This is a genomic window from Chlorobaculum thiosulfatiphilum, from assembly GCF_006265165.1.
In the GTDB taxonomy this organism is placed as follows: domain Bacteria; phylum Bacteroidota; class Chlorobiia; order Chlorobiales; family Chlorobiaceae; genus Chlorobaculum; species Chlorobaculum thiosulfatiphilum.
The window spans coordinates 1-42,753 of sequence record NZ_VDCH01000021.1 but is presented as its reverse complement, the minus strand read 5'-3'; the positions used below and the strand labels follow the sequence as shown (position 1 = coordinate 42,753).

The window sequence follows — 42,753 nt, the reverse complement described above, 5'->3', positions numbered from 1 at the left end:
TTGACAACGTGGCAAACAGGCCACCAGAATGGTCTCGAACTGCATGGTATCCAGATGACGCCATCGTTGCTCAGTGGTATGGTCATAAATGCTGCATGATGCACCGCATACCGGACACGCGACCTGCTTGCCGGTACAGACCAGTCTGATCTCGACCCGCTTGCCGCTCATCGACAGATGAACGTTCTCGACCTTCCAGTTTGAGGAAAGACCTAAAAGTTGGTGGTAATGGCTCGTCAGGCTCTGCATGGGAGTATCAAGGTGTGGTTGGGTAAAGCTCAAAATTACTCTATGTTACTTCATACACACCCTTCTTTCCACGATATTCTGCGAAGAGCCGAAAATATAGATAAATTCAAAGGTGGCCATATAGCAAACAGTGCAGCAAATGCATTGCTTGCTATGAAGCAATATAAAGAAGCTATTATCACCTATGGCGCAGCATTAAAATCAGCCCTAGGAAATGGTGCTAATAAATCAAACGTAGCTATTGCAATCAATAATATTTCTTTATGTTTATTATATCAAAATTTACTTGCAGCAAAGCATCGAATAGATATTCTTAACTATGATTTATGTTTAATTCTCGATGATAAGGAATTATTATTTATCAACCGATTGTCTTTATTTTCTTATCAGTCTCTTTCTGGTTGTTGGGATGAGGCAAAATACACATGGAAAGAACTTGATAATATAGGGCGCAATTGGGTCAAAAAAATTTATCGTGAAGGTTATGCCGAATCTATGTTTGCTCTTAACCAGTTCTTCCAAGGGCTATTGCAGGAAGAGTACCTTAAAACTGCCGAGCAGCTCGCTATAGATGATAGTAATCGCTCAACACTCCGCAATATTTGTAGATTAAGAGGTACTTGGCGACTGGCACAGCAGGAATGGATGCTTGCCACAGACAGTTTCCATGAGTCTCTAAAAATGGCCAGAGAACGAGGCTTGATAGATGAAGAATCGGAAACCGGCCTTGCACTTGCTAAGGTTCATCTCGGACAATTCTATTCCCCAGATGAAGCGAGACACGAAGCTGAACGATTATCCAATCTACGTGAACCAGCACACCATTATCTTGCCATGCTCTGGCGAGAAATCGACGATCTTGAGCAAGCAAAAAAGCACGCTTTTGCGGCTTATAAGTGGGCTTGGGCAGATGGCGAGCCTTATGTACATCGATATGAGCTTGACAAAGCAACCGAGCTGCTCAAAGAGTTGAATGTTCCTATTCCCAATCTCCCGCCATACGATCCATTAAAAGACGAGCCGTTCCCGTGGGAAGCCGATTTACGCAAGGCTATCGAGGAACTTAAGACGCAAAAAGAGTCAAAGAAAAAGCGATGAAGCTGGAAACCAATTGATCCCGACTTCATCGCTTTTTTGCACATCAAACAAAAACTTTGAGCCCTCAGCTCAGGACTACTCTCACGCCCCCAGAATCACCTCGCAAATCTGCTCGATCTCCTCTGCCTTCAGGTACGGATGCATCGGCAGGGCGAAGACCCTTGCGCTGAAGTCTTCCGTGATCGGGAAGTCGCCCGGTTTGTAGCCGAGGTTTTCGTAGGCTTTTTGCAAGTGCAGCGGGATCGGGTAGTAGATGGCTGAGGGGATGCCCGCATCTTTCAGCGCGGCCATGAGCCTGGCGCGGTCGTCGGTCGAGTTGGCGAGCACGGAGTATTGCGCCCAGCAGGAGGTGTAGCCTTCCGGCACTTCGGGAACCTCGACGCGGCCTTTGAGGCGGGCGCTGTAGGCGTCGGCGGCTTTCTGGCGCAAAGCGAGTTCGTCGTCGAAGATGGTGAGTTTTTCGAGAATCACCGCCGCCTGGATGGTGTCGAAGCGGCCGTTGAGGCCGATGCGCACGTTGTTGTAGCGGTCGTCGCCGCCGCCGTGCACGCGGACGGAGATCAAGAGTTCCAGCAGCTCGTCATCATTGGTGAAGATCGCGCCGCCGTCGCCGTAGCAGCCGAGCGGCTTGGCCGGGAAGAAGGAGGTCGCGCCGACGAAGCCGAAGCTGCCCGCCTTCCTGCCGCCAACCGTGCCTCCGAAGCCCTGCGCGGCGTCTTCGAGAATCCAGAGTCCATGCTCGTCGGCCACCGTTTCGAGGCGGTCATAGTTGGCGGGCAGGCCGAAGAGATCGACCGGAATCAGCGCCTTCGGGTTCAACCCTTTCTGACGGGCCTCTTCGACCGCCGCGCCGACCTTGTCGGGGTCGATGTTGAAGGTGCCGGGCAGCACATCGACGAACACCGGCGTCGCGCCCGCGAGGCTGATTACCTCAGCGGTGGCCACGAAGGTGAAGGGCGTGGTGAGCACGGCGTCGCCGGGGCCGATGCCTTTCGCCATGAGCGGAATGAGCAGCGCGTCGGTGCCGGAGGCGCACGAAACGCAATGCTTCGTGCCGACGTATTCGGCGAGCTGCTTCTCGACTTCGAGCACTTCCGGCCCCATGACGAACTGGGCGCTGTCGATGATCCGCTCGATGCGCTTCATGAGGTTCTCGCGGATACGGTTTTTCTGCGTGACAAGGTCTATGAACTGCATGGAGTTGGGGTCTAAGAATTTGAAATGGAATTCGATCCGTTATAATACGGATTCATCGCCTCATTCCCGAAGCTTCGGACAGATCGCGACGTGTTTTGCCCAAGTGCCGATTTTGCTTACTATTATTCATCGAAATCGAGAAAGAGGATTTCCAACCAATCCCACACTTTTTACCAACCATGAGTTCCATCTACTTCATCGGCATCGGCGGTTCGGCAATGGCTTCGGTGGCCGTGGCGCTCTCGCACATGGGCCACGCCGTCACCGGCTCGGACACGCAGCTCTATCCTCCGATGAGCACCTACCTGGAAAACCATAACATCCGCTATTTCAACAACTTCTCGGCGGAGAACCTCAAAAGCGCATCGCCCGACCTGGTGGTTGTGGGCAACGCGATCAGCAGGGGCAATCCCGACCTGGAGTACGCGCTCGACCAGCGCATGGAGCTGGTCTCAATGCCGGAGCTGGTGCGCCGCGAGCTGATTGGCCGCCACACCTCGATCGTGGTGGCGGGCACACACGGCAAGACGACGACCACCTCGCTGGCCGCGTGGCTGCTCGAAGCGGGCGGCCTGTTGCCGGGCTTCCTCATCGGCGGCATCCCGGAGAACTTCGGCGACGGCTGCCGCCCGTCGGGCCTCTCCGAGCCGGGCTTTTTCGTGACCGAGGGGGACGAGTACGACTCGGCCTTTTTCGACAAGCGCAGCAAGTTCCTGCTCTACCGCCCCGACATCGCCATCATCAACAACGTCGAGTTCGACCACGCCGACATCTTCGACTCGCTCGACGAGATCAAAAAGAGCTTCCGCCTGCTGGTGAACCTCGTGCCGTCGAGCGGCTTGCTGATCGTCAACGGCGACGACCCGAATTCGATGGAGGTCGCCGCGAAAGCCTTCTGCCGCGTCGAAACCTTCGGCCTGAACGGCAACGCGGAGTGGACGGCGGCGGATATTACGTCGGACGCGGATTATACGTCATTCACGATCGTGCACGACGGCGACGCGATCGGACGAGTGCGGGTGCCGCTGTTTGGCGATTACAACGTGATGAACGCGCTGGCGGCGACGGCGGCGGCAATTCGCGCGGGCGTGAGCTTCGAGTCGGTCACGCGCGGCCTCGCTTCGTTCAAGCGCCCGAAGCGCCGCATGGAGCTGGTGGGCGAGTTCGCGGGCGGCCTCACGCTCATCGAGGATTTCGCGCATCACCCGACGGCCATCCGCCTCACGCTCGGCGCGATTGCGGAGCGCTATGCCGGCAGGCGCATCGTGGCCTGCTTCGAGCCGCGCTCGAACACCACGAGCCGCAACATCTTCCAGCGCGAGCTTTCGGAGTGCTTCAGCGGCGCAGCGGTGGTGGTGCTCGGCAAGGTGAACCGCCCAGAGCGCTACGCCTCGGAGGAGCGGCTCGACGCGGCGCTCTTGTGCCGGGAGCTGGAGGCAACGGGCAAGCGCGTTTTTGCAGCGGGCGGCGAAGAGTATCCGGAAGACATTGTCCGCTTCATCGAGGCTGAACGGCAGCCCGGCGACGTCATCGTGCTCCTGAGCAACGGCAGTTTCAGCGGCCTGAAAGAGCGACTGGCCGAAAGATTTGAAAAAAAATCATGAAGAGTTCTCCGGCGATAGTCTATTTTTCTATCTTGTAGCCTTTCATGGACAGCGAATGACCGGTTTATCACGCTGTCACGATCCGAAACAGAGTAATCATCATCCGTTAAACCCATACTGAAAGACCCGTTATGGCGAAAGTAAAAATTGGCATCAATGGTTTTGGCCGCATTGGCCGTCTGGTGTTCAGACAAGCCGTTGAGAATCCCGAAATGGAGATCGTCGGCATCAACGACCTGACCGATGTAAAAACCCTTGCCCACCTCCTCAAATACGACACCTCCCACAAGAAGTTCAAAGGTGAAGTAAGCATCGAGGGCGACAACCTGGTCGTCAACGGCAGAACTATCGCCATCTGCGCGGTGAAAGATCCCGCCCAGCTCCCGTGGGCCGCGCTCGGCGCGAACATCGTCGTCGAATCGACCGGCATCTTCACCAGCCGCGAAGCCGCCTCGAAGCACATCGCCGCTGGCGCAAAGAAAGTGATCATCTCCGCCCCGGCGAAGGACAAGATCGACGCCACCATCGTCATGGGCGTCAACGACAAGAGCATCACCGGCGCTGAGGAGATCGTCTCCAACGCGAGCTGCACCACCAACTGCCTCGCTCCGATGGCCAAGGTGCTCCACGAGAACTTTGGCATTGTCAAGGGCTTCATGACCACCGTGCACGCCTACACCAACGACCAGAACATCCTCGACCTTCCGCACAAGGATCTGCGCCGTGCTCGCGCCGCAGCCTGCTCGATCATCCCGACCTCGACCGGCGCGGCGAAAGCCATCGGCGAAGTGCTGCCCGAACTGGCCGGAAAGCTCGACGGCTTCGCCATGCGGGTTCCAGTGCCGGACGGCTCGGTCACCGACCTGTCGGTCATTGTTGAGAAAACCGCCACAAAAGAGGCGATCAACGCCGCCATGAAGGCTGCCGCCGAGGGCGACATGAAGGGCATCCTCGAATACAACGTCGATCCTATCGTTTCGTCGGACATCGTCGGCAACGCCCACTCCTGCATCTTCGACTCGCCGCTCACCATGAGCTCCGGCACCATGGTCAAGATCGTCGGCTGGTACGACAACGAACTCGGCTACGCCAGCCGCGTGGTTGACCTGCTCGGCATCTACTCGAATTTCGTGTAAGTTCCGGTTCCGCGGAAATTTTGCAAAAAGGGCTGCCCGAAAAGGCGGCCCTTTTGCGTTGGGGGGGGGTGAGTGTGCGGGGCATTTTTCTTATGGGACTTATGAGACCTGTAGGACTTATAGGTCGTATAGGTCTCATAGGACTATACGAGGAACGACGGACCGGCTTGCTCTCCCCCCCCCGCCTCACTCCAAATTTTGCCGTGAAAGAGTAATGTCTTATTATTGAGCTACATTTCAGAGGCAGGCAAAACCTTAAAGTTCACGCCGATGACCAGCACTTTCGACAAGCCGAAAAAGGCCATTATCCTCTATGACAGCATGTCCGTCGGCGGTTCAGCCGACAGGTTGATCGATGCTATCGGTAAAAATCTTGCCGAGGCCGGAGCGTATGTTGAAAAAGCCCGCTGCAAGCTCAATGCGGATTACCGCTTCGTCGAGGAGTTCGACCTCGTGCTTCTCGGCGCGCCGATCTATTACCTGCTCGTCGCCTCGAAGCTCAGTGGCGCGCTCGCGCAGACCAACCTGAGAGCCACGCTCAAAGGCAAAAAAGTGGCGCTGTTCGTCATCTGCGGCAGCCCCGAACCGATGGCGCATTTCCTCTATCTGCCGCAACTCAAGATGAATCTCGACAACCCGGTGATCCTTGCCGAAAAAGCGTTCTCGCCCGCAGAGACCAGCGATCCGAAAGCAATTGCGGAGTTCACTCAGAACATACTCGATGCCTACGGCAAGGCCAACTGATTCAACAAAACCTATTCTATGACGACCGACAACGAACGCCAGATGAGAGCCATCATCCTCTATGACAGCCGCTCCACCGGCGGATCGACCGACAGACTGATCGACTCGATTGGCCAGCAGCTCGCCGAAACCGGAGCCTACGTCGAAAAAGCCCGCTGCAAGGCAACCGCCGACTACAGCTTCGTCAGCGAATTCGATGTGGTGATTCTCGGCGCTCCGGTCTATTACCTGGTTGTATCTTCCCAGTTGCTCGGGGCGCTGGTGCAGAGCAACCTCAAGCGCTACCTGCGCAACAAGAACATCGCCCTTTTCGTGACCTGCGGAAGCCCGGAGCCGATGGCCCAGACGCTCTACCTGCCGCAGCTCAAGATTCATCTGATTCGCAACCGGATTCTCGCCGAAAAGGTGATCGCCCCGCATCAGATCGACGACGAGGAGATTATCGCCGACTTCGTCGATGAGATCGACGAGGGATTCCGCCGGTCGAGCAGGCCTCGCACCGGCTTCCGCACCGAAAAGCTTCAGTGGAGCAGCGAAGCGCTCGAAATCATCGGCCAGATGCCTCCGTTCTTCGCCGACAAAATCAAGGCCGCGCTCTCTGTCTATGCCGAAAAGAACGGCATCACCTGTATCACGCCCGAAGTGCTCGATGTGGCCCGCTCCAGCTCGATGGGCATGTGAGACTGAAATCGTTGATAAAAACGGAAAAAGCCGTCAACGCAATGTGACGGCTTTTTCGTTTCTATGCTCTCCGTGGCGACGGAAACGCCTCAACTGAAAATATCCTTCGCCTTCTCGAAAATGCTCTTTTCATGGTTTTCATCGCCATGATTCGGGCAGATGTCCGAGGATTTTTTCAACTCCTTCAACAGGTCGCGATCCTTGCCGCTGACATCCTTCGGCACGAAGACGTTGACCCTGACGTACAGGTCGCCGCTGCCGCCGCCCCGCAGGTGGCCGATGCCCTTGCCGACGATACGCAGCATGGTGTTCGGCTGGGTGCCCGCCGGAACGGTCAGCTTGACGTGGCCTTCGAGCGTCGGCACGTCGATTTTGGTGCCCATGACAAGGTCGGGGAATCCGACCGGGAGATCGTAAATGATGTCGTCGCCGTTGCGCTTGAACTGCTCGTGCGGCTTCTCCTCGATCACCACGATCAGGTCGCCGGACGCTCCACCCCTCGGCCCCGCGTTGCCCTGCCCCTGAAGCGTCAGGTAGTTTCCATCCTGCACGCCCGCCGGCACGGTGATTTTGACGGTCGTCTCTCCCTGCTTGATCCCTTCGCCGTAGCAAGAGGTGCAGCGATCCTTGACGACGTGCCCCTCGCCGCCGCAGGTCGGGCAGACGGCGACGTTGACGAACTGGCCGAACATGGTCTTGGTGGCCTGGCGAACCTCGCCGCTGCCGTGGCAGGTCGGACAGGTCTCGGTCTTGCCGCTCTTCGAGCCGCTGCCGTTGCACTCCTGACAGGTAACCTGCTTCTTGATCTTGAGCGTCTTCTCGACCCCCTTGGCAATCTCTTCGAGCGTGAGCTTGAGCCGTATCTTCAGGTCGGTACCGTGAATGCCCGCCGAGCGTCTGCGTCCGCCGCCACCGCCGGAAAAGCCGCCGCCGAAGACATCCTCGAATCCACCGAACGGCGATCCGCCGCTTCTCGCGCGGCCGCCACCGCCGCCGAACATGTCGTTGAAGGCGCTGAAAATATCGTTGATATCGCCATATCCCGCGCCGCCGGGGCCGCCGCCCGATGCCGCCGACGAGCCGACTCCCGCGTGACCGAACTGGTCGTAGCGGCGGCGCTTGTCGTCGTTGCTCAGCACTTCGTACGCCTCGTTGGCCTCCTTGAACTTCTCCTCGGCATCCTTGTTGTCGGGATTCTTGTCCGGGTGATATTTCAGGGCCAGCTTGCGGTAGGCCTTCTTTATTTCGTCCTTGTCCGCCGAACGGCTGACGCCAAGAACTTCATAGTAATCTCTTTTCATCGTGTATGCTCTCGCTATTTATATCTGAACCTGATAGTTATCGGGCGACGATCACCTTGGCGTGACGAATCACCCTGTCGCCAAGCGTGTAGCCGGTCTGGTACTCCTCGACGATGGTGTCCGGCTCCGCGCCCGGCGCGTCGATCTGCGTGATCGCTTCATGGAAATTGACATCGAGCACTTTGCCTTTGGCCTCGATCTCCTGGACACCCTTATTTTCGAGCAGCGACATGAAGTTCTTGCGGATCAGCTCCACGCCCTCGATGAAGGGTTTGGCCTCGGCCATCTCCTGCATTTCGGCGGGGATGTGACTCATGAGGCGCTTCAGGTCGTCGATCAGCGGCAACAGGTCGCGCACCGTGTTCTCCAGCATCCGTGTGCCCGACAGCGCAGCTTCGCGCTCCTTCTGCTTCCGGAAGTTCTCGAACTCGGCGGCGCGGCGCATCACCTCTTCGCGAAGCTTCTGAATCTCTGCATCGCGAGCCGCGATTTCAGCCTCCATGTCGGCCTCGGTCGCCGCCGGAATCGCTGCCGTCTCGTCGGCAGCCGTTTCAGCCGCCTCGGTGTTGATCGTCTCCGGTATCTCTTCCTGTTCCTTGTGGTGCTTTCTGGTCATGATTGCAGCTAAAGTATTGATAATTAATTATTTCCGGAGAGCGCCTCCGACAGGCAGCCCGCCATGTAGTTCACCACGCGCACGGCATGTTCGTAATCCATCCGCTTCGGCCCCATGACGCCGACCCTGCCGATCATCTTGCCCGCGTAGTAGGGCGAGGAGACGATGGTCAGGTCGGCGGCGTTGCCCGTGCGGTTTTCGGTGCCGATGCTGATGGCCACCTCGCGCCCCTGCCGCAGCGCCGATGGCGCGGCGTTATCGACGAGCCTTGCCATGCCGAACTTGTCCTCGATCATGGTGATAATGTCGCGCACCCGCTCCGGCTGCTTGAACTCCGGCTGATCGACGATGTTCCCGGTACCCGAAACGTAAAGCCGTTCGAGAATCGACGATTCGTCGAAGAGCGTGTCGGCTGAACTGACGATGCTGTTCATCAGCCCTTCGCCGCCCTTGAAGTCCGACAGGCGCTTGCCGATGGTGCTGCGAATCTCTTCGAGCGTCAGTCCCGACAGACGTTCGTTGAGCACGTTGACCACGGCGTCGATCTTCTGGCGCGAAATTTCAGCGCTCAGCTCCATGACGATGGTCTTGACGAAGAGCGACTGGATGGCGATGACCACCATGATCCGCGACGAGGCGAGCTGCACGATGTCGAGCCGCTCGAAGACCGCGTTGGAGAGCCTCGGCGGCAGCACCACGGCGAGCTGCCGGGAGATGCTGCCGAGCACCCGCGCCGCCGCGCCCAGCACCTCGGCGGAGGTGCCCTTCAGCTCCGAGCCGCGAGCACTGAACCGGTCGTCGATCATCCGCTTCTCCTCGTCGTCGATACGGCTGACGTTCATGATGAGATCGACGTAGTAGCGATACCCCTTGTCGGTCGGCACCCGTCCGGCGGAGGTGTGCGGCTGGCTTATGAAGCCGTCCGCCTCCAGATCGGCCATGACGTTACGAATGGTCGCGTCCGACAGGCCGAGATTGTAGTTCCGCGCAATGGTGCGCGAGCCGACCGGCATCGCCGAGACGACATAGGACTGTATGATAATACCGAGAACCTGACGTTCACGCAGGCTCAAATCACGATAGATCATCTGGTAACTGCCTGTACTTGAAACTGATTTCGCGCGGATCGGCGCGGCAAGACCATTCGGGGCCGACATTCATGAACAACGAGAGTACCCCGATAGTTGCCTCGAGAACCGTAGCCACGACGGCAAGCAATATACAGAAATTTAACTTTGAATAAACCGCGAGGGTTCACGCCGAAATGCACGAAAGCGCTCGGTCGAGCTTGTTGTAATCCTGCATCACCTCGATGCCGCCAAAGCCGGAACCGAGCAACGCCCTGACCCCCGCCGCGCCGTCGGCGTGAAGCTCGAAGCAGAGCACGCCGCCCTTGCCAAGCAGCGCCGGAGCGGCAGCGACGATGCGCTCGTAATACTCGAATCCGACGGGCGCGACCAGCGCGAGCTTCGGCTCGTAGCGCTTGACCTCCTCCTGCAACGTAGCCCACTCCGCTTCGGGAATGTAGGGCGGATTGGAAATGACCAGGTCGAACGACCCGCCGACCTTTTCGGCAAACGACGAATCGAGCGCGTCGGCCTCGACGAAGGTGATGCGCTCGCTCACGCCATGCGCATCGGCATTGCAGCGGGCCACGTTGAGCGCAGCGGCGGAGACGTCGGCGGCGGTGAGGCGAGCGCCGGGCAGCCGCAGCGCGAGCGTGATGGCGATGCTGCCGCTGCCGGTGCCGATGTCGAGAATCGACGGCGATTGCGCCGACGCAAGGCCGCTCGCCGCGAGCCGCTCCATCGCATGTTCGAGCACAAGCTCAGTCTCCGGGCGCGGAATCAGCACCCGCTCATCGACGAAAAAGCGGTAGCCGTAAAAAAACGCTTCTCCCGCGATATACTGCACCGGCCTGCCCTGCATCCGCTCCCGGCAAGCCGCCCGAAACGCCACCAGCTCCGACGGCGTCACGGGCCGCTCATGATCAAGATAGAGCTGAAGCCGTTGCAACCCCAGCACCCGCCCAAGCAAAAGCTCCGCCGACAATCGAGGCTCGTCGATCTTTTTGTCGATAAAAAACGCCGTCGTCGTCTTCAGCAACTCGACAACGCTCCACACTTTCTCTTCGGGCATGGGATCTGGTTTGGTTACGGGGGTTGGGGGGGTATTTACGAATTTTGCGGGGGTACGACAATATTCAGAAAGATACAATCAGCCTGAGAATCAACGCTGTCAGAAAGAATAAAAAACCCATCCGGCGACAAGCGCTATTACCGTCAGAACAAGCACAACGATATTTCTGAGAATCTTCGACGGGATAGCCGGCAGGATCACCATCCGTTGCGGAATTTTTATCTCGACCGGAGCCTCCGGACTCTCATGACGCTGAGCCGCTGGCCTGTCCTGGCTTGTATGACTGATGGATTTAGTGCTCATGGCGCTCCTCTGACAGATTCGGTTTTATAGCACGATGTCCATTGAAGATACGCTTTTCCATACGAACCAGCGCGGCATGGTATCGCAGAATCCCGCTTTTCCGTTGGCTGTCGTCCTTGCTGTCCTTTCTTCCGCAAGACAACGCTCCCGGCAAGAACCTCCACGCAACGGCGTCATAATCGGAAAAACGAACATCTTCCGTTTTTTTGCGATATTTTGCCAAATACCAGCAACTGATTCCAACCGATGAAACGACTACCCAACATTCTCGCCACCCTCCTCCTCCTGATTCTCGCCGTTCCGTCGAGCGCCCGCGCGGCATTCACGGGCGCGATGGAGATGAAGCTTGTCATGCCCAACGGCAAGGCGGATATTTCCTACCTGTTCGGCAAGCGTGATCAGAAAATGGATATGGCGATGACGCTCGACCGGATTCCCGAACCGCTCAGAACGACCGTCATCACCCGCAGCGCGAGGCCCGACGAGGCGACCATCGTCAATCACAAGTCGAAAAGCTGGAGCGTCGTGAACCTGCGAAGCGCCGCCGAGAGTGCCACCTTGCTCGATTTCGACAGCAACTACCGCTTCACGCGCATCGGCCCCGAGGCCGTCAAAGGCTACCGGTGCGAGCACGTCCGGCTCCAGAGCACCACCGACACGCTCGACCTCTGGATGACCAAAGGGCTGGCCGACTTCTCGACCTTCCGGCTGCTGCAATCGCAGAATCCGCGCCTGTCGAACACCTCGCTCTCGCGCGTGCTCAGGCAGAATGGCGTGGATGGATTCCCGGTCAAAATCGTCCAGAAGAACGGCAATGGCCTCTATGTCATGGAACTGAAAAAAGTTACGCCGAAGCCGGTTGCCGAGTCGAGCTTCCGCGTTCCGGCGGGCTACCAGCGCGTCGAAGCGGGCCAGACCACCATCGACAGCAAGCAGAAGGAGCACTTGCGCCAGCTCATGAACAAGATGAAGAAGTTCGAAGAGTGACGCCGCCTCATCGCGCCGGTTTGGCCGAAACGATGTTATCTGCTTTCATTTCATTACTTTTACAAAACGCATTGGCGCGGAGGAATCCAGCCTCCGCATTTCCCCATAATCAAATCGCAAGCATTACCGTGGCTGACAAAATCACTTCGAGGCAGCAGGACTATTCACAATGGTATATCGACCTTGTCCGGTCGGCCAAACTGGCTGACTATTCGGACGTGCGCGGCTGCATGGTCATCCGTCCCAACGGCTACGCCATCTGGGAGAAGATGCAGGCGGCGCTCGACGGCATGTTCAAGGCGACCGGGCACGTCAACGCCTACTTTCCGCTCTTCATCCCTGAAAGCTTCATCGCCAAAGAGGCGGAGCACATCGAAGGGTTCGCGCCGGAGTGCGCCGTGGTGACCCATGGCGGCGGCGAGGAGCTGTCGGAAAAGCTCTACGTTCGCCCGACCTCGGAGACGATCATCTGGTCGTCCTACAAAAAATGGATCCAGTCCTACCGCGACCTGCCGATCCTCATCAACCAGTGGGCCAACGTCGTGCGCTGGGAGATGCGCACCCGCCTGTTCCTGCGGACGACCGAGTTCCTCTGGCAGGAGGGGCACACCGCCCACGCCACGCCGGAGGAGGCGCAGGAGGAGGTAATCCGCATGATCAACGTCTATCGCACCTTCGCTGAGGAGTACATGGCGATGCCGGTGATCGTGGGCAAAAAGAGCGACAGCGAGAAGTTCGCCGGCGCGGACGCCACCTACTGCATCGAGGCGATGATGCAGGACGGCAAGGCGTTGCAGGCGGGCACCTCGCACAACCTCGGCCAGAACTTCGCCAAGGCGTTCGACTGCCAGTTCCAGAGCAAGGAAGGCGTGCTCGAATATGTGTGGGCGACAAGCTGGGGCGTTTCGACGCGCCTCATCGGCGCGCTCATCATGGCGCACTCCGACGACAAGGGTCTAGTGCTGCCGCCGAAACTCGCCACGCGGCAGGTGGTGATCATCCCGATCCTCAAGGGCAACAAGGACGAGGTTCGCGCCCACGCGAGGTTCATCGCCAGAGCGCTGAACCACCACGGCATCCCGACCTTCGTCGATGACAGCGAGAACAACTCACCCGGCTGGAAGTTCGCCGAGTACGAATTGCAGGGCATCCCGGTGAGGATCGAACTCGGCCCGCGGGACATCGAGCAGGGCAAGTGCGTCGCCGCCCGCCGCGACACGCTCGAAAAGACCGAGCTGCTGCTCGACGACACGCTCCCGGCCAACATCGAGGAGATTCTGAACAACATCCAGCAGAACCTCTACGACCGCGCCCTGCTGTTCAGGCAGGAGAACACGGTTGAAGTTTCGAGCTGGGAGGAGTTCAAGGCAAAGGTGGAAAAGGGCTTTGTCATCGCCCACTGGGACGGCACGGCGGAAACCGAGGCGCAGATCAAGGAGGAGACCAAAGCCACGATCCGGGTGATGCCTATGGACGCAGAGTACCGCCAGCAATACAGCATGGACGAACCGGGAACCTGCATCCGCAGCGGCAACCCCGCCACGCAAAAAGTGGTGTTCGCGAAGGCGTACTGACGCGAATGATGAATTTTGAATGCTGAGTTATGAATTAAAAAAGAAGAAAAAGCAGTGATCTATCGGAGCGGGGCGGTACACAAACCGCCCCGGTTTTTTATTCCCCGTCCACGCCGTCCACAAAGTCCACAACATCCGCACTCCCCCACTACAACAAAAAAGACTCCCCCGCGATACTGCCTTGCGAGGAAGCCTTTAATTCGAGGACATCCCGACCAGTCGGGATGCCCTTATTAAAGAGCAAACACTGAAGTTCGCCCTTATAACTTATTCCGCGAAGTACTCTTTCAATCCCTCGTCGGTCGGCTTCATGGTTTTGTCGCCTTTGTTCCAGTTCGCCGGGCAGACTTCGCCGAACTCTTCAGTGAACTGGAGCGCATCGACAATGCGAAGCACCTCGTCGATATTCCTGCCGAGGCCGAGGTCATTGACCACCTGGTGCTTCACCACGCCTTCGCGGTCGATCAGGAACAGCCCCCTGAGCGCCACGCTGCCGTCGGGAGTCAGCACGTCGTAATCCCTGGCGATGGTCTTGTTGATGTCGGAGATGAGCGGATAGGTCACGCCCTGGATGCCGCCCTTGCTGCGCGGGGTGTTGAGCCAGGCGAAGTGCGAAAATTTGGAGTCAACCGAGCAGCCGAGCACCTCGACGTTGCGCTTTTTGAACTCGTCGATCTTCTCCTGGAAAGCATGCAACTCCGTCGGGCAGACGAAGGTGAAATCGAGCGGGTAGAAAAACAGCACGACATACTTACCGCGATATGACGAAAGCTGGCAGGAATCGACGAAGGTCGAACCGTTGACGACGGCGGCTTCATTGAAATCGGGGGCTGGACGGCCTACAAGTACACCCATGATAATATCTCCTGATAGTGAGTTTGATGGTGATTTTTAAATAAGATTAATTTAGTCCAATATAAAAAACCGGATGAAAGAGTCAAACAGGAAACTGAACTATTTTCTATCGCTCCCCCATCATGCCAGTGTGAATAGCTCACGCATACGGATTCTGTCGCATTATTCGTACTTTTAAGCATAATCGGAACTTATCAGTTATCACGCCCATGCGGAACTTCTTTGAATTCGACAGGCTCGGCGCGAGTTACCGGCAGGAGTTTCTGGCGGGGCTGACCACCTTTTTCACGCTTTCGTATATCATCGTGGTCAATCCGGCCATCCTCGAAGCCGCCGGAATGCCTCGCGACGCGTCGATGACCGCGACGATTCTGACGGCGGTGTTCGGCACGGTGCTGATGGGCGTTTATGCCAAACGCCCCTTCGCGGTCGCGCCGTATATGGGCGAGAACGCCTTCATCGCCTACACGGTGGTCAAGACGCTCGGCTACTCGTGGCAAACGGCGCTTGGCGCGATTCTCATCAGCGGCGTGCTCTTCACGCTCATCACGCTCACCGGCACACGCAAGTGGCTGGCCGAGGCGATTCCGATGACCCTCAAGCACAGCTTCGCGGTGGGCATCGGGCTGTTCCTGGCCTTCCTCGGCCTCAGCGACATGGGCGTCGTCGCCCTCGGCGTACCCGGCGCTCCGGTGAAGCTCGGCGACCTGACGACGACACCGGCGCTCTGCGGTCTCGGCGGCCTCGCGCTCACCGGCGGGCTGCTGGTGCGCAAAGTCAAAGGGGCGCTCTTTATCGGCATCGCGCTCACGACCGGCACCATGTTCGCGCTTGGGCTGATCCCGCCGCCCGCCCGGATTTTCAGTCTGCCGCCCTCGCTCGAACCGCTCTTCCTGAAGCTCGACGTCGCGGGCGCGCTCACCTGGGGCTTCGTCGGCGTTATTTTGAGCGTACTCGTGCTCGATTTCGCCGATACGATGGGCACACTCATCGGCCTCTCCGCCCGCGCCGGACTGCTCGACGAGAACGGCAACCTGCCGGAAATCGACAAGCCGATGCTGGTCGATGCGCTCTCGACCACCGTCGCCGCGCTCTTCGGCACCACCACCGCCGGGGTGTTCATCGAGTCGGCCTCCGGCATCGAGCAGGGGGGCAAGACCGGCTTCACGGCGCTCGTGGTGGCGGGGCTGTTCCTGCTCGCGCTCTTCTTCGCGCCGATCCTGACCATCGTGCCGCCGCAGGCGTACGGGCCGGTGCTCGTGCTGGTGGGCATGTTCATGATCGAGTCCGCGGGCCACTTCGATTTCAGCGACTACACCGAGCTGTTGCCCGCCTTCCTGACCATCGTCATGATGCTCTTCACCTTCAACATCGGCGTCGGCATCACGATGGGCTTCATCAGTTGGGTCGTCATCAAGCTGCTGGCCGGACGCTTCCGCGAGATCAACGCAGGCATGGCGGCGCTGGCGCTCCTCTCCGCAACCTTCTATATTTTCTATCCTTACCATTGAGAGAACCGATGCTCAAAGCAAAACTCAGAATCGTCCAGTCGGACTGTACGCTCGCCAATTTCGACGAGAATCTCGAACGGCACATCAGCGCCATCGAAGCGGCGATCCGTGACGGCGCGGACGCCATCGCCTTCCCGGAGCTGTCTCTGACCGGCTACAACGTGCAGGACGCCGCGCAGGACATGGCGATGCACATCGACGACCGGCGGCTCGATCCGCTCCGCGAGTTGAGCCGCGACATCTGTATCTTCTGCGGGGGAATCGAGTTGAGCGACGACTACGGCGTCTATAACTCGGCCTTCATGTTCGAGGATGGCGCGGGAAAGAGCGTACACCGCAAGATTTATCTGCCGACCTACGGCATGTTCGAGGAGCTGCGCTACTTTTCGGCGGGGCGGCAGATCGAAACCGTAACCTCGCGGCGCATCGGCAAGGTGGGCGTCGCCATCTGCGAGGATTTCTGGCACATGTCGGTACCCTACCTCTTGGCCCATCAGGGGGCCAAACTCTTGCTCGTGCTGATGTCCAGCCCGCTGCGCCTCTCGCCGGGCGCGGGCGTTCCCTCCATCGTGACGCAGTGGCAGACCATCGCCGCGACCACGGCATTCCTCTTCAGTTGCTATGTGGCCTGCATCAACCGGGTGGGCAACGAGGACAGCTTCACCTACTGGGGCAACTCGGCCGTCACCGCGCCCGACGGCTCGCTGGCGGCCTGTGCGCCGATGTTCAGCGAGCACAGCTTCGATGCGGTGATCGACTACTCGGTGGTCAAGCGGGTGCGCCTCCAATCGTCGCACTTCCTCGACGAAGACACCAAACTCTTCGCCTCCCAACTCGAAAGCCTGCTCGGCGCGAATCGCCGGGGGTGAAAGCTGTGGTCAATCTGCCTGTCAATCTGATTTTTTTGTAGGGGCGGGTCTTGTGCCCACCCTGATGAGAATCCCCCCTCACGCCATCCGGAAACCCGCCGGGGTCATGTTGACGCGGAAGCGGGCGCTCATCGCTTCGGCGGCTTTGACGGCGGCGGTGCGCTCCTCGAAAAGCGCGTAAACCGCCGAACCGCTGCCGGAGAGGGAGACGAAGAGCGAGCCGGATGCCTCAAGCGCGTCGCGCACCTCGCGCACCACCGGATAGTGCTCGAACACCACCGAGGCGAAGTCGTTCTCGAACGCGCCGAGGACAGACAGGTCTCGCTCGTCGCAGAGTCGGCGGACGAGAGTTTTCAGTTCGGGCACGGGGCGCTCGAACTGGCGATGGAAATTCTTGTAGGCCCAGGCGGTGGGAACCTGCACCTCCGGGAAAACCGTCACCACGTGCCACGGCAGCACGAGGGACAAATCCTCCAGCTCCTCGCCAATGCCCGCAGCATAGGCAAGTCCTTTCATTTCGAGGAAATAGGGCACGTCCGCGCCGAGCTTGACGGCGAGCTTGTGCAGCTCGGCGGAGGGAACGTCGATCTGCCAGAGTCGGCAGAGCGCGTTGAGCGTCGCCGCCGCGTCGCTGCTGCCGCCGCCGAGACCCGCGCCAAACGGTACCCGCTTGACCAGCTTCATCGCCACGCCCTTCGTCACGCCCGCGTACGCTTGCAGCGCTTTGGCGGCGCGAATGCAGAGGTTCGAGTCATCGACGGGCAGATCGAGATTGGTGCACTCCATCGAAATGGCGTCCGACTCGGTGAATTCAAGCGTGTCGAACCAGTCGATCGGCGCGAAGATCGTTTCGAGAGTGTGATAGCCGTCATCGCGACGGCTGGTGATGAGCAGGCCAAGATTGATTTTGGCGCAGGCTTTGACCGAAAAGTGCTTCATGGAAAGCGATTGATTTTATCGTAATATATTTCCCATATTCATTTGAAAGTCATCCCGCAGGCATCCACCGGCAGGCTGAACCTTTGCAACGAATCTCTTACCTATCCATGCTCACGATGCGTGTACGTCTGTTCATCCTTGTTTGCGTCATGACCAGCTTCGGCGTTCCGATCCTTCAACAGGCTGCCGTGGCGGACGAAATTTCCTACGCTTCCGAGATCGCGCAATACGTGAGGGAAGATAAGGTTTATTTGCTGGAAAATATCCGCCCGCAAATCAGAAAGCCATCCGAGAAAGTTCTCGTCGATGCGCTCCTGACCGAAGATGGGCCGAAAGCAGCGAAGCTGTACCGGAAGCAGCTTGCAGACTATCCCGATCCACAGATTGACACGATAAGTCGTTCCAGGATTGCGGCTTACGAGCAGGCGATCACGATAATTCCCGGCCTGCCGGTCATGCAGGCCAAAGCCTCGACTGGCCCGAGACCCTCGCTGGCCACAACATCATACCAGCCTTCGCCGCCAACCCAGTCTGCCGTCAAACCCGACTCTTCGCTGAAACGCATCTCTCCGCCGCCCGCTCCGGCCAAGCCCGTGAAAAAAAGTGACGCTACTGTCATGGCGCTGCCCAAGCCTCCGGCCCAGGTTCAAAGCTCGACAGCGACAGGCGGCTTCACGCTTCAGTTCGGAAGCTTCGACAGCGTCACCAATGCCGACCAGATGGCCGCTCAGCTCAAATCCCGCGCCCCGGCAAGGGTAAGGCAGATCAACGGCGTTTACAAGGTTCGGTTGCAACGCACCTTCGCGACGGAGCAGGAGGCGGAGGCTTTCGCCCGCACGTTCCCGATCGAATCAATCGTGGTGCCGCAGTTGCCATGACCATTCTCGCTATTGATGATGACAGCGCCCGATCATGAGCCAAGAGCTTGACATCATTGGCCGCTCGGCGGGAATGCTCCAGCTCCGGGAGCTGGCCATCAAGGTCGCGGCCACGGACGTGACGGTGCTCATCACCGGCGAAACCGGTTCCGGCAAGGAGGTGCTGGCCCGCTTCATCCACGACCACAGCCGCCGGGCGGGCAAAAGCCTGATCCCGGTCAACTGCGGCGCGATTCCGTCGGGCATTCTCGAATCGGAGCTGTTCGGACACGAAAAGGGGGCGTTCACCGGCGCGGTACAGGCAAGAAAGGGGTACTTCGAAAGCGCCGACAAGGGCACGATTTTCCTCGACGAAATCGGCGAGATGCCGCTCGAAACGCAGGTCAAGCTCCTGCGCATCATCGAAACAGGACAGTTCCAGCGCGTTGGCGCTTCGGAGACGATCTCCGCCGACGCCCGGATCATCGCCGCCACCAACCGCCATCTCACCCAGGAGGTCGCCGAAAAGCACTTCAGGGAGGATCTCTACTACCGGCTCCGGAGCGTGGAGCTGCAAATTCCGCCGCTCCGAGAACGAGGAAGCGACATTCTGATGCTGACCGAGCACTTCGTGCGCGAGTTCGAGCGCAAGCACGCCATCGCCTTCGAGGGATTCAGTCAGGAGTCGGGCGAGCTGATGCTGCGCTATCCGTGGCCGGGCAACGTGCGCGAATTGCGCAATCTTATCGAATCGCTGCTCATTCTCGAACGGGGCAAAAAGATCACGCCCGACATTCTCGAAAAGCATCTGGTGCAGCGCAGCCGCCACAAGGGGCTGGTGCACGAACCCGGCAAGTCGGACAAAAACGAGCTGAACCTGATCTACAGCAGCCTCATCCAGCTCCGGCAGGAGATCAGCGAAATCCGCCAGATGCTCCAGCAGGTGCTCCCCTACCGCCAACATGCGTCACCGCTTCTCCTTCCCGCTTTTCCGCCGCAACCGCCCGTAGCGGCCTCGGCACCCGCAAAAGAAGAGGCCCCGATGCCGCTCGAAGAGCTGGAAAAGCGCGCCATCGCCGACGCGCTCGCGAAATTCGACGGCAACAAACGCAAAACCGCCCAGACCCTCGGCATCAACGAGCGAACGCTCTACCGCAAAATCAAGGTGTACGGGCTGTAGAAAGAGCATGGACGAAGTGGACGCAATGGAACTTTGTGGACAAGAATAAGAAAAAAAGCCCCGCGCCGTCCATTCAGTCCACAACGTCCACAAAGCACCAAGCCTACCGCCGCTTTCTCGCCACCGCCGCCAGCGCCAGCAGGCCTGAAATCCCCAGGCACACCTGCGGCACAAGGTCGGCGTGGGCGGTGTAAAACGTAATGCGGTTTTCAAGCGGGGCGGCGGCGATCAGCACCGACTGCTGCCACCACGGAGTTTCGGCGTAGCTTCGCCCGCAGGTGTCGTAGAAGAGCGTGACGCCGGTGTTGGCGCAGCGGGCCATCGCCCGGCGGTTTTCGATGCAGCGCAGCCGTCCGATGGCCGCGTGCTGCCACGGGCCATACGATGTACCGTACCAGCCGTCGTTGGTGACGAGCGTCAGGAACTGTGCGCCGTTTCTGACGAACTGCGAAACCTGGCCGGGAAAGATCGATTCATAACAGATGATATTTGCCATGCTCACCGGATGGCCGTCGCGACTCGTGAAGTGCATGACGGTCGCCTCCCGCCCCTTCTGCCAGCTCGATATGCCCGACATCGAAAAATTGAGCCGCTCCAGCCACGGAAAATATTCCATATAGGGAACCCGCTCGCCGAACGGTACGAGCCGCATCTTGCGGTAAATCTGTACCATACGCACAGTTGGCTGAAGCAGCATCGATGCGTTGTAGGCGGCGTACTCGCCACCGGAAGCGGCCACGGCCTCGTTGCTCGCGGAGTGCGGCATGACCAGCTCCTCATCGGGAAAGCCGGTAAGAAGCGGCGTGTTCCAGCGTTCGACCATGCTGTTGACCGAATCCATGTAGGGCTTGTTTTCCGGCAGGCGAATGGAGAACGGAATGGCGGTTTCCGGCCAGATAATCAGCTCCGGGCGCTCCTCGCCCACCGCCTGTCCGGTAAGACTGTACAATCGCGACAAGGTCTGCGCCGGGCCTAATCCTGTCCATTTTTCGTGTGGATCGATATTGGGCTGAACCAGCGCCACCCGTACTTCGGGTGAAGTAGCATTCAGCGACGTATTCCGAAAAATCTGGCGCGCATACAGCAGTGGAACAACAATCATGAGCGTAATAACCATCGCAATGCCCGCTTTCACCGCAAACGACTCCCCTCCCCTGACAAGCAGCAGCGCAAGCACATTGAACGTCACGAGCCAGAAACTGATCCCCCACACCCCGGTCACATCGGCATACTGCACCATCCAGAGCAGATTGGCCTGCGAATTGCCGAAGGTCAGCCACCCAAGCGAAAGGTCCTGCTGCATGTAGGCCCACTCCCACCCCGTCCAGACGAACGGCAAGGCGAGCAGGGCAAAACGAAACCCGGCCTTTTTCCTGAAGTAGTAGAACGCCAGAAACGGAACGGTTGAAAAAAAAGACTGGATAAAAACAGTGAGAATGCCGCCAACCAGTGTCGCAAGAGACACCCACCAGAGGGTAATGAGGCAGAACAGAAGCATCGCCATCCAGCTCTTTCTGAAAAATGGGCCAAAGCGCTCTTCGTGTTCAAGAGAAAGCAATAACGGCGCCAGCGCTATCCACGCCAGAGGTTCGAGATGAACGGATGGCCAGGTTGGAAATGAGATACCGAGAAGCAGACCGCTCAGGAGTGGAAGAAAAAAAGTTCCGGATAGCGGACGAAGCCCAGCGCCCCTGCCGACGATGCTCACGACTTGCAAAGCGTTACTGGACGAAAAAAAGGGAGAAAAATGGTTTCCCGGAACACTGAAAAAGAGGCCACAGGGAAACGCAACGAAGATCGCCGAAAGCCGGGAAGAGACATATTTTACTTTACTTATTAATATTTATTCTTTAAATTTGTTTCAAGCTGTTATTTAACAGGAAGCAACCCATGTTTTTCCTGAAAATACCATTTTAAACGCCACCAGAAAAAGGAGAATCACTATGGCTCTTTTCGGCTCAAACGACGTGACCACCGCTCACTCCGATTATGAAATCGTACTTGAAGGCGGTTCCAGCTCTTGGGGAAAGGTGAAGGCCCGGGCTAAGGTAAATGTACCTCCGGCCAGCCCCCTGCTTCCCGCAGACTGCAATGTCAAGCTGAATGTAAAACCGCTCGATCCGGCAAAAGGTTTCGTTCGCATCTCCGCCGTATTCGAGTCGATTGTCGACAGTACCAAGAACAAGCTCACCATCGAGGCCGACATCGCCAACGAAACCAAGGAGAGAAGGATCTCCGTCGGTGAAGGCATGGTATCGGTTGGCGACTTCAGCCACTCCTTCTCTTTCGAAGGCTCCGTCGTGAACATGTTCTACTACCGTTCCGACGCTGTCCGCCGCAACGTGCCCAACCCGATCTACATGCAGGGCCGTCAGTTCCACGACATCCTCATGAAAGTTCCACTCGACAACAACGACCTCATCGACACCTGGGAAGGCACCGTGAGAGCGATTGGCAGCACGGGCACGTTCAACGACTGGATCCGCGACTTCTGGTTCATCGGCCCCGCTTTCACCGCTCTGAACGAAGGCGGCCAGAGGATTTCGAGAATCGAGGTCAACGGTCTGAACACCGAGAGCGGCCCGAAGGGCCCGGTCGGCGTTTCGCGCTGGCGCTTCTCGCACGGCGGGTCCGGCATGGTCGATTCCATCTCCCGCTGGGCAGAACTCTTCCCGTCCGACAAGCTCAACAGGCCGGCACAGGTCGAAGCAGGATTCCGCTCTGACTCACAGGGTATCGAAGTCAAGGTTGACGGCGAGTTCCCTGGCGTATCGGTCGATGCAGGCGGCGGTCTCCGCAGAATCCTCAATCACCCGCTCATCCCGCTGGTTCACCACGGCATGGTCGGCAAGTTCAACAACTTCAATGTTGACGCCCAGCTCAAGGTTGTCCTGCCGAAGGGCTACAAGGTTCGTTATGCCGCGCCTCAGTACCGTTCGCAGAATCTCGAAGAGTACCGCTGGAGCGGTGGTGCTTATGCCCGTTGGGTTGAACACGTCTGCAAAGGCGGCGTCGGACAGTTTGAAGTTCTGTACGCCCAGTAAGCGAAAAACAATCGTTTCGAATGCAAAAAAGAGACCGGCCTTCGCGCCGGTCTCTTTTTTTTCGTGAAGCAGAAGGGCATCACCAGCCAGAGGCTTATCCAGACTCGATTTCGATTTAAATTTGGCTCAGGCTGATCCTGCGCTGGGCACAGATGCCAGAAGCAATCACCCCATCAGCTCAAGAATCTCCTCGATCTCATCCTTGATTTCAAGCAGCAGCATTCTCCGGCGCTCGCTGGTGATCTCGTACTGCTTCTGCTCTCGCGAGAGTTGATTCTGAAGCTTCAGAATCTCGTTGGTTTTGTGATCAGCGCCCTCACTATCGACCTTGCCGCCTTTGACCATCTGGCTCGCCTTGTTCAGCTTGTACCCTTTCTCGTAAACCAGCTCCTTGATGTTGAGCACCATCGCTATATCGCGATTGGTGTAACGCCGGTTCCCGCGCGTGTCCCTGGCCGGAACAAGCTCGCTGAAATAGTCCTCCCAGTACCGGAGCAGGTAGGCGGGGATACCGGAAATCCGGCTCACCTCGCCTATCGAATAGTAACTTTTGCTGGATTCAAAGGCCATGACTGAACTCTGTTTTGGCGCAAAAAAGCGTTGTGTGCAGCCATGACAAGCCGAAACAACAAGTTTATAGCAGCGCCATTTTGTTTTCTCTCCACTTATTATACATTAACTGCGTCACATCAAAAAAGAACGGATGAAAAATCTGCTGGCCCTGCGCCCATATCTTTTCCGCTACCGGAAGTCGCTTGCCGCAGGCATCGTTTGCGTCGTCGCCACCAACTTTTTCGCGGTCGCCGCGCCCCGTTTTCTCGGCGAGGCGATCGACCTGATGGGCAAACCGTTCGAGATGCGCGAGATTCTGCACAAGACCGGACTCTACATTCTCTTCGCTGCCCTCAGCGGCATCCTGCTCTATCTCGTGCGCCAGCTCATCATCGTCACCTCCCGGCACATCGAGTTCGACCTGAAGAACGACTACTACTCGCACCTGCAAACCCTCTCCACCTCGTTTTACGACAGCATCGGATCGGGCGAGCTGATTTCGAGAGGCACCAACGACCTGAACGCCATCCGCGACTTTCTCGGCCCGGGCATCATGTACTCGATCAACACGCTCTTCCGGCTGCTCTTCGCGATCGTCGCGATGCTCTCGATCTCTCCGCTGCTCACGCTCTTCGCGCTGCTTCCCGCGCCATTCCTCAGTTGGTCGGTGTACAAAACCGGGGTGTCGCTTCAGCATCAGTCGAAAAAAATCCAGGAAAATTACGCCTCCATCACCAACCTCGTGCAGGAAAACATCTCCGGCATCCGGGTCGTCAGGAACTACAACCGCGAGGAGTGGGAGACCAGCCGGTTCGAGGCGCTGAACCGGGAATATTACGACAAGAACCTGCGGCTCGGCAGAATCCAGGCGGGATTCATGGCGGTGCTGACCGCGATGACGGCGCTCTCGCTGATTCCGGTCATCTGGGCGGGCGGCCTCGGCGTGATGAAGGGCACGATGAGCATCGGCAACATCGCGCAGTTCGTCATCTACGTGACAATGCTGAGCTGGCCGATCATTTCGATCGGCTGGGTGACCAACATCATCCAGAAAGCGGCGGCTGCGCAGGGCAGGCTGGACGAGATTTTCGACACGAAGCCGGAGATCGTCGAACCGGCCTCCGGGCAGGCGACCGAGACGAAGAGGCCGCTCAAGGGCGAGCTGACGTTCGAGCATGTCGGCTTCGCCTATCCCTCGCAGCCCGACCGCGAAGTGCTTCGCGACATCTCGTTTACCGTCGAGCCGGGCACGAAGCTGGCCATCGTCGGCGCGACCGGCTCCGGAAAATCGACGCTGGTCAACCTGATTCCGCGCCTGTACGACCCGACGAGCGGGCGCATCACGATTGCGAGGCGCGACATCAAAACCCTGTCGCTCGGCGCGATCCGGCGCACCATCGGCTTCGTGCCGCAGTCAAACTTCCTCTTTTCGGACACCATCCGCAACAACATCGATTTCGGCAGCAACGGCGACGGCATCGATGTGATCGAAGCGAGCCGCATCGCCATGCTGCACGACGACGTGGAGGATTTTCCGGACGGCTTCGACACCATGCTCGGCGAAAAGGGCATCAACCTTTCGGGCGGCCAGAAGCAGCGAGCCTGCATCGCACGCGCACTCCGGTGGCAACCGTCGATCCTCGTGCTCGACGACGCGCTCTCGGCGGTCGATACCGCCACCGAGGCGAGCATCTTCGACGGCCTGCTCCAAAAGCTGCCCGACACAACCATCGTGCTCATCAGCCACCGCATTTCGACGGTCAGGAACTGCGACCGCATCATCGTGCTGCACGACGGCGCCATCGCCGAAAGCGGCACCCACGAAGAGCTGCTCGAAAACGGCCGCTACTACGCCGACCTCTACATGCAGCAAATGCTCGAAGAGGAGATCAGCGCTCTGAGCTGAAAAGGGTGGACTTGGTGGACAAAACCCGCGAAGAATCGTTCTTCAGTCTTCGTCCACTGAGTCCACTTCGTCCACAACGTCCACACTGCTCAGGTTCCCGCCAGCGCCGCTAATTGCCGCCGCAAGTCTTTTCTTGAAAGACCGTACATGTGCACGTAGAGCATGTTGAACATCAGCACTGCGGAGCGGAGCGTGGGGGCGCGCATGGCTCGCTCGATGGCGCGGCGCGGGGTGAAGACCTTCGAGGTGAGTTCGGTGTAGCTTGGAATGAATTCGTCGAGGCTCATCTGCTTCGGATAGTAGAGCATCTCCTGGCCCCACGAAAAGCGAAAGGCGTCGTGGTCTTCGCTCGGGTGCAGGAGCCGCCCCTCTTCGGCGAGGCGCGTGAAGACGCCGGTACCGGGAATCGGGCGCAACAGGTTGATGCCGGGCACGTCAACGCCCGCTTCGTCGATGAAGGCGTCGATCCGCTCCGGCATGTCGAGCGTGTCACCGTCGAGGCCGTAGATGAAGCTGCCATAGACGCAGATGCCCGCCTTGCGAATCTCCTGAATGCAGCGCACCTGCCGCTCGGCGGGGTTGTGGAACTTGTGGTGCGCCCGGTTGCTCTCGTCGGCGAGGCTTTCGATGCCCACGAGCAGCGCTCCGCAGCCCGACCGGGCGAAGATGTCGAGCAGCTTCGGATTCTCGCCAAGCAGCGTGGTGGCCTGCCCGACCCATTTGATGTTGAACGGAATGAGCTTCGAGAACAGCTCCGAAGCGTAGGCCTCGTCGGCGTTGACCGTGTCGTCGAGGAAGAAGAAGATTCGCTTGTCCTCGCGCAGAAACGCCTCCACCTCGCGCACCACCTCGGCGACCGGACGGTGGCGCAGCTTGTGGCCGTTCATGACGTGCACGTTGCAGAAGTCGCAACTGTAGGGGCAGCCTCGCGTGGTCTGCACGACGTTGGTCGTGAAATAGCGGCGGATGTCAAGCGCGGATTTGCTGACCGGTCGCGGCGCTGAGAGGTCGGGAAACACGCCCTGCCGGTACTCCGGCTTGAGCGCGCCGCGCCGCAAATCTTCGAGCACCTCGCGCCAAAGCTCGTCGGCTTCGCCGATCACCAGCGTGTCGCCATACTCGCGGCAGCGTTCCGGAAAGATCGAGACGTACGGCCCGCCGAGCACCACCGGAACGCCCCGCTCGCGGAAGAGCGAGGCGATCTCGACCGCCGGGCGCACCGCGCCGGTCTGCACACTGATGCCGACCAGATCCCACGGCTGGTCGAGCGGCAGCTTCTCGAAGCGCAGGTCGCAGATCTCCTGCCGGACGCCGGGCGCTTCGACGGAGCTGAGAATCATGAGCGAGAGCGGCGGAATGGCGAACTGCGCCCGCTTGATGACCGCGCTCATGGCGCGATCCTTCAGAAGCGAGAAGCCGGATTTTGGCGTACCTTCGAGCGAGGCCGCGCCGTCCACACCACTCGATGCCTGGACGAAGACGAGGAGAACCGAGAGAGGACGATGTTCCGTGCTCATGGGATTCAGTTCGCTCCTTTGCCGAGCGCGATCTCCTGAAGCCGCTTCAGCTCCATGAGCGCATCGAGCGGCGTGAGACGGTTGATGTCGATGCCCGAAAGCGCCTTGCGCAGGCGGCTCTCCTCCTCCTCGAAGAGCGAAATCTGGCGCGACTCGACCCGGAGCGGCGAAGCCTCGCGCTGCACCGGAACCTCGACCTCGCGCCTCTCCATTCCGGCCAGAATCTCCCGCGCCCGCTCGATCACCTCCGGCGGCATTCCGGCCATTTTGGCCACCTCAATGCCATAGCTGTTGTCCGACGCGCCGCGAACGATCTTGCGCAGAAAAATCACCGTGTCGGCGGTCTCGACCACCGTGGCGTTGAAGTTGACAATCCGGTCGAAGCGACTCTCCAGCTCGGCCAGCTCGTGGTAGTGCGTCGCGAAAAGCGTTCGGGCGCGGAGCTGGTCGTGGATGAACTCGCACATCGACCAGGCGATGGACATGCCGTCGAAGGTGCTGGTGCCGCGCCCGATCTCGTCGAGCAACAGCAGGCTGCGGTCGGTGGCGTTGTTGAGAATGCTGGCCGCCTCGTTCATCTCCACCAAAAAGGTGCTCTCGCCGGAGGTGAGGTTGTCCGACGCGCCGACGCGGGTGAAAATCCGGTCAACGAGGCCGATCTCGGCGCTCTCGGCAGGCACGAAGCTTCCCACCTGCGCGAGCAACACGACGAGGCCCGCCTGCCGGAGGTACGAGCTTTTTCCCGCCATGTTCGGGCCGGTGATGATGAGCAGTTGCTGGCTCGCGCCGACCCGGCAGTCGTTCGAGATGTACGGCTCGTCCGCGCCGAGGATGCGCTCCAGCACCGGATGGCGGCCCGCCGTGATCACGAGTTCCGTCCCTTCGTTCATCGCCGGACGGCAGTATTGATACTCGTCGGCGCAGCTCGCGAAGCTGGCGAGGCAGTCGAGTTCGGCAAGCGCGGCGGCGGTCGTCTGGATCGAGGCCGCCTCTGCGGCAATCGCGGCGCACAGCTCCTGAAACAGCCGGTGTTCGAGCAACTGGCTCTTCTGTTCGGCGGTCAGTATTTTCTCCTCGTACTCCTTCAACGCCGGAATCGTGTAGCGCTCGGCGTTGACCAGCGTCTGCTTCTTTTCGTAGTACTCCGGCACCTTGTCGCTATTGGCGCGGCTCACCTCGATGTAGTAGCCGAACACCTTATTATACTGCACCTTCAGGGTCGAAATCGACGTCCGTCTGCGCTCCTCCTGCTGGATTTCGAGCAAGCGGTCACGCGCGCCCGACGAGATCGCACACAGTTCGTCAAGCTCCTCGTGATACCCGGCGCGGATGTAGCCGCCGTCGCGCAACGTCCCACTTGCTTCGGGATCGAGCGCACTCTCGATGGTGTCGGCCAGCTCCGGCAGCGCATCGACCCGGAGGGCCAGCTCGCGCAACCGGAGCGACTGGCATCCGTCGAGCATCGAGCGAAGCTGTGGAACCAACGCCAGCGACGAGCCGAGCTGGCGCACCTCCCTCGGCATCGCCCGCGAGGTGGCGATTCGCGCCAGCGCCCGCTCCAGGTCGATGATGCCGCCGAGCGCCCGCCGAGCCTCTTCGCGCAGCTCCGGCGCGTCGAGCAGCTCCTCGACCGCATCGTGCCGCCGCACCACCGGCTCCAGCTTCCGGAGCGGATGCAACAGCCAGCGCCGGAGCAGGCGCGCGCCCATAGGGTTCTTCGTCCGGTCGAGCACTTCAAGCAGGCTTCCGTTGAGCGTACCATCCTGCATCGACGAAATGATTTCAAGGTTCCGCCGCGTCTGGATGTCGAGCGTCATGCTCTCGCCGCTCTCGACGAGGCCGATCCGCACGAGATACTTCAGACTCCCCTGCTTCGCCTCTTCGAGGTACTGAAGGATGGCTCCGGCGGCGATCCGTCCGGCTTCGTACCCTTCGATGCCGAAGCCTTTCAGCGAGTGAGTCTTGAAGTGGTTTTCGAGCACCCGCGCCGCCTGCTCATCGGTGAACATCCACTCGTCGAGCACCGTGAAGAGCGCGCCGGTGAAGAGGTTTTTGGCGAGAGATTCCCGAAGCTCCTTGTCGCGCGAAGAGATCAGGATTTCCGACGGGCGCAGCGACTGGAGGAAATCCTTCAGCTCACCGAGCGGCAGTTCGGTCATGCGGAACTCGGCGGTGGTCACGTCCACGAACGCCACGCCCGCCAGGTGCTCGCGCCCGCGCTTCACCGGCGCGACCGCGCAAAGGTAGTTGTTGTGGCGGTCGTCGAGAATCTTGTCGCTGTAGGTGATGCCCGGCGTGACGATGTCGGTGATCTCGCGGCGGACGATCCCCTTGGCCGTCGCCGGGTCTTCGACCTGGTCGCACACCGCCACCTTGAACCCCTTCATCACGAGTTTGGCGATGTACCCCTCGCTGGCGTGATGCGGAAATCCGGCGAGCGGAATTTCGGCGGAGCTGCCGTTCGAGCGGCGCGTCAGCACGATGTTCAGCGCCGAGGAGACCGTGACGGCGTCGTCAAAAAAGGTTTCGTAGAAATCGCCCACGCGGAAGAGCAGCAGGTAGCCGGGATAACGCTCCTTGACATCGAGATACTGGCGCATCATCGGTGTCGCCTCCTGTTTTCGGGCCTGCGCCTCTTTGGCCATATTTCTTCGTGATATTGTCTGTTACCGCCGGATTTCGTGGACAGTCAAACTAAAGCAGTCACGCAAAAAAAACAAGCTTTCACGGAAGCTTGAAAAGCTGAATACGGCGCAATATCTTGGCATCGGCATCACAATCATCAACCATCGTTCTCTCATGGATTTTCACGCTCTCCTGCGGCTCGTGCATATCACCGGATTCGCCGCCTGGTTCGGCACGATCCTGGCGACCCTCTTTCTGCTGAAAACGCTCGAAGCAGGCCTCACCGGCGAGAAGAAGCAGGCAGAGGAGCACTCGCTCCTGCTTCGCCGATTCATCAAGCTCGAAACGAAGGTGGCCGACGTGGCGGTCATCTCGGTACTGCTCTCCGGCCTGCTCCTCGCGCACTTTTACGAGGGCTGGACGCCGTGGGTCTTCGCCAAGATCGGCCTGATGATCCTCCAGATCGCCTTCACGATGGGCTATATCGTCAAGGCGATCCAGCCCATCAGCTACCCCTGCGACACGGCGAAATACCGCGCCTGGTACCGGCTCTTCGCCATTTCGCTCAGCATGTTCGCCATCGTGCTGCTGGTGACTTTTTTTCTGCGCTGAACTTCTCCGCGAAAGAAGTTTGCTATGATTTGAAAAACGGTTTCTTTCTTGTATATTCTTGCTCTTTATCACCAAACTATTACTAATGATGCAGGCCCTGATCGAGATTTCCGACAAACAGTATCTGGTAAAAGCGGGCGACAAAATTTTTGTCCCCAGGCAAAAGGCCGCCGCAGGCGACGTTATCGAAGTGAAGACTCTCATGCAGGTCAATCAGGCGGATTCGGCCCTGAAAGCAGGCACTGCGACGGTCAAGGTTCTTGACCACGTCCGGGACGAGACCATCATCGTCTTCAGGAAGAAACGCCGCAAACGCTTTCAGAAAAGAAACGGACACCGCCAGTACATGACCCAGGTCGAAGTGCTGTCGCTCTGATTGAACAGAAATTGATAACACAAATTTTTTAGTCTCATGGCACATAAAAAAGGCGGCGGATCGACCAAAAACGGCCGCGACAGCAATCCGAAATACCTCGGTGTGAAAGCCGCAGGCGGTTCCACGGTCAACGCTGGCACCATCATTCTCCGTCAGCGCGGCACGGCCATCAAGCCGGGCGACAACGCTGGTCTCGGCAGGGATCACACCATTTTCGCCCTTGTCGATGGCACCGTTCACTTCAGGAACGGCCGCAACAACAAAAAACAGGTCGATATCATCCCCTCCTGATCTTTGGACGGAGATGCATTACGCTTATATTGAAAGCAAGCCGGATCCCATCAAGAACGGCTTGCTTTTTTTGCGCTCTCCAGAGAGCACCGCTTTACCATCGTCGATTGAAACGCGCATAACCTTCGGGCTAACGGTGTAACTCACTCCCCTGCCCGGGCTACAGACTTCAGCGTTTCTCCTGCCGCTTCTGCTTCGATCCGGAAGCGTCGGGGGTTCATAGTGCGAGTTCCCGGCAGCTTTTGCCACTCGTATTGAATTCAGTTTCGTGAGCATACAACGCGGATTTCATCGCAAATCCGTCTCGATGAGTTTACAGACCACTCCAGGCATCGGCTCGTTCAAACAGTGCGGGATGGTCGAGACTCCCTGATTTTTCAGCGGTTTCGCTGAATCTAAACATGTCCGATGCGGCTACGAGGCAAGGACATCATTCCAACAGAAACCAAAACCCGTAAGTGCATTATGAAAATCACCGTTATTGGCGCAGGCAACGTTGGGGCAACCACGGCTTTCCGTCTTGCAGAAAAACAGCTTGCAAGAGAGCTCGTGTTGCTCGATGTCGTCGAAGGCATACCTCAGGGAAAAGCGCTTGACATGTACGAAAGCGGCCCGGTCGGCCTGTTCGACACGAAGGTGACCGGCTCGAACGACTATGCCGACACCGCGAATTCCGACATCGTCGTCATCACGGCGGGTCTGCCGAGAAAGCCTGGCATGAGCCGCGAGGATTTGCTCATGATGAATGCGGGCATCGTCCGCGAAGTGACCCGCCGGATCATGGAGCACTCCAAGAATCCGATCATCGTGGTGGTTTCCAATCCGCTCGATATCATGACCTTCGTCGCCTGGAAGCAGAGCGGACTACCGAAAGAACGGGTCATCGGCATGGCTGGTGTGCTCGACTCGGCGCGCTTTCGCTCGTTCATCTCGATGGAGCTTGGCGTTTCGATGCAGGATGTCACCGCCTGTGTGCTCGGCGGCCACGGCGACGCGATGGTGCCGGTGGTCAAGTACACCACGGTGGCGGGCATTCCGGTTGCCGACCTCATTCCCGCCGAAAGGATCGCCGAACTGGTCGAGCGCACCCGCAACGGCGGCGCGGAGATCGTCAACTACCTCAAGCAGGGTTCAGCCTTCTACGCTCCTGCGGCGTCGGTGGTCGAGATGGTCGAGTCGATCGTGCTGGATCGCAAGCGCGTACTGACCTGCGCCGTGAGCCTCGGCGGCGAGTACGGCATCGACAAAACCTTCGTCGGCGTCCCGGTCAAGCTCGGCAAGAACGGCGTCGAACAGGTTTACGAAATCAAGCTCGACCAGGCCGATCTCGACCTGTTGCAGAAGTCGGCGCTGATTGTCGATGAAAACTGCAAAATGCTCGAAGCGCCTTTCACCTGACGCCAAGCCAAACGACCAGTCCCGCGTTCTGCGGTCAAATGCACGAAATGAAAAGAGGCTGTTCCGGAAGCGAAACCGGAGCAGCCTCTTGGCGTTTTACAGATTTACCGGTTCTCGATGGCACCGGAGACCGCGCTGCTTCTATATGTGGAGGATCGCGCCCTTGCCGTCCTTGCCGGCCATCCCGGAACACGCCCGGCGCGGAGATTTCATTGGAGGCCGTTGTCTGCCTTGAACCGGTTAGCCTCCTGCACGGCGGCCAAAAGCTTTTCGGCAAGCCCGGGCATCTTCTCGTAATCTACCCAGAGCGTATCTTCGACAATATCATGAATCTCCGATGCGATATCGATTGCCATCCGTTTACGCTTGGCAAGCTCTTTTTTCAGGTCTTTGGCCTCTTCTGACATGGTTTTACTTCTTGAAGTTACTTTAGATAAATACTACGCTGTGTTGTGAACTTCGATGCGATTCGCCTCATGCCTGCCATAAAGCGACAAAGGAACGAAAGGCTATCGCTCTTATTTATTTAAACAAACATACTCATATCACGAAATATCAAGCAAATAAACCAGACTTGACCGAAAAACGTTCAAAACAGTCTCAACCTCTTGCGGGAGTCAGCCAAAATCGTCAATGAGGGCTGTAATTCCATTTTCAAATCAAAGCACCTTTTAACAAGGTCACTTTAGTGCCTTGTTTCTGGCATGACCGCGATGGTCAGTGCAGAAACGATATGGAATCGGAATAAAGTGCTCGAATCGATTATCGGGGGGAAGGCAAAGGATTGGCATCCGTTGAGTGCGTGGCGATAGAGCAACAAAAAAGCGACCAGTAATGGTCGCTTTTTTTCGTTCTTCTTATCAGAGCAGATACTCATACCATACATCATGGCTCGTGCCATCCATCGACCTTTCCTGAGCCGTTAAAATTGACTGTTCCACCTCGAAAGTACCATTCCGAAAACGAGCTAAAGGCCATAATTTTTGCAGGGCTACCCAATAATCGCTCTACCTCATTCTCAGACATCCCCCTTCGCAACTGCCGCCAATTCTTTAAATCTTGGGAGTTTCCTGGCTTGATCGGAATATTCCACTCTCCATCATCGGCTTTAGGGAAACAGGCTTCCAACGAAGCAACCCGGTGCTGCAAGTTTTGAACGGTGTGCTCAAGCTCGACAATCCTTGCCTCTGATATCGTTTCTGACAAAGCTAATTTCGGAGCTATAAGGATGATGATACTGAGCGTAATTTTTAAAAGATTGCTTTTCATCTTTTCCACTTATTGGATTATGCACAGAATATTGAGAAAGACAAGCGGAGTCATCCGATCCCGGTAGCGATTCCAACGAAAACACCTCATTCTTCCGGCTCTTCGTGCGTTACGCAGTGAATGGCGCCGAGGCCCCAGATGAGGTCGCTGCAGTCGATGCCGATGACTTCGCGGCCTGGAAAGCATTGCTGCAGGATGTCGATGGCTTGCTGGTCTCTCGAACAGCGGTAGGTGGGGATGAGGACTACGGTGTTGGCGATGTAGAAGTTGGCGTAGCTGGCGGGCAGGCGTTCGCCGTCATAATACACCGGCTCGGGCATTGGGAGCTTCACGACGTTGAGCGGCTTTTCGTCGAGGCCGGTCATGGTTTTGAGGAGTTCGTAGTTCTCCTGAAGGATCTGGTAGTTCTCGTCTTCGGGATCCTCCTCGACGGTGATCACCACGGTGTTCTCGCTGACGAAGCGGGCCATGTCATCGACGTGGCCGTCGGTGTCGTCGCCCGCGATGCCGTCGCCGAGCCAGAGCACTTTTTCGATTCCGAGATAGCACTTGAGCTGCGCTTCGATGTCCTCTTTGCTCAGCGATGGGTTGCGGTTGGGATTGAGCAGGCAGGCAGTGGTGGTGAGCAAGAGGCCCGCGCCGTTCACGTCGATCGCGCCCCCTTCGAGCACCATGCCGGTCGAAATCATCGGGAGACCCTGAATTTTCGCCACGCGCTCCGGCACGGCGTTGTCGTCGTCGTACGGCTCGTACTTGCCGCCCCAGGCGTTGTACTCCCAGTTCATGATGACCTTTTCACGCTGACCATCCCGCGTACGGATGACGTAGTTCGGACCGTGGTCGCGGCACCAGGCGTCGTTGGTCGGAATCCGGTGGAAAACGATGCGGTCGGCGTATTTACCCTCGGGATCGCGTTCCTTGAGCAACGCACGAGCTTGAGACTCCATCGCGTCGTCGAGCACGTTGATGTTCACCGTCTCCGAGCGGCTGAGCTGATAAGCGAGTTCGGCGAAGACTGCCGGAACCGGCTCGAACTTGCCGGGCCACGATTCGAGTTTGTGCGGCCAGGAGAGCCAGGTCGAGGTATGGTGCGCCCACTCGGGCGGCATGAAGTAGGTCGGTTCGCTCATCGGTGCGTTGTGACTGGAAAGGGTTGGAGGTTCAGTGCCGGGCGGCCGCTTCGATCCTTTCGACGCGCTGCAACACCGGCGGATGGGAGTAGTTCAGGAACACGTTGAACGGGTGCGGCGTCAGGTTTGAGAGGTTCTGCCGCGAAAGCTTCTTGAGCGCGTCGGCAAGCAATGCGCCATTCCGGTAGGTCGTGACGGCGTAGTTGTCGGCCTCGAATTCGTTGCGCCGCGAGAGCATCTGCATCAGGATCGAAAGGATGAACTCCACCGGATTGTAGAGCAGCATGAAGAAGAGCAGGCTCGCATAGACCGAGGTCTGCTGCATGGCGAAGGCGTCGAAGAGCATCCTGTTGTTCATGAAGAGCGAAAGCAGGTAAAACACCATGCCGAGATTGAGCATGCTCAGCACCATCGACATGAGGATGTGCTTCTTCTTGAAGTGGCCGATCTCGTGAGCGAGCACCGCGACCAGCTCGCCAGTCGAGTGGTTCTTGATGAGCGTGTCGAAGAGCGCAATGCGCTTGTTTTTGCCGAAACCGGTGAAGAAGGCGTTGCCCTTCGCCGAGCGCTTCGAGCCGTCCATGACGTAAATCCCGGTGAGCGGAAAGCGCACCTCGGCGGCGTAATCCATGATGGACTTGCGCAGCTCGCCATCTTCGAGTGGCTCGAACTTGTTGAACATCGGCATGATCCAGGTCGGCGCGACATATTGCAGCAGCAGGCTGAAACCCGTCACACCGCCCCACGCCCAAAGCCAGCCAAGCGCCCCAGCGCTCTGGAAAAACCAGAGGATCGCCGCCAGCACGGGTGCGCCGATGACGGCGGCAAGCAGCACAGTTTTAACGAGATCGGCGGCGAACACCTTCGGCGTGGTCTGGTTGAAACCGAACTTCTCTTCGAGCACAAAGGTGTGGTAAACACTGAACGGCAGGCCGACAAAGCCCTGAAGCAAGAGCAGCGCACCGACGTAAAACACGCCGTTGATGACCGGATCGAAGCCCCAGGCGCGGATGAGCTGGTCGAGCGCGTTGAAGCCTCCGGCGAACCAGAAAACGAGCAGCAGGGCGAGATCGAAGGTCGAGCTGATGAGCGAGAATTTCGTATTGGCGCGGAGGTACTCCTGCGAGCGGCGGTAATCCGCCGGATCGTAAACGTCGCGAAACGCCTCCGGAAGCTCCGGCGAGGCGGCGCGGAGATTCAACAAGTCGGCCACCACCTTGATGAGAAAAGTGCCCGCGAGCGTGGCGAGAATGATGGTTCCGTACAGATTCATCGTCATCCCGGTTTATTCGTCGATCCAGCGCCGCGTGATGTCGCCATACGAATCGATCCGCCGGTCACGCATGAAGGGCCAGTGCGAGCGGTAGAAGGCGATCTTCGAGAGGTCGCAGTCAGCAAACAGAATCTCCTCGTTGTTGTGCGCAGCCTCGGCGACCACCTGGCCGAAGGGGTCGGAGACGAAGCTGTTGCCCCAGAACTCCAGCTCGCCCTCGGTGCCCGCGCGGTTGGCGGCGGCGACAAAGACGCCGTTGGCCACGGCGTGACCGAGATGCGAGGTCTTCCACGCCTGCCGCTGGCTGGCGCGAACCGTCTCCGAAGTCTCGGAGGTCGCCCAGCCGATGGCCGTGGGATAGAAGAGAATGTCGGCTCCGCGCAACGCCGTGAGTCGCGCCGCTTCGGGATACCACTGATCCCAGCAAATGAGGACGCCAATCGCGCCGAACTTCGTGTTGAACACTTTGTAGCCGAGGTCGCCGGGTATGAAGTAGAACTTCTCGTAGAAGCCGGGATCGTCGGGAATGTGCATTTTGCGGTACTTGCCGAGGTAGCTGCCGTCGGCGTCGATCACAGCCGCCGTATTGTGGTGCACCCCCTTGGCGCGAATCTCGAAGAGCGAGGCCACGATCACCACGCCAAGCTCGGCGGCCAGCTCCTGCAACGCGGCGGTCGATGGGCCAGGAATCGGCTCGGCGTACCCGAACGGCTCGTACGCCTCGGTCTGGCAGAAGTAGAGCGTACTGAACAGCTCTTGCAGGCAGACGATGTTCGCCCCGCCCTCGGCGGCCTCGCGGATGCGCTCCTGCGCTTTCTGGAGATTCTCCTGCGGGTTTTCAACGCAGCTCATCTGGACGAGCGCTATGCGAACCTGATCGGTGTTCATGGACGGACAATCGAGATAATGTTGGCAATAACAAGCCCGGCGGAAAAGAGGACGCCGTGAACAGTCAGCACCTTGCCGGTTCCCGCCAGCACCGCGTTCAGCGCCCGCCCTTCGGATGCGTAGAGCGTACGAATCTGGCCGACGGCGAGCGGAATACTCACGAAGCTCATCAGGCACCACGGCGAATACCCGGCGCGGACGACGAGCCAGAACGGCACGGCGTAGGCGAGCACCGTCAGCGCGACGTAGAGCGCGCGAGCCGCCGGAGCGCCAATGCGGGCCGGAAGCGTCATCTTGCCGACTTTGCGGTCGGTGGCGATGTCGCGGATGTTGTTGACGAGCAGGATGCAGACCGAGAACGCGCCGGGCGCGGCGGCGGCCACGAGCACCGGCATCGGCAGCGTGAGCGCCTGCACATAGTAAGTGCCGCCAACCGCCACGAGGCCGAAGAAGATGAAGACGAAGACGTCGCCAAGCCCTGAGTAAGCGATCGGAAACGGCCCGCCGGTGTAGGCCCAGGCGAAGAGCAGCGAGAGGACTCCGATCAGCAGAATCGGCCAGCCGCCGATGGCGACGAGGTACATGCCGAGCGCAAAGACCGAAACACCGAGGCCGATCGAGACCCGCGTCATCGTCTGCTCGCTGATGATGCCCGCCGCCACGGTGCGCGTCGGCCCGAGCCGCTCGGCGGTGTCAGCCCCCTTGCGGAAGTCGTAAATCTCGTTGATGAAGTTGGTTGCGATCTGGATGCCGAGCGCGCAGATGAGCGCGACCAGCGCCGGAAGCGGCTTGAAGACGCCGTTGGCGAAGGCGAGCGCCGAGCCGACGACGACCGGCATCGCGCCTGCCGGTAGGGTTTTCGGGCGGATGGCAAGCATCCACGCCTGGAACGCCGATGGTCGGGTCGAAGTGGAAACGGACATAACTCTTTACTCTGCCTTGTTCTCTGACGCTTTGCTCGCCCCCTCCGCCGCATTGTTCGCCTCGGCGGCCTTCTTCTCTTTAGCCATCTTGACGCTGCTGAAGACGTTGCGGATTTTCTCGCCCGGCTTGATGTAGGAGAGGCTGTGGCGCACGGCCATCGTCGCCTCGCTCAGGCCGGTCTGAATGATCTTGAGCTTGCCGGAGTAGTGGGCGATGTCGCCAGCCGCATAAAGGCCGTCCACCGAGGTTTTCATGTGGGTATCGACCACGAGCGCGTTGTCGCACAGTTTAAGGTCCCACCCGGCCAGCGGGCCGAGGTTGGACTTGAAGCCGATCAGAATCAGCAGCCGGTCAACTTCGAGACTTGTCACCTCGCCGGCGCTGGAGCGAAGATCCAGGCGGCAGAGCTCGCCGTTCGACTCCTCGATGCACCTCACCTCGGTTTCGAGATGCACGTCAATCGTTCCGGCCTCCCTCGCCTGTTCCACCTCATGCGCCGTCTTGCCGTGCCCCTGGAACTCGTGGCCGCGATGCACCAGCGTCACCGACGCGGCGGTCTTCATCAACCCGACCGTCCAGTCGAGCGCCGAATCGCCGCCGCCGACAATCACCACGCGCTTGTCCCTGAAATCATCAACCGACTTGACCGCGTAATGGACCGAGCTGCCGACGAGGTGATCGATGTTGCCGAGCTGCGGCAGCTTGCGCGGCTCGAACGCGCCGAGGCCCGCCGCGATGAGCAGGGCGCGCGAACGATAGACGTTGCCCGCGGCGGTGCGGGTCTCGAAGGTACCGTCGTCGAGTTTGGTGTATTTCGTGACGGTCTCGCCGAGCACCACATCGGGATTGTAGCGCTCCGCCTGCTTCCAGAGGCTCTCGACCAGATCGATGGCCGGAACTTCAGGAAAGCCCGCCACGTCGTAGATGTGCTTCTCCGGATAGAGCGCCGCAAGCTGGCCGCCAAGCTGCGACATGCTCTCGACGATGCGGCAACTGATATTGTTCATACCGCACTGGAACGCCGCGAAGATACCTGTGGGACCGCCGCCGATGATGGTGAGATCTCTCATATCGTGGTGATCGGTCGCTGGATGGTGAATATCGAACATCGTATGAATGCCTTGATGGGGTTTGCCCGGCAGCGAAGCGTCAATTGCCGTTTTCTGACTTTTTCAGATAGATCATGCCCTCGGGATCGACCATGCCATACAGAATGGCGACGAGCAGATCCTGTTCGTCGAACTCATGGATTTCGACATGCACGGCCTCTTGCTTGGCCACCTGGTCGCCCGCGTCGTTCCTGAAGTAAAAGACCGCCTTGACGCCGCCATGCGGAGTCGCGCCGGTAAACATATAGTTGCCGTCATCCAGCGCATCGAGGGCGCATCCTGCCTTGTTTGGCTCGATGGGACAGCTTGCGCACTGGGAGTAGAAGCCCTCTTCGGATTCGGCGAAATCGCAAACAGGAAATTTCATGACAGTTTCTCTTTTTCTGTTGGCTGCTTTGAATGCGGCTCAATATAAGAAGACTTTAATATATTGCGGCAGATTCAAAGTTTTCTGATGCGCCGGGCCGGAGTCCGGCCAACAAACAGCACCACGCGATGTTAGCCAAACGTATCATACCCTGCCTTGACGTCCGCGACGGACGGGTGGTCAAAGGCATCAATTTCGAAGGTCTCCGCGACGCCGGCTCGATTCTCGAACAGGCCCGCTTCTACAACGGCGAAATGGCCGACGAGCTGGTCTTTCTCGACATCTCCGCGTCGCTGGAATCGAGAAGGACAACTCTCGAAGAGGTGCTGAAAGTTTCAGGCGAGGTGTTCATTCCGCTCACGGTCGGCGGCGGCATCAGCTCGGTCGAACGGGCGCGGGACGCTTTTCTGCACGGCGCGGACAAGGTGTCGGTCAACACGGCGGCGGTCAGCGAGCCGGAGCTGATTTCGCGCATCGCCGAACGGTTCGGCTCGCAGGCTGTCGTGGTGGCGGTTGACGTAAAAAAGGTCGATGGGCGCTACGTCGTGCACACCCACTCCGGCAAAAAGCCGACCGAATACGAAGCGATCGAATGGGCGCACAAGGTGCAGGAGCTTGGCGCGGGCGAGATTTTGCTGACCAGCATGGATCGCGACGGCACCCAGGAGGGCTACGACAACGAAATCCTCAAAATGATCTCGACCACCGTGCACATCCCGGTCATCGCCTCCGGCGGCGCAGGCAACCTCGAACATCTCTACAAAGGATTCACGGACGGCCACGCCGACGCGGCGCTTGCGGCCTCGATCTTCCACTTCCGCCAGCACTCCATCCGCGAAGCCAAGGAATACCTGCGCGAACGGGGCATTCCGGTCAGGCTCTGACTCTCCGGGCGAGGATTCAGCCTCTCCCTTTGTAAAGCCGGATAACGAGGCGCGTCAGGAGCATCGGTACCATAAATGCCGCGATACCGATAGCGTCGGCAAGAAAATCCGACGCCGCGGCGCTCCGCCACGGAAGCAGAGACTGAATCCACTCGATGAAAAACCCGAAAGCCAGCAGGAAAATCACTTTCCACAGCAGGAGCTTCAGTGATGGAAACGACAGCTCCGTCAGCATGGTCAACGTAAAAAAAGCCGCCGCGTGAAGTACCTTGTCTCCAAAATCCATCCTCGGCGGTGGAATCGGGTGCGGGATGGCCGCTTCGTAAAGAATAAAGCAGATCGCAAAAATGAGCGAAATTCTGGCTATGTATGTGATTGACAATCGCGCATAACGCCTCATTTTTCTTTGATATGGCGTTAGGGGCATTCTGTAGTGATTCAACGCTTTCGTACCGGTTTAGGGTTCATGCCGCATGGCTCGCCATCGAATTGACCGGCAATACTACGCCACTCGCTCTGACGCAGCAATTCCATGATCGAAGCCGCCAATAGCGTACCGGATTTCGGCAGCTTCGCTCTCAACCTCGAACCTTCGGCCTGCTTGACCGTATCATGGTCAAATGCAATGTATACAATAAAATACAACAAAAAATTCATACGGTTTGAAGCCAAGCCACTTTCGGAATCCTCGCGCATGCATTTGCCGATGAAACCGGAAAACCAGCTCATTGGCAGGTCGTCTCTTTATTCCTCTTGCGGAGTTTTTCCGGTCAAAGGCGCGTTACAGTTTTTTTGACCCGTTGACCTCAGCGAAATTGCAGAGAGACAAAACCATTCAGCTAATCGATGAACAGACGAGGTGTCACCATGCGAACACGATTCTGGATTTTCCCGATGATTGCTCTTCTGACGCTTGCGGGCTGCTCAAATTACCGGGTCGTCAGCGACTACGACCGCTCCATTCCCTTCGAGCGCTACAAAACCTACCGCTGGTCGAGCGAGGGCAGCGCCGGCATCGACGACGACATTCTCGCCCGTAACCCCTTCATTTACAAGCATATCAAATCGGCGGTGGATCGGGAACTCGCCGCAAAAGGCTTCGTGCTGAAAGCCTCCGGCCCGGTCGATTTCACCGTGTCGCCTCATGCACGAGTGCGGGAGCGGGTGGTTGTTACGCAGCCGGTAGGATTCGCCTACAGCAACGGCTACTACCACCGCTGGGGACGACGTGGCTACACGACCATCTGGTACGACCCGTATCCGTACCCGGCGATCAGCTACTATGAAGAGGGCACACTCATCATCGACATCATCGACGCCAAAAGCGACGAAATCGCCTGGAGCGGCGTGGCGCGTGGCATCCTGAAAAACTACGACACCTCCATGCAGATGCAGCGCGACATCGACGAAGTGGTAACGAAGATCATGGCCCAATTCCCGCCGGTGGTAAGGTAAACGGTAACGACCTCAATCTTGTAGGGGCAGGTCTCGCACCTGCCCTTCTCGCACACGATTAGCATCAAACAGACAAGCCATACACACAGGATAAGTCGCTGCATTATGGATAATGCAGCAACGGCTATCTTACTTTTACACAAAGAAATAGCAGCCAACGCCCCCCCCCAAAAAAAGTTTACTATACGTTTTTCTTTTAAAAAAACACTAAATTACGCCACCCTGATTTTTTCAGATAGTTCTTTTAAAGAAAAAATCATGAAACAGGTGTCAACTCCGGAAAACTTTTAACCAGCGTTAGCCAGCAAAGGAGACCTTTAATGAGAATTATCACCAGAGTAGCAATTGCAATGCTTATCGCAGGAATGCAAGGATGCGCCACCTACGGAAAAGTGAGTGGGATAGCATCCGATGGACAGAAATCAATCTTCAAAGATGGCCGAAATACACTTCTATCAATAAAACAAAACACCGTAGCGATTGCGCCTGAAACTGAAACTGTTACAAGTGGCCAAAGAGGTGACTTCATCGTAGCGGTAAATAACGGGACATCTCAAGATATACTGTTTTCTACAGAGGATATTAGCGCATCTACCAACATAAATGGTCAACTTACTATGCTTAAAGTCTTCAGTTACGATGAGTTGGTAGCTGAAGAAAAGAAACGCCAGACATGGGCTGCTGTTGCCGCTGCATTGCAAGGTGTATCCGATTCTATGAATGCGACAAATGCAGGTTACTCGCATACTTATGGCACCTATTCCGGTTCAGCATATTCTAACACTGGTAAGAGTGCATATGGCTACGGGAGCTACTCAAGTACAACTTATAACTACGCAGCTGCGCAAGCCGCCCGAAATGCAGCAGAGGCAAAATCAGAAGCACGTTTTGCTCGGTTAGATGCAGAGGGACGTGAAAACCTAAGGAACCTGTCATCAACAATTTTAAAAAAGGGGCTCTTCGCAGAATATCGTGGGAAGAAGGGTGTGTATGAGGTAACATAGAGTAATTTTGAGCTTTACCCAACCGCACCTTGATACTCCCATGCAGAGCCTGACGAGCCATTACCACCAACTTTTAGGTCTTTCCTCAAACTGGAAGGTCGAGAACGTTCATCTGTCGATGAGCGGCAAGCGGGTCGAGATCAGACTGGTCTGTACCGGCAAGCAGGTCGCGTGTCCGGTATGCGGTGCATCATGCAGCCTTTATGACCATACCACTGAGCAACGATGGCGTCATCTGGATACCATGCAGTTCGAGACCATTCTGGTGGCCTGTTTGCCACGTTGTCAA

45 protein-coding genes are annotated in these 42,753 nt (G+C 58.2%); 22 read left to right on the top strand and 23 right to left on the bottom strand.

The window, feature by feature from the left end:
* Window positions 1–249: transposase family protein (locus tag FGF66_RS09445; protein WP_139456716.1), on the bottom strand; the 249-nt coding region annotated here is incomplete at its 3' end.
* On the opposite strand from FGF66_RS09445, the gene FGF66_RS09440 reads away from it, so the two are divergent.
* On the top strand, window positions 229–1,347 hold the full coding sequence (locus FGF66_RS09440) for a hypothetical protein (protein ID WP_139457395.1): 1,119 nt from the start codon (window positions 229–231) through the stop codon (window positions 1,345–1,347). The genes FGF66_RS09445 and FGF66_RS09440 overlap by 21 nt on opposite strands.
* 81 nt (window positions 1,348–1,428) lie before the next feature.
* Here FGF66_RS09440 and FGF66_RS09435 read toward each other — a convergent pair whose 3' ends face one another.
* Window positions 1,429–2,544, bottom strand: a complete 1,116-nt coding sequence (locus tag FGF66_RS09435) for a DegT/DnrJ/EryC1/StrS family aminotransferase (RefSeq protein ID WP_139457394.1) — start codon at window positions 2,542–2,544, stop codon at window positions 1,429–1,431.
* Window positions 2,545–2,723: 179 nt separating this feature from the next.
* Between FGF66_RS09435 and mpl the strand changes: the two genes are divergently transcribed.
* From mpl to FGF66_RS09415, 4 genes are all read left to right on the top strand, one after another.
* Complete coding sequence (gene mpl / locus FGF66_RS09430; RefSeq protein WP_139457393.1) at window positions 2,724–4,148, top strand: UDP-N-acetylmuramate:L-alanyl-gamma-D-glutamyl-meso-diaminopimelate ligase; 1,425 nt, start codon at window positions 2,724–2,726, stop codon at window positions 4,146–4,148.
* 131 nt (window positions 4,149–4,279) lie between these two features.
* Window positions 4,280–5,284, top strand: coding sequence for a type I glyceraldehyde-3-phosphate dehydrogenase (gap, locus tag FGF66_RS09425; protein ID WP_139457392.1), 1,005 nt, complete (start codon window positions 4,280–4,282; stop codon window positions 5,282–5,284).
* Window positions 5,285–5,554: 270 nt separating this feature from the next.
* Entirely contained in the window at window positions 5,555–6,028 is a 474-nt protein-coding gene (locus FGF66_RS09420) for a flavodoxin domain-containing protein (protein ID WP_139457400.1), read from the top strand.
* Window positions 6,029–6,070: 42 nt separating this feature from the next.
* Entirely contained in the window at window positions 6,071–6,709 is a 639-nt protein-coding gene (locus FGF66_RS09415) for a flavodoxin domain-containing protein (RefSeq protein ID WP_246046646.1), read from the top strand.
* An 89-nt stretch (window positions 6,710–6,798) separates the two neighbouring features.
* Here FGF66_RS09415 and dnaJ read toward each other — a convergent pair whose 3' ends face one another.
* From dnaJ to FGF66_RS12665, 5 genes are all read right to left on the bottom strand, one after another.
* Complete coding sequence (dnaJ, locus tag FGF66_RS09410; protein ID WP_139457390.1) at window positions 6,799–8,010, bottom strand: molecular chaperone DnaJ; 1,212 nt, start codon at window positions 8,008–8,010, stop codon at window positions 6,799–6,801.
* Between the two features lie 37 nt (window positions 8,011–8,047).
* Entirely contained in the window at window positions 8,048–8,626 is a 579-nt protein-coding gene (locus FGF66_RS09405; protein ID WP_139457389.1) for a nucleotide exchange factor GrpE, read from the bottom strand.
* Between the two features lie 23 nt (window positions 8,627–8,649).
* Complete coding sequence (hrcA, locus tag FGF66_RS09400) at window positions 8,650–9,714, bottom strand: heat-inducible transcriptional repressor HrcA (protein WP_139457399.1); 1,065 nt, start codon at window positions 9,712–9,714, stop codon at window positions 8,650–8,652.
* 166 nt (window positions 9,715–9,880) lie between these two features.
* Window positions 9,881–10,765, bottom strand: a complete 885-nt coding sequence (gene prmC, locus FGF66_RS09395; protein ID WP_139457388.1) for a peptide chain release factor N(5)-glutamine methyltransferase — start codon at window positions 10,763–10,765, stop codon at window positions 9,881–9,883.
* Between the two features lie 99 nt (window positions 10,766–10,864).
* A complete protein-coding gene (locus FGF66_RS12665; RefSeq protein WP_170181313.1) occupies window positions 10,865–11,068 on the bottom strand; it encodes a hypothetical protein in 204 nt (67 codons plus the stop codon).
* 246 nt (window positions 11,069–11,314) lie between these two features.
* Between FGF66_RS12665 and FGF66_RS09385 the strand changes: the two genes are divergently transcribed.
* Both FGF66_RS09385 and proS read left to right on the top strand, forming a co-directional pair.
* The gene (locus FGF66_RS09385) at window positions 11,315–12,055 is read left to right on the top strand and encodes a DUF4412 domain-containing protein (RefSeq protein ID WP_139457386.1); all 741 of its coding nucleotides are present in this window, start codon (window positions 11,315–11,317) and stop codon (window positions 12,053–12,055) included.
* 128 nt (window positions 12,056–12,183) lie between these two features.
* Window positions 12,184–13,629, top strand: coding sequence for a proline--tRNA ligase (proS, locus tag FGF66_RS09380; RefSeq protein ID WP_139457385.1), 1,446 nt, complete (start codon window positions 12,184–12,186; stop codon window positions 13,627–13,629).
* A 267-nt stretch (window positions 13,630–13,896) separates the two neighbouring features.
* Here proS and FGF66_RS09375 read toward each other — a convergent pair whose 3' ends face one another.
* Window positions 13,897–14,484, bottom strand: coding sequence for a peroxiredoxin (locus tag FGF66_RS09375; protein ID WP_139457384.1), 588 nt, complete (start codon window positions 14,482–14,484; stop codon window positions 13,897–13,899).
* 209 nt (window positions 14,485–14,693) lie between these two features.
* On the opposite strand from FGF66_RS09375, the gene FGF66_RS09370 reads away from it, so the two are divergent.
* Window positions 14,694–15,995 (top strand): NCS2 family permease, encoded by a 1,302-nt coding sequence (locus FGF66_RS09370; protein ID WP_139457383.1) that lies wholly within the window; start codon window positions 14,694–14,696, stop codon window positions 15,993–15,995.
* A gap of 8 nt (window positions 15,996–16,003) precedes the next feature.
* Window positions 16,004–16,864 (top strand): nitrilase-related carbon-nitrogen hydrolase, encoded by an 861-nt coding sequence (locus FGF66_RS09365; RefSeq protein WP_139457382.1) that lies wholly within the window; start codon window positions 16,004–16,006, stop codon window positions 16,862–16,864.
* Window positions 16,865–16,942: 78 nt separating this feature from the next.
* Here the strand turns inward: FGF66_RS09365 and FGF66_RS09360 are convergent, their stop codons facing one another.
* The gene (locus FGF66_RS09360) at window positions 16,943–17,803 is read right to left on the bottom strand and encodes a 4-(cytidine 5'-diphospho)-2-C-methyl-D-erythritol kinase (RefSeq protein WP_139457381.1); all 861 of its coding nucleotides are present in this window, start codon (window positions 17,801–17,803) and stop codon (window positions 16,943–16,945) included.
* 107 nt (window positions 17,804–17,910) lie between these two features.
* Here FGF66_RS09360 and FGF66_RS09355 point away from each other — a divergent pair, with 107 nt between their 5' ends.
* A complete protein-coding gene (locus FGF66_RS09355) occupies window positions 17,911–18,681 on the top strand; it encodes an SPOR domain-containing protein (protein ID WP_246046645.1) in 771 nt (256 codons plus the stop codon).
* A gap of 34 nt (window positions 18,682–18,715) precedes the next feature.
* Window positions 18,716–19,840, top strand: a complete 1,125-nt coding sequence (locus FGF66_RS09350) for a sigma-54 interaction domain-containing protein (protein WP_139457379.1) — start codon at window positions 18,716–18,718, stop codon at window positions 19,838–19,840.
* A 103-nt stretch (window positions 19,841–19,943) separates the two neighbouring features.
* Here FGF66_RS09350 and lnt read toward each other — a convergent pair whose 3' ends face one another.
* Window positions 19,944–21,548 carry an apolipoprotein N-acyltransferase gene (lnt, locus tag FGF66_RS09345; protein WP_139457378.1) on the bottom strand — a complete coding sequence of 535 codons (1,605 nt, stop codon included), beginning with the start codon at window positions 21,546–21,548 and terminating at the stop codon, window positions 19,944–19,946.
* 235 nt (window positions 21,549–21,783) lie between these two features.
* On the opposite strand from lnt, the gene FGF66_RS09340 reads away from it, so the two are divergent.
* Window positions 21,784–22,884: a bacteriochlorophyll a protein gene (locus FGF66_RS09340; RefSeq protein ID WP_139457377.1), complete on the top strand. Its 1,101-nt coding sequence runs from the start codon at window positions 21,784–21,786 to the stop codon at window positions 22,882–22,884.
* Between the two features lie 165 nt (window positions 22,885–23,049).
* Here FGF66_RS09340 and FGF66_RS09335 read toward each other — a convergent pair whose 3' ends face one another.
* Window positions 23,050–23,454 (bottom strand): MerR family transcriptional regulator, encoded by a 405-nt coding sequence (locus FGF66_RS09335; protein ID WP_139457376.1) that lies wholly within the window; start codon window positions 23,452–23,454, stop codon window positions 23,050–23,052.
* Between the two features lie 133 nt (window positions 23,455–23,587).
* Between FGF66_RS09335 and FGF66_RS09330 the strand changes: the two genes are divergently transcribed.
* A complete protein-coding gene (locus tag FGF66_RS09330) occupies window positions 23,588–25,342 on the top strand; it encodes an ABC transporter ATP-binding protein (RefSeq protein WP_139457375.1) in 1,755 nt (584 codons plus the stop codon).
* Window positions 25,343–25,431: 89 nt separating this feature from the next.
* Here FGF66_RS09330 and FGF66_RS09325 read toward each other — a convergent pair whose 3' ends face one another.
* Together FGF66_RS09325 and mutS are read right to left on the bottom strand one after the other, a co-directional pair.
* Window positions 25,432–26,859, bottom strand: a complete 1,428-nt coding sequence (locus tag FGF66_RS09325) for a B12-binding domain-containing radical SAM protein (protein WP_170181312.1) — start codon at window positions 26,857–26,859, stop codon at window positions 25,432–25,434.
* Between the two features lie 5 nt (window positions 26,860–26,864).
* Window positions 26,865–29,504: a DNA mismatch repair protein MutS gene (mutS, locus tag FGF66_RS09320; RefSeq protein WP_139457374.1), complete on the bottom strand. Its 2,640-nt coding sequence runs from the start codon at window positions 29,502–29,504 to the stop codon at window positions 26,865–26,867.
* Between the two features lie 154 nt (window positions 29,505–29,658).
* On the opposite strand from mutS, the gene FGF66_RS09315 reads away from it, so the two are divergent.
* The 4 genes from FGF66_RS09315 (at window position 29,659) to mdh (ending at window position 32,161) form a co-directional block, all read left to right on the top strand.
* Window positions 29,659–30,096 (top strand): hypothetical protein, encoded by a 438-nt coding sequence (locus FGF66_RS09315; RefSeq protein WP_139457373.1) that lies wholly within the window; start codon window positions 29,659–29,661, stop codon window positions 30,094–30,096.
* A gap of 88 nt (window positions 30,097–30,184) precedes the next feature.
* Window positions 30,185–30,472: a 50S ribosomal protein L21 gene (gene rplU / locus FGF66_RS09310; protein WP_139457397.1), complete on the top strand. Its 288-nt coding sequence runs from the start codon at window positions 30,185–30,187 to the stop codon at window positions 30,470–30,472.
* Window positions 30,473–30,508: 36 nt separating this feature from the next.
* Complete coding sequence (rpmA, locus tag FGF66_RS09305; protein ID WP_129051818.1) at window positions 30,509–30,763, top strand: 50S ribosomal protein L27; 255 nt, start codon at window positions 30,509–30,511, stop codon at window positions 30,761–30,763.
* Window positions 30,764–31,228: 465 nt separating this feature from the next.
* Window positions 31,229–32,161 (top strand): malate dehydrogenase, encoded by a 933-nt coding sequence (mdh, locus tag FGF66_RS09300; protein ID WP_139457372.1) that lies wholly within the window; start codon window positions 31,229–31,231, stop codon window positions 32,159–32,161.
* A 209-nt stretch (window positions 32,162–32,370) separates the two neighbouring features.
* Here the strand turns inward: mdh and FGF66_RS09295 are convergent, their stop codons facing one another.
* From FGF66_RS09295 to FGF66_RS09260, 8 genes are all read right to left on the bottom strand, one after another.
* Window positions 32,371–32,568 carry a CCE_0567 family metalloprotein gene (locus FGF66_RS09295; protein ID WP_139457371.1) on the bottom strand — a complete coding sequence of 66 codons (198 nt, stop codon included), beginning with the start codon at window positions 32,566–32,568 and terminating at the stop codon, window positions 32,371–32,373.
* A gap of 478 nt (window positions 32,569–33,046) precedes the next feature.
* The gene (locus FGF66_RS09290; protein WP_139457370.1) at window positions 33,047–33,430 is read right to left on the bottom strand and encodes an outer membrane protein assembly factor BamE; all 384 of its coding nucleotides are present in this window, start codon (window positions 33,428–33,430) and stop codon (window positions 33,047–33,049) included.
* 86 nt (window positions 33,431–33,516) lie between these two features.
* Window positions 33,517–34,560 carry an agmatine deiminase family protein gene (locus tag FGF66_RS09285; RefSeq protein ID WP_139457369.1) on the bottom strand — a complete coding sequence of 348 codons (1,044 nt, stop codon included), beginning with the start codon at window positions 34,558–34,560 and terminating at the stop codon, window positions 33,517–33,519.
* 31 nt (window positions 34,561–34,591) lie between these two features.
* Window positions 34,592–35,833, bottom strand: coding sequence for a M48 family metallopeptidase (locus FGF66_RS09280; protein ID WP_170181311.1), 1,242 nt, complete (start codon window positions 35,831–35,833; stop codon window positions 34,592–34,594).
* Window positions 35,834–35,845: 12 nt separating this feature from the next.
* Window positions 35,846–36,721, bottom strand: a complete 876-nt coding sequence (locus FGF66_RS09275; protein ID WP_139457367.1) for a carbon-nitrogen hydrolase — start codon at window positions 36,719–36,721, stop codon at window positions 35,846–35,848.
* The gene (locus FGF66_RS09270; protein ID WP_139457366.1) at window positions 36,718–37,644 is read right to left on the bottom strand and encodes a 1,4-dihydroxy-2-naphthoate polyprenyltransferase; all 927 of its coding nucleotides are present in this window, start codon (window positions 37,642–37,644) and stop codon (window positions 36,718–36,720) included. Before FGF66_RS09270 ends, FGF66_RS09275 begins: the two co-directional genes overlap by 4 nt.
* Before the next feature lie 6 nt (window positions 37,645–37,650).
* On the bottom strand, window positions 37,651–38,754 hold the full coding sequence (locus FGF66_RS09265; RefSeq protein WP_139457365.1) for an NAD(P)/FAD-dependent oxidoreductase: 1,104 nt from the start codon (window positions 38,752–38,754) through the stop codon (window positions 37,651–37,653).
* Window positions 38,755–38,794: 40 nt separating this feature from the next.
* Window positions 38,795–39,121, bottom strand: coding sequence for a hypothetical protein (locus FGF66_RS09260; RefSeq protein ID WP_139457364.1), 327 nt, complete (start codon window positions 39,119–39,121; stop codon window positions 38,795–38,797).
* A 128-nt stretch (window positions 39,122–39,249) separates the two neighbouring features.
* Here FGF66_RS09260 and hisF point away from each other — a divergent pair, with 128 nt between their 5' ends.
* Window positions 39,250–40,005: an imidazole glycerol phosphate synthase subunit HisF gene (gene hisF / locus FGF66_RS09255; protein WP_139457363.1), complete on the top strand. Its 756-nt coding sequence runs from the start codon at window positions 39,250–39,252 to the stop codon at window positions 40,003–40,005.
* 16 nt (window positions 40,006–40,021) lie between these two features.
* On the opposite strand, the gene FGF66_RS09250 is transcribed toward hisF, so the two are convergent.
* Window positions 40,022–40,447 carry a VanZ family protein gene (locus FGF66_RS09250; RefSeq protein WP_170181310.1) on the bottom strand — a complete coding sequence of 142 codons (426 nt, stop codon included), beginning with the start codon at window positions 40,445–40,447 and terminating at the stop codon, window positions 40,022–40,024.
* Window positions 40,444–40,734 (bottom strand): hypothetical protein, encoded by a 291-nt coding sequence (locus tag FGF66_RS09245; RefSeq protein WP_139457362.1) that lies wholly within the window; start codon window positions 40,732–40,734, stop codon window positions 40,444–40,446. The genes FGF66_RS09250 and FGF66_RS09245 overlap by 4 nt, the downstream gene beginning before the upstream one ends.
* A gap of 138 nt (window positions 40,735–40,872) precedes the next feature.
* Between FGF66_RS09245 and FGF66_RS09240 the strand changes: the two genes are divergently transcribed.
* The 4 genes from FGF66_RS09240 to FGF66_RS09225 form a co-directional block, all read left to right on the top strand.
* Complete coding sequence (locus FGF66_RS09240; RefSeq protein ID WP_139457361.1) at window positions 40,873–41,460, top strand: DUF4136 domain-containing protein; 588 nt, start codon at window positions 40,873–40,875, stop codon at window positions 41,458–41,460.
* A 105-nt stretch (window positions 41,461–41,565) separates the two neighbouring features.
* Window positions 41,566–41,751 (top strand): hypothetical protein, encoded by a 186-nt coding sequence (locus FGF66_RS09235; RefSeq protein WP_139457360.1) that lies wholly within the window; start codon window positions 41,566–41,568, stop codon window positions 41,749–41,751.
* Between the two features lie 29 nt (window positions 41,752–41,780).
* Window positions 41,781–42,464 (top strand): hypothetical protein, encoded by a 684-nt coding sequence (locus FGF66_RS09230; protein ID WP_139457359.1) that lies wholly within the window; start codon window positions 41,781–41,783, stop codon window positions 42,462–42,464.
* A gap of 40 nt (window positions 42,465–42,504) precedes the next feature.
* On the top strand, window positions 42,505–42,753 hold a 249-nt coding region (locus FGF66_RS09225; RefSeq protein WP_139457221.1), incomplete at its 3' end, for a transposase family protein.

Bases quoted from the DNA above. Each gene is read 5' to 3' on its own strand.
- FGF66_RS12665 (WP_170181313.1), bottom strand. From the start codon at position 11,068: ATGAGCACTAAATCCATCAGTCATACAAGCCAGGACAGGCCAGCGGCT.
- FGF66_RS09270 (WP_139457366.1), bottom strand. From the start codon at position 37,644: ATGTCCGTTTCCACTTCGACCCGACCATCGGCGTTCCAGGCGTGGATG.
- mutS (WP_139457374.1), bottom strand. From the start codon at position 29,504: ATGGCCAAAGAGGCGCAGGCCCGAAAACAGGAGGCGACACCGATGATG.
- FGF66_RS09330 (WP_139457375.1), top strand. From the start codon at position 23,588: ATGAAAAATCTGCTGGCCCTGCGCCCATATCTTTTCCGCTACCGGAAG.
- prmC (WP_139457388.1), bottom strand. From the start codon at position 10,765: ATGCCCGAAGAGAAAGTGTGGAGCGTTGTCGAGTTGCTGAAGACGACG.
- FGF66_RS09260 (WP_139457364.1), bottom strand. From the start codon at position 39,121: ATGAAATTTCCTGTTTGCGATTTCGCCGAATCCGAAGAGGGCTTCTAC.
- FGF66_RS09325 (WP_170181312.1), bottom strand. From the start codon at position 26,859: ATGAGCACGGAACATCGTCCTCTCTCGGTTCTCCTCGTCTTCGTCCAG.
- FGF66_RS09355 (WP_246046645.1), top strand. From the start codon at position 17,911: ATGCTCACGATGCGTGTACGTCTGTTCATCCTTGTTTGCGTCATGACC.
- FGF66_RS09235 (WP_139457360.1), top strand. From the start codon at position 41,566: ATGGATAATGCAGCAACGGCTATCTTACTTTTACACAAAGAAATAGCA.
- rpmA (WP_129051818.1), top strand. From the start codon at position 30,509: ATGGCACATAAAAAAGGCGGCGGATCGACCAAAAACGGCCGCGACAGC.
- FGF66_RS09295 (WP_139457371.1), bottom strand. From the start codon at position 32,568: ATGTCAGAAGAGGCCAAAGACCTGAAAAAAGAGCTTGCCAAGCGTAAA.
- FGF66_RS09245 (WP_139457362.1), bottom strand. From the start codon at position 40,734: ATGAGCTGGTTTTCCGGTTTCATCGGCAAATGCATGCGCGAGGATTCC.
- FGF66_RS09365 (WP_139457382.1), top strand. From the start codon at position 16,004: ATGCTCAAAGCAAAACTCAGAATCGTCCAGTCGGACTGTACGCTCGCC.
- FGF66_RS09415 (WP_246046646.1), top strand. From the start codon at position 6,071: ATGAGAGCCATCATCCTCTATGACAGCCGCTCCACCGGCGGATCGACC.
- FGF66_RS09375 (WP_139457384.1), bottom strand. From the start codon at position 14,484: ATGGGTGTACTTGTAGGCCGTCCAGCCCCCGATTTCAATGAAGCCGCC.
- FGF66_RS09265 (WP_139457365.1), bottom strand. From the start codon at position 38,754: ATGTTCGATATTCACCATCCAGCGACCGATCACCACGATATGAGAGAT.
- FGF66_RS09350 (WP_139457379.1), top strand. From the start codon at position 18,716: ATGAGCCAAGAGCTTGACATCATTGGCCGCTCGGCGGGAATGCTCCAG.
- FGF66_RS09275 (WP_139457367.1), bottom strand. From the start codon at position 36,721: ATGAACACCGATCAGGTTCGCATAGCGCTCGTCCAGATGAGCTGCGTT.
- FGF66_RS09240 (WP_139457361.1), top strand. From the start codon at position 40,873: ATGCGAACACGATTCTGGATTTTCCCGATGATTGCTCTTCTGACGCTT.
- FGF66_RS09285 (WP_139457369.1), bottom strand. From the start codon at position 34,560: ATGAGCGAACCGACCTACTTCATGCCGCCCGAGTGGGCGCACCATACC.
- mdh (WP_139457372.1), top strand. From the start codon at position 31,229: ATGAAAATCACCGTTATTGGCGCAGGCAACGTTGGGGCAACCACGGCT.
- FGF66_RS09315 (WP_139457373.1), top strand. From the start codon at position 29,659: ATGGATTTTCACGCTCTCCTGCGGCTCGTGCATATCACCGGATTCGCC.
- FGF66_RS09340 (WP_139457377.1), top strand. From the start codon at position 21,784: ATGGCTCTTTTCGGCTCAAACGACGTGACCACCGCTCACTCCGATTAT.
- rplU (WP_139457397.1), top strand. From the start codon at position 30,185: ATGCAGGCCCTGATCGAGATTTCCGACAAACAGTATCTGGTAAAAGCG.
- FGF66_RS09440 (WP_139457395.1), top strand. From the start codon at position 229: ATGGCTCGTCAGGCTCTGCATGGGAGTATCAAGGTGTGGTTGGGTAAA.
- dnaJ (WP_139457390.1), bottom strand. From the start codon at position 8,010: ATGAAAAGAGATTACTATGAAGTTCTTGGCGTCAGCCGTTCGGCGGAC.
- hisF (WP_139457363.1), top strand. From the start codon at position 39,250: ATGTTAGCCAAACGTATCATACCCTGCCTTGACGTCCGCGACGGACGG.
- FGF66_RS09405 (WP_139457389.1), bottom strand. From the start codon at position 8,626: ATGACCAGAAAGCACCACAAGGAACAGGAAGAGATACCGGAGACGATC.
- FGF66_RS09280 (WP_170181311.1), bottom strand. From the start codon at position 35,833: ATGAATCTGTACGGAACCATCATTCTCGCCACGCTCGCGGGCACTTTT.
- FGF66_RS09420 (WP_139457400.1), top strand. From the start codon at position 5,555: ATGACCAGCACTTTCGACAAGCCGAAAAAGGCCATTATCCTCTATGAC.
- FGF66_RS09335 (WP_139457376.1), bottom strand. From the start codon at position 23,454: ATGGCCTTTGAATCCAGCAAAAGTTACTATTCGATAGGCGAGGTGAGC.
- FGF66_RS09370 (WP_139457383.1), top strand. From the start codon at position 14,694: ATGCGGAACTTCTTTGAATTCGACAGGCTCGGCGCGAGTTACCGGCAG.
- FGF66_RS09435 (WP_139457394.1), bottom strand. From the start codon at position 2,544: ATGCAGTTCATAGACCTTGTCACGCAGAAAAACCGTATCCGCGAGAAC.
- mpl (WP_139457393.1), top strand. From the start codon at position 2,724: ATGAGTTCCATCTACTTCATCGGCATCGGCGGTTCGGCAATGGCTTCG.
- FGF66_RS09360 (WP_139457381.1), bottom strand. From the start codon at position 17,803: ATGAAGCACTTTTCGGTCAAAGCCTGCGCCAAAATCAATCTTGGCCTG.
- FGF66_RS09385 (WP_139457386.1), top strand. From the start codon at position 11,315: ATGAAACGACTACCCAACATTCTCGCCACCCTCCTCCTCCTGATTCTC.
- hrcA (WP_139457399.1), bottom strand. From the start codon at position 9,714: ATGATCTATCGTGATTTGAGCCTGCGTGAACGTCAGGTTCTCGGTATT.
- gap (WP_139457392.1), top strand. From the start codon at position 4,280: ATGGCGAAAGTAAAAATTGGCATCAATGGTTTTGGCCGCATTGGCCGT.
- FGF66_RS09230 (WP_139457359.1), top strand. From the start codon at position 41,781: ATGAGAATTATCACCAGAGTAGCAATTGCAATGCTTATCGCAGGAATG.
- FGF66_RS09290 (WP_139457370.1), bottom strand. From the start codon at position 33,430: ATGAAAAGCAATCTTTTAAAAATTACGCTCAGTATCATCATCCTTATA.